We start from the raw sequence: 57,671 nt of genomic DNA on the forward strand, positions 1-57,671 counted from the left end.
CCATCGGTGAAGGTATCCAGGCCAAGCACGCAGGAGAAGCTGCGCCGCAGCTGGGCCGTTTCCTCACTGCTTGAGTCGAGACTGCATAGTCGAGATGAATCCGGTTCGGCGGTAGGTGATTTCGATCGCCGTCCGTCGAACCGGACATCGTTTCCCCCTCTGTGCGTTAACCTCATGCGGCATGTCGAGCCGTCAGTCGAGCGGCCGTGCGCGAGAGGACTTGGCACAGTAGATGATCATTCGAGGGAAACTTCTCGGTCGGGCGGCGGCCGTCGCAGGCGTTGTGCTGGCGCTCGTGAGCACCGGAATCGCGCAGGCTTCGGTGCCGCAGTCGGAAACGCTGTCAGGTGTATCCGGCACCGGGATCAAGTACGTCGCCCTCGGTGACTCCCGCGCCTCCGGCCCAAGGCTGGAACCGATGTACCCCGACGCCTGTTCGCGTTCGTACGAGAACTTCGCGGGCAAGATCTCTCGGGCACTCGAGGTCGCGGAGTTCGCCGACGTCTCTTGCAGCGCGGCACGCGCCGAGAACATCATCGACACTCCACAGCTGATTCCGAACTACTGGCCTGTCCAACTCGATGCCGTTCACCCGGACACCGACCTGATCACCATCTCGATCGGCGGCAACGACTCCAACAGCATCTTCCTCGGTCCCCTGTGCGTCGCTCCGGGGCCAGGAACCGATCGTGGATGCCGGTACGACCCGCTCGCGAATTCCGTCGCCCAATCCGGAATCGACCGGGCTGCCGGAGAATTGGATCGCATCCTGACTGCGGTCACGCAGCGCGCGCCTAACGCTCGCATCTACCTGATCGGTGAGGGCGGCATGATCTCCTCTCGCGGATGCTGGCCGAACATTCCGTTCTCAGACGCCGACGCATCCTGGTTCATGGACTACTTCGCTCGCTACAACACGAAGTTCGACGAGGTCGCCCACGCCCACGGTGTGCGCACTGTCGACATTGCGGCGGCGAGCATCGCCGGCGGGCACGACGCATGTGCGAGTGCAGATCAGCGTTGGTTCGAAGGCCTGTTCTCGGAGTCGACGGCGCAGCGCTTGCACTTCACGGACGCCGGGATGACCGCGGTCGCCGATCTAGTGGTGGCGGACCTGCAAGGCTGACCGAGAGAGCCCGGTCATGGCATAGTTCGCTGCTGTGGGTATGACTTTTGTTCCCGGACAGAACGCGCCGCTGCAGGCGCCCGTGGTGACGTTTCGAGCCGAGAGCCAGACGCCGTTCGACGTGTCGGCGCTGGTAGCGGACGCGAACCTGCGGGCATTGACGTCCGCGGACTTCGTGTTCTACAACCAACCATCCACCGCTGGAGTGCAACTCGACGAGAGTGGCATCCGGGTGGAACTCGATCGACTTCACCCCGATGCGGCGGCCGTGTTGTGCATCGTGAGCGTGGATCCGGCAGCGACGGCCGCGGGAGCCTTTCGCACGGCCGGGCTCTCCGCCACCCTGAGCGATCAATCCGGTTCGGTCCTGGCCGAATTCGCGATCCCCACCGCAGGTACCGAGACAGCGGTCATCTGCTGGGAGCTGTACCGGAAGTCCGGTTCCTGGAAGATTCGGGCCGTAGGGCAGGGCTATGCGGGTGGTCTGGCGGAACTGATCTCGGTGCACGGCGTCGAGGTCGACGACGAGCCGGCGCAACCCGCTCCGACAGCCGCGCCCGCGTGGGACTCCGCCGTGGAGCCGTTGGAGGTGGGCCGCGGCCTCGAGCGTGCGTGGATGATCTTCGAGGACGCCTCGCGTTCTGCCGCTTCCTTCGTCTCCAGCAGTGAGTACGCGCTTGCCCGTTTGGACGAGGATCTGACCGCTGCCGTCGCAGATCCGTCGTTGCGGAACTCGGCAGCGGGAGTGGCGGCGCGCGATGCCGCACAGAAGCGTCACGACGACCTCGTCTCACTCGCACGGGACAACCACGCCCGCGACAGCGCTCAGCTTGCGCACGAACTCGGTGTGATCGACGGCGTGCTCCCTCGGTCGATGGCGTCGTGGAAGTCGGTGTCGTGGGCGGGTACAACCGATCCGGCCCAGATCACGGCCGTCAGCGACGGAATGCGTCTTGGCGAGCTGTCGGCTCCGGACCGCGGCACACTCACCGTTCCGTACTGCGTCCCGTTGCCATTGCGCCGGCCGATCTGGGTGGACAGCACGTCGAGCAAAGCAGCGCTCGGTCTGATCAGTGCCGTCACCGTGCGTGTCATGGCCGCCGGCCCGATGCCGCTACTCGACGTCGTCGACCTGACCGGCTCGCTCACGCCACTGACCAACCGACTGGCACCGATGCTCGCGGGGCCGGTCATCACCGCTCACACCGAGATCTCGGCGCGCTTGCGGGCACTGGCCGAGGCCGTCGACATGGGCGAACTCGCGCGAATGAGTGGTGTCGCAGATGGCCCGAGTTCCCTGCGCCTGTTGATCCTCAGCGATTTCCCGCACGGGTACTCCGCCGAAGACGCACAGACCATCATGTTCCTCGCCGAACGCGGACCGGGAATCGGTTTGTCGATACTGATTGTCGGAGAGGATGAGTCGAACTTCGCGGAAGAATCCGTCGCCGCGCTGTCCGAGGGGTGCCAACATCTTTCGGCAGCAGGGCAGACGGAGGTTCACGATCCGTGGACCCGCACGCAATGGCACTTCACCCCGGACGTGCTCGACCCGATCTCCGAGTCGCGAATTCTGGCAGTGTTCGACCGCACCTAGCGGCCGATGGCGGATTGCCGAGCGCACAGGCAGAGTGGTGGTACGACCACGCGCGGTGTGTGGCGGCAATACTCGAGGAGACTCATGGCATTCTGGGATCAGTTGAAGGCTAAGGCTCAGGAGATGAACGGCCAGCTCAAGACAAAGACCAGCCAGTTCCAGAACAAGGAATTCAAGAACGCGAGCATGGCAATGTGCGCGTTGATCGCCGCCGCAGACGGTTCGATCGATCCGTCGGAGCGTCAGAAGACCGCCGCGCTGATCATGAGCAACGAGTCGCTCGCGGTCTTCCCGCCGGACGAGCTTCGTGAGCAGTTCGACTGGTACTGCAGCAAGCTGTCCTCGGATTACGAGTTCGGCAAGGTCGAGGCAACCGCAACCATTGCCAAGCTCAAGTCGAAGCAGGATCAGGCCCGCGCGGTCATCCAGATCGGCATCATCATCGGCGGCGCGGACGGCAACTTCGACGAGCACGAGCGCGGCGTCGTACGCGACATGTGTTTTGCAGTCGGAATCTCTCCGGCCGAGTTCGATCTCTGATCGATTCAGAGCATGAAAGCGGGTGCGGCGCGAAAGCGCTGCACCCGCTTTTCTTTTCAGTACTCGGGATAGCCGTCCTCGGGTCCCAGCATCCGCTCGATCCTCGTCCGCGTGATCTTGGCGAGCTCGTCGACGCAGACCTTGCGCTCGACGGACCGTTCGTTGGACATGCGCTGGCCGATGTTCTCGAGCAGGTCGTCGGCGTCGTGGCCGTGCGAACACCACAGATACCGGAAGCCGAAGTTCCGCTCGTACTCCTCGCCGGCGCGATAGATGGTTGCCATGACGGCGTCGTCCGGAACCCAGATCGAGCATTGCTCGAGGTGGGACGGCACGCTGTTCCTACGGACGCCGACCGGTGGATGGCATTGCAGGGCGCGTTCGACGTCGACGTCCGAGAGGTTGAGAATCGCGTCCTCGGCGCGCGAGAGGATCTCCGCGTGGTCGGCGAACGGACGTCCGTCGCTGACCCACCCGGCCCACGTCAGCGAGCAGCAGCACTCGAACAATGCGTGAACTGCCTTCTGCCGCGGTAGTTCGTTGAAGCGCTCCAACCCGATCGATTGATGTAGCAGCATGTGACCTCCCGGCCCGTTGTGCCTTCAGGCGCGCTCGACATGCCGCGCGGTAACCAGATGCGCGACCACTTCGATAATCCGCCGCTTCACCTGGGAAAGGAAGGTTTGCTCACCGAGTTTTCAGGTTCTTAACGCGGCGTAACGAGCTGACCCACACAACGCAGGAGCCCCACCGGCGACAACCGGCGAGGCTCCAGACCGGGAATCTCTAGAAGGAAAAACCCGATCATGACTGACGCTATTCGCCGGCGGGCCTATATCCAGCCAAGGCGCTCGCGATCGCCATTGCCCTCGGCATCACCGCCTGGCGCATTCGTACATTGCTTCGGCCATCACCGGGACCGGTTCTACGAGCCGCACTCGAGGATGCGTGGAAGACGAGATTGCGGCCACCCACTGCTCCAGGAAACAAACGACGATCATCCACATTTCGCCACCATCGCTGCGGACGAGCGGCAATCGCGCAGATTGTTGCCGACTGCCGCATAGACGCCGTGCTCGACGACCCACGATTCGAGCAGCCCCTACTAGGCGTAGTGGTGCCTGTAGCGTCCATGCCATGGGCTCCCGAAATTCCCGGCGATGGGGATATGCGCTGACGGCATTGGCGGTCATCGCGGCCGGTATCTCGGTCTTCGGCCCACAGAGCTTTCCGGGGCGAGAGCCGACATTCACCGGGGCCACAGCCTGGAACATCGATCCCGACGGCACCATCACTGAGATTACGGATTCGGACCTCGTTGCCGAAACCACGTTCGAGGACCCGCCGCCGCTCCGGGCAAGCGCAGTCGTCCGTGAGTTCCACGCCGAGGAAGGCTGGGGTGTACTCGACGCAGCCGAAATTCCCGGCGGTTGTTGGGTGTTCTACTCCGAGATTGTGGCGACTGGGTACCGCGTCCTGACTCCAGGCCAGCTAGTGGACCTTGAATATGAGGACCTTGTTGCGCAGTACGGTTCCGACGCGCACCAGGATGGCTACCGTTATCGTGCTACGTCCGTCCATCCGTGAGCCGCGCTGGTCTGGTAACGCGGATTTGGACCGCTTTAGGTGTGCGAAGTGGAATACCGGGAGTGCACCGACGGCGGACTCAGACATCCAGCATTCAAAGGTTTGCGCTCGACAAGTCCGCTGACGGAATCAACCCGCCGGGTCGTCACTTATTCAGTGCAACAGCACAATTGAGGAAGGTTCGTTGTGGACAATTGGTGGTTGTACTGGAGCCCGTTTCCTCAGCCTGTCCGTGAGTGGCTGTGGATGATCGTGCAACAGATTTGGCCTAGCTGAGAATGGGTTACGGCCATCATTCACGCCCTGCCCTCGTACAGATCAGCTGCGATATCGATGGTCAACCCGGAACCGTGCGGGCCACCGCCGAGGTAGTAGATCCCGGAAATCCGCTTGGGGTAGGAGTTGGCATCGACGATCGCCTCGGACCAGGCGTCTAGATAGGAGAGCAGTTCGTCGAGGTCGTCGCCGAGCGCATCGAGTCGACAACCTGCGGTATCGCTTCCATACGTGGTGAATTTGGGTTGGTGAAGCACATGCCGCTTCAGCACAAGGCCGCGAGGTCGGTAGTGAGAAGGGTAAAAATTACCGGGTGCGCGACAACTGAACTCCGCTGCGCCAGACAACGAACCCAGTGAGCGCTCCGACCGCAGCGCTGGCCAGTGGCCCGACGATGAGATACAGCGTCGGGCTCTCATCACTGCCAGGGCAGAGGGAGATCGTAGGTAAGTTGGTCGGATCCGTGATCTGCGATGTCAGAGGTGCGTACGAAGAGCAATGGGTCGGTTGTCCGAGCCACCAAAGCACGAAGCCAACGCAGATAAGACCACCAATCAAGAAGGTTGCAGCCCCCGCTGCGATCAACGTACGCATCTCAGCATCCTTCCATGGTCCTCCAACGTAAAGAATGATTGTGGAACAGATTTGGTCTGGCTGAGTCTGCAGCCGGTCGGCGGCGGAATACGATCTTGTAACACCCGGCGGCGAGAGGATCACAAGATGTCGGAACGTATCAATTTCGCCTACGTACGGTCCACTCCGCAGTGGGATGCGCACGTACTGCGCAGTGGTCAGGTCTTGCGGCTGGCTGGCGAACAAATTCCGGACCCGGTACTGAGGGAGAAGCTCGATGCCCTGAACCGTCCTGAACGATCTCGTACCGAACAACTGATTCGTAGCCGAGATCTCCCCGACTGGCGGCGACTCCCGCAAGCCGATTCCAACCTTCGCGCTTCATACGACATATCCCTACCGTTCCCCGCCGACCCCGGCTTCGATCTCCGGTTGACCAACCTGCAGCTATTTCGTACTGGGCTCGCATTCCATGTCGTAGCGCACGAACCCACGCCCGAGGAGATGCCCTCCCTCGCCCAGCCGAGCAACGAACAGATGAATTTCGGATCCCGGATCAAACCCGTTGAACCGCACAGAATTCGACTCATTGTCGACACCATCACCGGGCCGATTCTCGCGAACTCGACCCACCCCGGCGACTGCCCCGACGACCCGAATGAGCCGTGGTTGTACAGTGGCCGTTCATGGCGTGGTATCGCCGAGAACCTGTTCGGCATCACCACCGGCGGCGAATACTTTCTCAGCCCGCCCCCTCAGGGCCCCTTGTGGATCACCGTGTCATATCCCGAGTTCGGCCTGGCTCCGACAACGATCGAATTCGAGTTACCGCAATTGCTCTGAAGGAATACTGTGCGTTTCGAATGCTGCACATCCGCCAGTCAACCTCCCGGGGCCGTAGTCGGAGCGGTCGCGGGCCGCGTTTCATTGCGCGTCGGCTATCGCTTGAACCGTCTTCGTCAGAGGTTCTCCTGTGAAGGTGTTCTCCTGTCCCTCAAGATGACTGGGTTGCTGAGTGCGGCCATGTGACCGGTTCGTGAACGCACCTCTGCGCGGACGAACGTCGAAGTTGGAGGGACAGGACGCGACAGTTCGCAGGTTCCGCTGCCGGGCAACGATTCTGAGTGAATTGGTCCTGCATCGGTGTGAATGGTGACGGTGCCGAACGGCACGCCGTGGACGGTGGCCTGAACCGTGGCCGATTTGCCATGTGTATCGAGCTCGTCGCCGATCTGTGCGCACTGATCGTCAAAAGTTGCCATGAACGACAGGTCGACGGTGGTTGCGGCTGAGATCCAAGTCCGGCCAGCTTTGATGGATGTCAGGAGATCGTCTGTGTTCAATCGTTCGGCTGCAACGACATTGTGGGGTAAGCCCATCTGGCTTCTCAGATGCGTATCGCTGTTGCCGATCGCGGGGGTCCAGCGCCCGGCTGGAACGTCGACAACTAACTGACGTGCCCAATGTGCAAGGGCTCGTTCGTTGTCTGCTTGCCACGGTAGATCGGACTCCCAAGTACCGTTCCAGACTTCGACGGCATCGAACCCGACGTGCGAGTAAGCGAAGGTACCTGACGGGTAGGGCGCGTATGGGTGTGCCACGACGCATATTCCTCCGGCGTCGTGGACGAGGTCACGCTGGGCGTGGAGACCGACGACGTCGGCGTACTGCCAGTCAACGAGATGTCCGGGTGGGAGTCCGAGAGCGAGCCAATGTCCGTGAGGGGTGGTGACTTCTTCTCCGAGGATTACTGCGAACTCCTGAGCGATGTTTTCTTGTTGCCACGCGTGGTGAGCCGCGGTTGTGTTGTGATCGGTAGTGGCCACGAAGTGCAATCCCAGTAGACGAGCGGTCTCCGCCAATTCCGGTGGAGTTTGCTCCCCATCGGAGTAGATCGAGTGGATGTGGCAATCACCTCGGAACCACAGAAGCTCAGTGGGCTGTACTGGGTCAACCTTGTCGGTCATCACCACATCGTCGCAGAGGTTGCTCGGCTATAGACCTCTCGGCCATGGCCCTTCTGCTCGATCTCGACAACACTCTCGTCGATCGAGATGGGGCTTTCACGAATCGGGCGTCAAATCTGTTGCGCGTCTGGGGTGGTGACGCCACAGACATGAGTGCGTCCAGACAGTACGTAATCCCTTCTCGCCGTTGGGTCCAGATCGCATGTCCAATCGCATCAGCCACCAACGATGTCATCATCGTCCTAGCCGTCCTCCAGCCCGGAATCTGCCGTGAGTGCACATCCATCACGAACGCGACATAAACCCAACCCGACCACGCCGAAACGTAAGTAGATCGGCGACCCACAACATTTTGGCGTCACAGGGTTGAACCTCACTGCACCAGATCGTCCGCGCGATGTCCTTGTGGATCGGCGATGGCGGTGCGCTTGGTTGGTCATGCCTCTTCGTGCGCATTCGAGCCCGAAGACAACCATCAATCGTGCACCGTGCCACATCAATGCCCTCACTACGCATTTCCAGCCACACCTTGTGTGCACCGTAGACCGAATAGTTCTCGGTATGCTCGGCTGACCTCGGCTGTAAGTTCTTCGTCGCGCACAGTCCGCTGGCCCCTCGACTGCAGGAGCGGCACCCGAAGATAGTCGAACCGGTATACCGGCACCTCCGGTTCGCGCAGAATGGTAGTCGGCGTACACGCGGATGAATCCGGGGAGCGGTGCAATGATCCGACGACGGCTCGGCCAAGTATTGATGGTGATCGCGCTCGCCTTCGCGGCCGTCTCGACCGCGCCCGTCCACGCGCAGGAACCGGCGCCAATCACGACGCCGGGCACAGTGACCGCGGCAACTTCCCTGCCGCACTCCTTCTGGATTCCGGGCGCCGCCAACGCATCAAAGCTCACGTACTGGTCCACAGGACCGCTGAACCGGCCCGCGTTGAGTACGGGCGCGCTCTTCCTGCCCCCCGGCGACCCACCCGAAGGCGGCTGGCCGGTCATCTCGTGGGCTCACGGCACTGTAGGTATTTCCGACCAGTGCGCTCCCACCGTGACCGGGACCGTTGGCAGTCCGTACCTCACGAACTGGCTCTCGCAGGGCTACGCGATCGTCGCGACCGACTACGTGGGGCTCGGCACGCCGGGAATCCACGCGTACCTGGACGGACCGTCGGCGGCGCACAGCGTGATCGACATGGTGCGTGCCGCGCGTGCGGTCGAACCGTCGCTCTCACCGCGGTGGTTGGCACTCGGACAGTCTCAGGGCGGGCAGGCCGCTATGGTCGCGGCAGCGATCGCCACACGGTACGCACCCGAACTGGACTACCGGGGCGCGGTCGCGACCGGGGCGCCGTCCAATCTGGAGAACCTTGCACCACTCGTGGGGTCGGACTTTCCCCGCTTGCCACTGACCGGCAGCACCGTGTTCGTCTCGTACCTCTTGGCCGGACTCCGGGCGGCGCGACCCGATCTCGACATCGATCGCTACCTGACACCACGCGGCACGGATGCCCTGGCCCGAGCCGAAACCGACTGCTACCAGGACATGGCATCGGGCCTCGGCGACGTCACGATCGGCGATCTGGTGAACCGGCCCCTCGACGATCCCGCGGTGCTGGCTGCTGCTCGCGGCATGCTGGAGATCCCGACGACCGGGTACGACCGGCCAGTGTTCCTCGGACAGGGGCTGACGGACGAGATGGTGCCGGCACCGCTGGCTTTGAAACTCGCGGCCGAACTCGCCGCCAACCGCCAGCCAGTTACATTCCGCACATATCCGAACGGTCATATCGAGACGATGCGGGCAGCGCTCCCCGAAAGCCTCTCCTTCGTCCGGAATCTCTTCCAGCCGTAGGTGAATCATGCGTTTCGTGAGAGCCTGTCCGACCCACTTTTCATCTTCTCAGCACCGTCAGGAGTGCGCGGCTGACCGAGGATCTGCCGAAGCCGAGCGTTGCAGCTATGGCGTCGAGGCTCTTGTCCCCGCCGCAGGTTGGACCGTCACCGAACATCGGGAGCGAGGCGCGTCAATAACCATAGACCTCAACATCGCATGTCCTGGGGGCCGCGGATCTAGACACGTACAGCGTCCAGGCGATCGACTTCGACGTTACGGATCGCTTGGGGCCACAGTGCGATGCGACCAGGCGAACCGACTTTGACCGTTCTGCTGAAATATTCCTCCTGGCAACAAAATTCGACTGAACCTGGTCAGGAGATGGCCTAGGTCGCTAGTCCTCGTCCTCCTACTCCGGTTCAGGCTCATCCATCCATGCTTGATATTCCGGACTCTTCAGACGCAGGTGGATCGCACTGACACCCCGGTTCAGTGTGATGACCGCTTTCGGCAGGTCCCATCTGAGAGCTGCCTTTGGTTCGGGTTTGGCGCTCGTGGCTGTCCCCAGGAGTGCGGTAAATGCCACATCGAGGTTCGTGAACCCTTCGACCAGCAGCGGGCGCACCACTGTCATGGGCGTAGCGTCATCTGCCACGTCCGAGACGAAGATTGAGATGTAGCGCATCGAACGGTTACGCCCGAACATTATCGATTCGGGCTGACCGACACGGAGGCCGGTCCGAATCGAGGCGCCGGTTTGATCCGATTCAACGAGCTCCCATCCAGCTTGTGCGCAGAAGGGTTCGAGGTCGTCGACGGCCCAGGTCCAGTTGAATTCTGCGGCGAGGCGGGCAATGCGGGCGGCGCCCTCGATGTCGACGTGCATGCGTGGATGCTATCTGCGAGTGTCAACATGACCCGTACCTGGAACGGACGCTCCTAGGAATTACACGCTGTCAGAGAACTCGGCCGCCGCGGAGGTAGACCTGCGATGAACGTCGAGGTCAGAGATCCCGCGCCGAGTGTCGCAGCGGCGAGAACGCCAATGTGCCTGCCGCGATGGCGAACACGATGGTGACGCCGATCAGGGTGGGGCGTTCGCCGATCGCGCCGACCAACAGGCCTGCTGTCACGGCACCGAGGGCGGCCATGGTGCGGTTGACGGAACGCCGGGCGGCATTCACGCGCCCGAGAAGCTCATCCGGAGTGAGCGCTTGCCAATAGCCCATCTCGTTCGCGTTCTCCGTGCCTGCTGCCAAGCCCTGCAGGCCAAGAGCTGCGAAGAGAAGGAGATGGCCAACAAGTGTGTCGGTCGCGAAGGTAACGAGAAGCCAGGTGAGGGGATACAGCGAGCGGGCGAGGATGACCGTTCGTCCTGGTCCGATTCGCGTGCCGATCGCATGTGCACTGGACGCTCCGAGGAGGCTTGCGACACCGAACGTCGTCAGAAGCAGGCCGTATGTGTAGGCGCTGAACCCGAGTGAGCGGAGGGCGAAGAGAGACAGCACAGTCAACGCGGCTCCGTTGGCGAGGAACCACACGTGTGTCGATATTGCGAGCGGGTTGAGAGTGCGGTGGCGGTAGGTGAATCTCAGACCCTCACGCACTTCGTTCATCAGGTTGCGGGAGCGAGAAGCGGGTCGCGGCTCGTCTACGTCGAGACCGTAATTGAGTGCGGCATCAGCGAGATAGCTGATTGCGTCGACGGCAATCACCACGGGAGCGCCGAGCAGGCCTACGAGTGCGCCCCCGACCGTTGGCCCCAATGTCGTTGCTGCTGCGTCGGCTTGGTCGAGTCGAGCGTTTGCTTTCACCAGTTGGCTGCGTGGAACCAGCCGGGGTAACAAGGACTGCATCGCAGCGAAGCCGAACACCGAGAAGGAGCCGAACAACAGCAACGCGATGACCAGGACCCAGATGTGCAGAAGGCCGGCGAGCCACAGAAGCGGAACAGTGCCGAGTGCTACCGCTCGACCGACGCTGGCCCACACTAGGATTGGCTTGCGCCGCCACCGATCGACGTAAACCCCCGCGAACAACCCGAGCACCGCATAAGGAATCAACTGAGCCGCGTTCACCATACCGACTTCGAAGGGCGTCGCGTCTAGAAGCTGCACTACCAAAATGGGCATCGCCACCGCTGTCACCGACGAGCCGGCCGAACTGATCACCGCGGCCGTGAGGAAGCGGCGAAATGATGAACGATTGACGGCCGGAGAAACCTCACTCATCGCTTCCACTCACGATGCCGCCACATGTCCGACTCCGCAGGTCCGTCCCATGAAGGGAACTGTAGTCGAGCACGCCCGATATGGTGCTGAGCCCGGGACGGTTGTTTGGCATTGCGAAGTTGACAGAAGTACTCGACATGGCGACAGGGGGGACGACTCTACCGATTCGAGGGAAGGCATCACCATGATCGAAACAGGCTCTCCCGCAAGCATTTTCGTGATACCTCGCACTGAAGAACGCGACGGGTACGAGAATGAGTGCTTCACCCATTACGTCCAAGGCATGTTCCACCGCTGGATGTCAGGGCGCCACAGGATCTTCGGCCCTTTTCCTCGCACGCCAAGCCGTCGCCAGCGGCACCGTCGAATGCGCATTGGCTGTCGGCTTCGAGCAGATGAAACCCGGCGCACTCAAGCGGGTCTGGGGCGACCGCCCAGCGCCGATGTTCCGCTTCGACGATCTGATGACCGAGATCCAAGGCGTCCACGACGCGCCGCGCACAGCCCAGATGTTCTATCGGAACCATGTCGACAATGCGGTGGCAAGACCGTCCTCGGTGCCTGGTGGGCAGATCTGGTCGGCTGCGGCAAGCACGGAAGCGGGTGCGTGACCCATGGCCACGCCGTGAGCTGCCCAGTCCAGCATTTCCAGATCGTTGATGCCGTCACCGACGGCTAGGGTCCGTGTTGCGGCGACGCCCAGCTCGATGCGCAGCCTTTCCAGCATCGCAGCCTTGCTTACGCCGGCTGCGGTCAAGTCGGCCAGTGGTTCGTCTTCGTAGCACAGGCTTCGAATGCCGGGGAGGTCGAGAGTAGACAAGATTTCGGTCAGCTCCTGCCCACTGCGTCCAGGCCAGTGGATCGCCAGTCGGGTGGTCGGCGTGGTCGCAAGTTCGTCGATATCGACCAGCTCGACCTCGCCATGGTGCATATCCGCGTCGTCGACAGGGCCGGTTGCTCTGACCCCGATGCCCGGGTTCTCGGCTACGAAGATCGCGCCGGGTAGTTGTTCGCGTAGTGCCACGATGGGAGTGCGTAAATCGAAGACCACTTGCTCCGCGATTTTCCCGGTTGCGGCATCGATCAGCACGGCCCCGTTGGAACAGATCGCGAACCCCGTCATGATGTCGAGCTCGAGTAGGAACGGTCGTGTGGCGGGGGCGAGTCTGCCGGTGCACAGCACGACGTGGGCTCCGGATCGAACAGCTGCCCGCACAGCCGATCTCACTGCGATGCTGATCGTTTCGTGCGCGAGCGGATTCGTGTCCTCCGCGACGTGCAGGGTGCCGAAAATGTCGAGGGCAATCATCATCGGGTGGCCGGATTCGAAAACCAAGGGTCATCCTTCGATAGTGTCAACTCGACAAAATTCATCGGTAGACCGTGTGTAAGTCGGTTCGGGTGCAACATACTCGAATCGGTATTCGTCGCCCAAACAGAAGCGGTGTCCGCCACGTTATCGGCACCGTCCACACACTCGGCGGGCGCGGCATCGCATTCCGCTCCCTCACAGAAGGATTCGACACCACCGAGGACGGACGGTGGTTCCTGAGCTGCAGTCACCGGATCACGCGAGGCCGCCCGAGGCCATGAAATTCCCGAATCAGAATTGTCAGACCTGTTCAATGAACTCCCCACAAGGTGAGACGGGTTTCTCGGACACGCTGTCGATTCGACAACTGTTGAAATCGATTTCGCTCCGGAACCGTTTTCTGTCGGCGGACGAGGGTTAGCTGGTGGTCTGCACTCATTTCTCAGTCACATACGGGAACATGTCTCATCCTCTGGTGCCTCAGAAACAGCCTTGGTCTCAACAGTTCACGGCCGATTCTGAGACTGACAGCGAAAGCCGAGACCGCAGTCGGCGAACCAAAGAGGGCTTTCCACTCCGGTTGAAGGGTCCCTGGCTGGTATGCCTCGTATGGCCCGCGAGATGGCCTGCAACAAGACGGTTTCCGGCGGATTGAGCCGCTACTGTGCAAAGAGTCGGAAACGGTCGTCGCGAATGGCCGCTGCCACTTGTTGGGCACTCTGTTCTTCCTCGTCGCCCGACGTGTCCAGTACATGATCATCGAGCTCGCCGAGGTCGGAGAACTGATCCCACATCGAGAGGATTGGCCCCTCGTCGATCAAGGCGCTTGGCGCGGTTCGGGCTTGGGCTCGCTTCAGCGTGATGTCGCGCTGCGGCCGGAGCACGATGTAGTGGACCGCCAAGTTCGGGTGCTGTGTCGCGTGTGTTCGGAAGTGGGGGAGCATCCACGGCCCGATGATTCCGTCGATCACCGTGGTGAAGTCGCCGCGAGCATAGGTATAGGCGGCGCCGGCGATCACATCCATGACAGTCTGGTTCTGCGCATCGGACGTGGGCTCGTACGGAGGTATCGCGCCCGAAACGATGCAGTGCCAGAAGTCGTCTGTGTGCAGATGAACGCCTTTGCTGTAACCGCGGGCAAGTTTCGCGGCGAGGGTCGACTTCCCTGCCCCTGGTGGGCCGGTCAGAATGATCACTTGTGCGCTCACGCACCACAACCTATCCCTATCTCGACGGCTGAAGCACCCGATTTTCCCGGCCTAGGTCCAGTATTCTCGCCGAACGTCGCGGTGATGTCGTGCGAAGCGTCGCCGCCGTCGTGCTCGCGGTTTGGCCGCGAACATTTCGGTCCCGAAATCGCACTCCGAGTTGGCCCGCTGGCAATTCGCCGCCCTGCACCCGGATCGTGCGTTCTCGTGCGGGTAGTGCAAGCAGGGCGGGGCGGAGGTTTCGTGGTTGTCGACGCCGTCGAAGTCTCCTATGGCATCTCAGATGGAGATACGTCCAACCCTGGGTCAGCTTCGCCGGAAAGTCGAGTATGGTCCGGTCATGGGCCGACTCACAGAACTACTCAAGTCCGTAAAATCACTCGGATCACGCAAAGACACCGCCGCCAAGCAGGAAAAACGCGCACTGGATCGGTGGGAAAACGAAGGCGGCCCTGTCGCAGAGGATCCACGACAACGCTGACCCCGGACGAGTGCCAGCGCGCCTGGACCGATCAACCCAGCCAGAATTGGCCGCAACTACCTGATCGGCGCCGGCAGTGCAGACCTCGACGCACACGGAAGTACAACAGACGTTTTCGATGGCTGAGTTCGGTTGCACTACGTCGGGGGCAGTGACGAATCCCCGTGGTGACCGGTGGCTATGACGACCACCTGAACAACAGCGTCTTCAGGCATCTCGGGGTAGTAGTTGACCCGGAGTTGTCTTGCGAAATTCGTCATGTCGGTGCCGGGTGGCTGGCGGGCTGCTAGCGGCGACAGATGAGCTAGATCGTACGTTTCTACAGCGGTGACCTGTCCTGAAAGGGGGCGGGCGGTCGGGTGATTTATCGAAGATGAAAATTGCCGGCCCTTCGTGAATGTCTTCGCGCCAGCGGACGGTGGAAACTTTCGCGCCAGAAACCACTGCCGTGTAATGCTTCTGATGAAAGTGCACGGTTTGAGCAGGAGCGCAGGTCGTCATGTTCGCATTGTCCACTAAGCACGGCCAGCACCAAGGCGGTCCTACCCTCGATGGCGGCGGCCGAAAGCGTGGCCTTCGCGCGGGGTGACCGAATCCGACTTCATCACGGTTGCAGGGTTGATCCTGGCCGCGGTGACGATTGCCAGAGTCCGGCGCGGCCGGCGATCGAGTATCGAATCCTGAGCTGGTACCTCGTTCGTCAGATGTAGTACTGCAGATGGATGTGCAGTCGAGTACCTGCTGATTGACTCTCTCCCGGAAGGGAGTCGTCAATGAGCACGTCCGTCAACCGAAGCCGCTGGTCGATCGTTGCGTTGTCATGCGCCGGAGCGGCATTGGTGGCCGCGTTCGTTTTGGGCCCGGCCGCGTTGTTACGCGGACGCTATCCGCAGTTCCAAGATCAATCCGTCATGAGTGTGCTGCTCGGCCGCGGCTTGGTCGACTACTGGGGTAGCGGAGTCCGCACCTATCCTCCCGGCTTGGCGGAGATGGTGGACTACTGGTTCGAGTGGCACGCGATCAAGATCGTCATCTCGGTGCTGCTGACCGCGGTTCTGGGTCTGCTCGCGGCGACTCTGTGGCGGCGATCTCTGACGGCCGGCGTAGGTTGCGTGGTCGCGGCGGCCACTACGACTGTGCTGTCATTGTTTTCGGTGTTTGTGGCTGTGCTCAACATCCAGTCGACGGTCGCACCCGTAGTCGCGCTGCTTCCGATGCTCTCCGCTGACAACGCGGACGGGCAAACAGCGCAGTCTCTGATCGAGAACGGTGTGCAGAGCGGAGACTCCGGGCCGCCACTGCTCGAGTTGCTCACACAGGTTGAGCACTACAACTGGGCGGCGATTGTCGCTACCGCCGTGGTGATCGCTGTAGTCGCAACCGGAACCCGCATCGCCTTCCGACGCTACAGGTCGTCGGACACGATCAACGGTGCCCACTGTCGGATGTTCGTCGCCCTCGGATCGCTCGGTGCTGTGATGACCATTGCGATGGCGCTGCTGTTCGTTGCGGCCGTTGTTGCCGTCGTCGATCCAGGAGAAGCTCTGCTCGGCGTGGTCGGGCTGTGACTCTATTGCCGGACCAAGATGAAGGGCGACGGCGTATCCATGACCGAATCGCGGAAGTGCTGAACGTCGCTCGCAGTACGTTGTGCCGAAACCTGTAGTAGCAAAAGTGAATTCGCTATGTCATTGGAAATGTTGCGTCTTCGCCGGCACTGATGTCGCCGGTTCGGCCTCGATGGATGTGCTTCCTACAATTCGATGGGGCGATTCGGGTGTGGGCCTGTGGTTGGCGCGCTGATATCTGTGCGCCATTGCCTCGACCGCGGTGAGTGGGTAACGCAGCTGTCTGTCGAAGTGGGAGAGGGGCAGCTGCGTCGCGGGTTGCAGATCGTCAAGCCGCGGCCCTCGACGGCTCGTTGCGGTAACGCGACAGTCGGCCGTCGGTTCCGGTAAGCCGCCAGGACCAGAGGGTGAGCCGGGTGCGCATTCCGTTGGCGTCGGCGAGGCTCCGGACGTCTGCGCAGGACTCTGCAAGGAGTCGCCGGAAATCGGGGTTGCGCATCGAATAGGTCTCGCGCAGAACATTGCGGGGGATACCCAGCAACGTCGCGTCCTGCCGGCTAGGGACGACGATGGACCAAAACCCTATGCGCATGACTACAGGCGTGGTGAGGCCGAGTGCGAGGCGGTTGAATCGGCTCATGCGCGGAGCGTGATGGCGCAACCATGCATGGGCGAACCCGATGTGACGTGCTTCCTCGGCGAGATGGATCTGCATGATGCGGTCGGTGAGCGGGTGAATGCCACCGCCGCGCATGATGCTCTTCTGGATGTGGTCGATCGGCTCCTCTCCAGCGAGGATGATCTGAAAGAAGAAACTCGGCCACAGCGATCCCAGCGAACCGACCAGGGGGAAGGCCTTGACAAGCCACGTTGGGGCACCGTGTACCTCCGGAGCCACCCGGTTGGTGAACTCCTGAAACATCTGGATGTGGTGTGTCTCTTCGGTGAGTTCGTGCATGAAGTAGCGGAATTCGGGGTTCTCGTTCGCCAGGCCCATCAAGAACTGGGTACCGCCGAGAAGGAGCAGTTGCTCGAACTGGGAGCCGGTCTTTGTTATAGATGCGAGCCGAATCCGGGCAACCCGCCGTTGTTCCTGGGGTGAGAGCGCGCGGTACCAGTCGGTGTGGGACAAGGGGTCGACCGCGGGGAGTGTCCATCTTGGGTCGTCCGCGGGGGCGGCGAACTCGGGCGAATTCCAGGCGATGTCTTTGAACGCCTCGAAGTGGAGCCCTGTCGAGGATGCCTCGGACAGTGTGCGCAGAGTGTCGTGGTAATCGCGATGTTCGTTGACGGTATTGCGCCCCGGAGCTAACCGGACAGATGGCGCGTTACGCCGCGTGCGACGAAGTGTTAGGAACTGCATTTCGGGCTCCTTTGTGGCATCTACCTCAGATGTGCCCACAGTAAACTAAGTGTGACTACGCGTCCACAGTAACTGTATGAGTCTGCACGTCCACGGGTAAGTCCGGAAGGGCGAAAGGGACGCTCAATATCGCACCATGCACGCAGCTCTCGGCATTTGATGGTGGTGTGGGTCCTGCTGTCGAGACGACGGCGCTGGACGTGGTCGACGTTAGGCCGTTGTGTGCATCTGCCGACCTATACGGTGGGATAGATGCAGGACGAGGTTCTCGCGATCTCGTCACGGTCGGTGTCCCGCTTGATCGGGTCGGAACTCACCCCGCCGAACTCGCGTCCCTGCACCGCGACGACATCCGAGGCGGCGCAGACAGTTGATCATGTGGATCGGCCCGCACGTCTTTCGTCATGCGACTGGGATCCGATGGCCCGTGGTTTGTTGCTCGGATGGCGATCGGTAACAGTGGAAATATCTCACCGGTGACTTTCAAGTTGTGTCAGTTCTCTTTCTTAAGTGACTGTGTAACAACCAGTTTCGATGGAAGTCGCTATCTGAATTGAAATTCTGGGCGGAAATGCACGACGACCAATGGCTCTGGCAGGGGTAACTGTGCGCGTCACCGATGGCGACGGAACCAACAGCGTCGAGATCGACATGCTCGTGACCGCCGACGCCATCACCGAAGTGCCGTCGGTTGGCTGAGACTTGTTCAGTGCCGAGCCCTGCAAGAGCGGAGTTTGCGTCGGGCGCTCCCGGTAGATCGGCGGTGGCCTTCATGGTGTGATCGCGCTCTATACGGCACTGGCTTTAGTGGTGGGTGTTGCTGTCGCGGCGCGCCGTCCTGTGGGCGGCAGGAAGAATCTGGCCGACGTGTTCGGCGGGACCGAGCATGAAGCGGTCCAAGCCGGAACGCGTTGGGCTGTAGACGAGGTGGGCGCCCCAAGTGTGCATCGCCACCGCTGTCACCGACGAGCCGGCCGAACTGATCACCGCGGCTGTGAGGGAGCGGCGAAACGGTGAACGATTGACTGTCGGAGAAACCTCGCCCATTGCTTCTGCTCACGATGCCGCCACATATCCGACTCCACAGGAGTGCTGAGCCGTGCCTCGGGTGGTGAGGCGCTATCGCCTTTACACGATTGGAGCTGCGGAACAGGACATTTTCACGGAGAAACTTTCGCGGGGATAAACGAATCGATTCTGGTCGAACCCATGAGGGGAAACATGACTATCTTCTTCGACATCATGCTCGTACTCTGCGTCGTCTCCATAATAGTGTTTTCTGGATACGTTCTTTATCGCTTGGTGACAGACGAATCGAACCTGCGATAGCCAGTCGCTTCGACGTGTGGGTGCAGCGGGGGCCGATCGTCCTATAGATCCGCACCATCGCAATGGATTTCAGGGCGAGCCTCGCACGCAAGATGTGATATTCGCGAGTTTCGCCTGAATATAGGCACGCAGCACTTCTTTCTGTGCGATCTTCCCTGGTGCAAGGCCTGGACCAACCCTCTGCTCATCGTTTGCCGCGTCAACCGACGTGGACGTGTGGCCGGCGGGACTGGTCGGGTTCGGCGCGGCGGAGGACCTCACGGGTCACGGGAGCGGTTTCGCCCTCACCGATGAACAGGAAGCGGAGCAGGTACATGATCGGGTTTCCCTCGGTCCACTCGAAGTAGACGTCGGGAATCACGCCGGTGATGTCCCTCGTCCGCAGGAGAACCGCCGCAATGGTGTTGGGGACGGCCGGGCTGTCGACCCACAGAATCCGGTGCTCACCGCGCTGTCGGCCGTGGACGAGGAGGTCGGTGCTGAATTCGGAGGAGTCCGTGACGTTTACCTCGATGAAGATGATCGACTCCGCCTCCGGGATGTTGCTTTCGGCGCGCTGCTGCGATTCCTTCTGCCGATACTCGTCCTCGTCGAGACGGTCGACGTCGTGCGCCACCATCGCGAGGTAACCCTTCTCGGCTGCCTCGGCGATGAATTGCAGCGCGGTCTCGTCGAATTCGACGGAGGTTGCCCGTAGTTCGAAGGCTCGCGAGATCCGGGAAAGGAAGGACACCACCATGATCGCGGCGATGAAGAACGACGCCACTTTCACACCGTCTGGACGTTCGAAGATGTTCGCGATCGTCGTGTAGACGAACAAAACTGCGACAAAACTGAACCCCACGAACAGTTTTCGCTGACCGTGCTTACGAGCGGACAGTGCAACGGCGACGGTCGCCGACGAGATGAGCACGAGGACACCGGTTGCGTACGCGGAACTCTGAGCGTCGACACCGGCGTCGAAGTAGATCGTGACAGTGATGGCGATGACGCTGAACACGAGGACCAGCGGACGCACGGCGCGGGCCCACGACGGCGCCATGCCGTAGCGGGGGAGATACCTCGGAACAAGATTGAGCAACCCTGCCATTGCCGACGCACCGGCAAACCAAAGGATCAGGATCGTGCTGAGATCGTAGACGGTTCCGAAGATCTCACCCAGATAGTCGTGGGCGAGAAAGGCAAGCGCGCGACCGTTGGCAGCGCCTCCGGGTTGGAACTCGTTTTCTGGGATCAGGATGGTGGTGACCAGGCTCGACGTCAGCAGGAATCCGCTCATGATCAGCGCCGCCGTGGTGAGCAGGCGCCGCGCACCTTTGATGCGGCCACGTGGATTCTGTTCGGTGTCGTGCGGATCGCCCTTGATCTGCGGCATGACCGCGACGCCGGTTTCGAAGCCGGACAGACCGAGAGCCAACTTCGGGAAGACGATCAGCGCGATCAGGATCATCATCGCCGGGTTTCCGTGCTCGGTGGTCATGGCGCGCGTCCAGTCGGTGACCAACGACGGCGCGGTCGCGATGTGCCACAGACCTACGGAGATGACCACCACGTTCAAGGCGAGATAGACGGCGACCAATCCGACCGCGATACCGATCGCTTCGGTGAATCCGCGGAGGAAGACCGCAGCGAGGAGCGCGAGCAGAACCAGGGTGACGGCGACGGTGTGTCCGGAGAGAAAGGTTGGAGCAAAAGGGTTCTCGACGAGGTGCGCCGTGGCATCGGCAGCCGAGAGCGTCATAGTGATGAGGAAATCGGTGGCCGCGAAGCCGAGAAGCACGAGAACGAAGATCTTGCCGCGCCACTTGGGCAGCAGCTTCTCGAGCATGGCGATCGAACCCTCGCCGTGCGGACTCTCGCGAGCCACTCGCCGGTAGACCGGTAGAGCGCCGAAGAGTGTCAGCAGGATCAATACGACTGTCGCGATGGGAGCCAACGTGCCGGCCGCCAGTGCCGCGATACCGGGTTGGTAACCGAGGGTGGAGAAGTAATCGACACCCGTCAGGCACATCACCTTCCACCACGGGTGGCGCTTCTCCTTCTTCGGCGCCATCCGGTGGGGCCCCAGATGTCCGGCCGGTTCCTCGGTGATGTCCGCGAGCAGCCAGGCCTCGGTGCGTTGTTTCACGGACGGAGCCGTGTTTTCGGCCGGGACCTCGTTGTCGGCTGCGGTCACCACGGCGTCACGGCTTCAGATAAACATCGTTGAGCGTGACAGTCCGCAGGTTTCGGCTCCGGATGATGTCCACCAGTTGCGGATACACGTGGGTCACGGGCAGATAGTTGAGGTGCCCGATCACGATGGCCCCCGGATTGAAGTACTGGTTCGCCATTTGGAGGATGTACTCCTCGGTGATCAACGAAGAATCCGACAGTGATCCGTACCAGAGGGTGGGCACGGTGTAGCCGACGCTCGCGGCCACGGAATCGACTGTCGCGTTGTGCCTTCCGTACGGCGGCCGAAAGTACGGCGCCGCGTCCACGCCGTAGGTGTTGCGCAGGAACGTGCCGTTCTTCGTCAGCTCGTCTGCGATCTGCTGCTTCGACACGGACGTCAGATCCGGGTGCGAGTAGGTGTGATTGCCGAGCTGAATTTGTCCGCTCTCGACCAGCGGTCTGAGAAGTCCGGCGTTTTCGGTCCACGAGTTGTATTGCCCGTTGACGAAGTACGTCAAACGGATGCCGGTGTCTTTTGCGAATTGTGTGTAGAGGCGCACGACTTCGGAGCTGGCTCCGTCGTCAACCGTCAGGGCAAACAGATCCCCACCGCCGGGTAACGCGGTCAACGATCCGCCGGCGGGCAGCGGCACCCGGGCAGACGGCGGTGGAGGCGGCAACAAGGCAGGCGGGAGATCCGGGACAGGGACGGGGTCGGTTGGTTCGTCGGCTGCGGCGATTGCCGTGCCGACCGAACGTGACGAACAAGCGGTTCCCATGGTCACCGCGGCGGTTCCGGTCAGAGTTGCTGCTGCGAGGGCACTGAGGAAGCGTCGGCGGTCCACAGGGCGGAGCCTAGAGCAGATTTGCCTAATTCGGACTTCATTCTCAGCGTTCTTTCAGCGAAAGACCAGCCGTGTCCGGTATCGACAGGTTCTACTCAGGAACGGTGGATAGCGTGTCGGCCGTGGAACCGCGACCTCGACACTCGGCAACCAGGCACAGGCGTAGGCGTCAACCGCAGCGGTCGACGCTCTCGGTGGGGCGCAAGCTGGCGGCGGCGTCCCTGTCGACGACGATTCTGGTGGGCGTCGGAATCGGCTGGTACGTGCAGTCGGATCTCACGTCGGGGCTGTACCGATCGGACGCGCTCTCCGCCCTCGGTGACGACGCCGGCAGTTCGCTCGACGGGGATACCAACATCTTGTTGATCGGGCTCGACAGTCGTAAAGCGATGGACGGCAGCGACCTGCCGGCTGAGTTCGTCACCGACAAGCTGCATGCGGGGGACAGTGATGTGGGTGGATACAACACGAACACGCTTATCCTGCTCCATGTTCCGGGCGATGGCGGCAAGGCCAGTGCAGTGGCGATCCCACGCGACGACTACGTCGCGGTACCCGGCTACGGAATGGCCAAGATCAAGGAAGCCTACGGAATGGCGAAGGCTGATGCGGACGCCAAACTCATAGCGGACGGTGTGACGGATCCTGCTGCACGAGAACAACAAGCGCGTGAAGTCGGAAGACGGTCGACACTGACCACCGTGCAGAATCTGCTCAAGGTTCCGATCGATCACTTTGCCGAAGTGAATCTGATGGGCTTCTACGACGTCGTCTCGGCTATCGGCCCCGTTCAGGTGTGCCTTAACAATCCGGTGCAGGATGACTTCTCGGGCGCCAACTTCCCGGCCGGAGTTCAGACTCTCGATGCGTCACAGGCACTTTCGTTTGTCCGTCAACGCCACGGCCTGGACAACGGGGACTTGGATCGCACCCACCGGCAGCAGGCTTTCATCAGCGCGGTGATCGCCAACTTGAAGGGCTCCGGCGTCATCGGAAACATTCCGAAGATGACGGCACTGGCCGACGTGGTGAAGAAGGATGTGGTGATCGATTCTGCCATGGATCCCGTCCGATTCGCTTCTCAGGCAAGCGCTCTCGCAGGTGGGAACATCGACTTCTACACCCTGCCCATCGAGGGATACGAGACCGTCGACGGCCAGGACGTCAACATGGTCGATCCGGCGCGTCTGCGTAGTGAAGTGTCGCGGATCTTCGCGGGAGGTGACTCGGCATCTGCACCTGCGATGGACACTGCTGTCTCGACCGGGAACGAAGTTGTGGATATCCGCAACGGAACCGCGACGGACGGGTTGGGCGCCGCGTTGGCAGCGGCGACGAAAGCGTCGGGAGTCGAAGTCGGAGAGGTGAGCACCGCAGTTGCGACGGCAAAGTCGGTGGTCAGCTATGGAGTCGGCGCCAAAGCCGTCGCAGAGGCGCTGGCCGAGCAGTTGGGCGTAGCCGCAGTGCCTAACGAGCAGGCAGCGGCCGAATCAGTGTCTGTACTGATCGGTGAGGACAATGCGCAGACCGTGTTCTCGGCCGCTCCGGCGCAGTCGGACTCGTCGGTATCCGCCGGCACCGTTCCCGATACGGGAGCGCAGGGATCACCCATCCGGGCCGACGCGAATGGCGGCATCCCCTGTGTGGACTAACTCTCAGGTAATTCGCACCAAACTCACGCTGACTTCTTCGATCTGCGGGTCTACATTGGAGAAGTCGAACTCAGTCGGGTACTTCACCTTTGGGGTACCTGACTGAGATTGCGTAGTTGAAAGGATCACCGACATGGCTACAACAGCAGCGGTACAGAATCCGACACGCTCACGTGCCAGGACCATGTCCTTGTCCGAGTACGTGGCCGAGCATCCGGCGCAGCGCGTTTTCCCACCGACCAGTGAGCGGGCGGCCAGGATGGCGATGCTCATCATGTTCGCCCTGATGGCCGTCACCCTCGTCGTACTGGTACTTGACGAGGCAGGAATTTTCGGATGAAGGCAGCGGTCTTCGGCTGAGCCGGACCTTTAGTTACTCTTGAGTAATGACTGAACAGAAGAGCTGGAATGCGTTCACCGTCGAGCGCGAAGACAACATCGCCCAGGTGACGCTGATCGGGCCGAGCAAGGGCAACGCGATGGGGCCGGATTTCTGGAGTGAACTCCCCGAAATCTTCGCCGACCTCGACGCCGACCCCGAGGTGCGTGCAATCGTCATCGCCGGTTCCGGCAAGCACTTCTCGTTCGGACTGGACCTGCCGGCGATGAGCGGTGAATTCGGTGCCGTCCTCGCGGACAAGGCTCAGGCAGGCCCGCGCACCAAGTTCCACGACATGATCAAGCGCATGCAGTCGGGCATCAATGCCGTCGCAGATTGCCGCAAGCCCGTCGTCGCAGCTGTGCAGGGCTGGTGCATCGGCGGCGGCGTCGACCTGATCACGGCGGCGGACATCCGCTACGCAAGTGCCGATGCCAAGTTCAGCATCCGCGAGGTCAAGGTCGCGATCGTCGCAGACATGGGCAGCCTCGCGCGTCTGCCCGCGATCATCGGCGACGGACACCTGCGTGAGTTGGCTCTGACCGGCAAGGACATCGACGCAGCGCGCGCCGAGAAGATCGGCCTCGTCAACGACGTTTTCGAAGATGCCGACGCGGTACTGGCAGCGGCGCGCGCGACCGCCAAGGAGATTGCGCTCAACCCGCCGCTCGTCGTCCACGGGATCAAGGACGTGCTCGATCACACCCGCAGCGCGAGCGTGAACGACAGCCTTCGCTACGTCGCAGCCTGGAACGCGGCGTTCCTGCCTTCGCAGGATCTGACCGAGGCCATCACCGCCGTCTTCCAGAAGCGCCCGCCAGTCTTCCAGGGTGAGTAGAAACTGCAAGGGTGAGTAGGAACTGCAAGAGCGAGTAAAAACAGCACAAAAATCCCCGCACATCTTCCGATGTGCGGGGATTTTCGTTAGGCCTGAGAACTCGAGCTCAGTGACCGCCGTTGGCAGCGAGACGCTTGATCGAAGCCTCGATCTCGGCCTCTGCCTCGGCGCGGCCGACCCAGTTGGCTGCCTCGACGTGCTTGTTCGGCTCGAGGTCCTTGTAGTGGACGAAAAAGTGCTTGATCGCATCGAGCTCGAACTGTGAGATGTCACCCAGATCCTGGATGTGATCCCAGCGGGGGTCACCGGCCGGAACGCAGAGGACCTTGTCGTCTCCGCCGGCCTCGTCGACCATCTTGAACATCGCGACTGCGCGAGCCTCGACGATGACGCCGGGGAAGACCGACTCGGGGAGCAGGACCATGGCGTCGAGCGGATCGCCGTCCTCACCCAGGGTGTTTTCGATGAAGCCGTAGTCGGCCGGGTAGCCGAAAGCTGTGTAGAGGTAGCGATCGAGTTTGACGCGACCGGTTACGTGGTCGACCTCGTACTTGTTGCGCTGACCCTTGGGGATCTCGATGGTGACGTCGAACTCCACGCCGATTCCTCGCTGTCGTGTCGGTAATGATTCGTCGGAAGGATATCGGGTCAAGGATAAGGTTGCCTGACCACCCAGTAGGCAGAGCACAGACGGAGGGGCGTTGGCGGGCCAAGGAAAGAAGAAGATCGGCTCGTTGGAAGAGAGTCGACGGCGTAACTTCCGCATCCTTCTGGCGGTCGGTGCAGTGGTTGTACTGGCCGTCGCCGGAGTTGTCGTCGTGAAACTCGGTACGTCGAACGACACCGCGGGCAGCGCGACCGTGACTACGTCGCCTCAGCCTGCGCTCGTGACGCCGTCACCCCAGGTGGTGCCCGTCCCGACGGACGCACCGATCCCGAGCGCGTCGGGAATCGCAGCGGCGATCGGCCCGGCCGTGGCCAACCCGGATCTGGGGAAGTTCACCGGAGTAGTCGCTGATGCGCTCACCGGAAACATTCTCTGGAGCACGGACCCGTCGACGCCGATGACGCCCGCGTCCACGACGAAGGTGCTGACCGCATCGGCGGCACTGCTGAAGTTGCCGCTCGACCACCGGCTGTCCACGACTGTGGTGCCCGGAACGAGCCCCGGGCAGGTCGTTCTGGTCGGCGGCGGTGACCCGACGCTGACGGCGACGCCGAAGGGGCAGAGCGGGTACTACGCCAACGCAGCGCACATCGCGGATCTCGTCGACCAGATCAAGGCTGCCGGTACGCCGGTGAACAGCGTCGTGGTGGACTCGAGCTTGTTCAAGGGCGACAACATGGCCACCGGCTGGTTCCCCGCGGACATCGCGGCCGGTTACATCACCCCGATCGAATCGGTGATGATCGAAGGTGGTCGGTACGACGGCACTCAAGACGAGTCGCCGCGTTCGGAAACTCCCGCGTTGGACGCGGGCAAGGTGCTCGCTCAGGCGCTCGGTGTCGATCCCGCCAACGTGAGTCTCGGCGCGGCGCCTGCCGGTGCCAAGCCGATCGCCACCGTGCAGTCGGCGCCGCTGAGCGACCGGCTGCTGCAGATGATGGAACATTCCGACAACGTGCTCGCAGAGACCATCGGGCGTGAGGTCGCGATTGCCTCCGGAATCGAAGCTTCGTTCACCGGAGCCGTCGACGCGACCGGCAAGACCCTGCAGGCGGCCGGGTTCGACTACACCGGTGTATCGCTGCACGATTCCAGCGGACTGTCCGTCGACGATCTCATTCCCGCTCAGGTACTCGATCGCGTCATGACGGCTGCGGCCGGTGACGGTGATCCGAAACTGCGCCCCCTGCTGGACTACCTTCCGGTGGCCGGCGGAACAGGAAGTTTGTCCGACCGCTACGCGTCCGGAAACCGAACCGGTGCGGGTTGGGTGCGAGCCAAGACGGGAACTCTCTCAACGGCCAGCGCGTTGTCAGGGTTCGTGGTCGATCAGAACGGGCGAGTGCTCACCTTCGCACTGATGTCCAATGACCGGCCGCCAGAAGTGAGCCGTCCTGCCCTGGACGCGATTGCCGGAGCATTGAGGAATTGCGGGTGCCAATAGTGGCCGAAAAGACTCCACAAGACGATGAAGCCTCGGCTCCGCTCGGTGGTGCCGTCGACTGGAGTCTTGCCGCCAAAGCCGGGATAAAACTGGCGCGCGGCGGCCCCGCGATGTCTCGCTACACGGCCGAGACGGCAACCGCAGAACTCGCCGAAGCGTCCGAGCGCGCAGAACTGCCGGTTCGTGAAGTGACCGGGCTGGCCGACGGTCTACCGGTCCCGGCTGCTGACGTGCTTGACCGGGCCGGGTGGATCACGGCGGCCTCGCGGTCGATGGCACATCTCACCGGCGCGGATCCCGACGGCAGTGGCAATCTCATCGTCGGAAAGCCGGCGGGCTTGCAGGCCGGCGCCATGCTGGCGTACCTGTCTTCGGCGATCCTCGGGCAGTACGACCCGTTCACCGGCGAGCACGGCACCCTGCTTCTGGTCACACCGAACATCGTCTCCGTCGAACGGTCCCTTCGGCTGAACCCGAGTGACTTCCGGTTGTGGGTCTGCCTGCACGAGGTCACGCACCGGGTTCAGTTCTCGTCCTCGCCGTGGCTAGCGGAGTACATGAAGGAATCCGTCGAAACGCTTGGTGCGACGGTGGACGAGTCGATGACCGACGTTGTCGGGCGCCTTGCTGCAGAGCTGCGCTCGCGGAAGGAACCCGACTCCAGTGACGGTGCGACGGCGGGCGGCATCATCGGACTGCTGCGCGCCTCGCAGGCGGAACCCCAGCGTGACGCGCTGGATCGGATGCTCGTACTCGGCACTCTCCTGGAAGGGCATGCAGACCACGTGATGGACGCCGTCGGTCCCGCTGTGGTGCCGTCGGTGTCAACTATCCGCGCGGCCTTCGACAAGCGTCGGCAGCGCAAGTCCAACCCCGTGCAGCGGATCATCAAGATGCTGCTCGGCATGGACGCCAAGATGGCGCAGTACGTACGCGGCAAGGCCTTCGTCGACGCGGTGGTTCTCAAGGTCGGCATGGAGCAGTTCAACACCATCTGGACCGGGCCCGAGACCTTGCCGTTGCTCGACGAGATCGACAATCCCGACGCGTGGGTAAAGCGCGTTCTCGGCTAGATGCTGCTGCCTGAGACGCCTGCCCTACTGGCGCTGCGACAGGCCGTGCGGGCGTGGACGGTCGCATTCGAGCCACGACTTCGTGTGGTCGTCGCCCTGTCCGGGGGCGCCGATTCATTGGCGTTGACCGCAGCAGCGGTGGCGGAAACCGATTCGGTCGACGCGTTGATCGTGGACCATCGCCTACAAGATGGTTCGGATGCCGTCGCGCGCTCGGCCGCAGACCAGGCGCTGGCGCTGGGTTGCCGGACCGCGACGGTGCTGACAGTCGACGTAGCCGATGGTGGGAGTCTCGAAGCCGCTGCGCGTGAGGCTCGGTACAACGCTCTCCGCGGCGCCAGAACTGACCTCCCGGTTCTGCTCGGACACACGCTCGACGATCAGGCCGAGACCGTGCTTCTCGGACTCTCGCGCGGGTCCGGTGGGCGATCGATTCAAGGTATGGCTGCATTCGACGCTCCCTGGGGACGGCCGCTCCTCGGCATCCGGCGATCGGTGACCAGGGCGGCCTGCGTCGACCTGGGAATCACGCCGTGGGAGGACCCGCACAACAACAATCCCGAGTTCACTCGCGTACGTCTGCGGCACGAGGCGTTGCCGCTGCTCGAAGAAATTCTCGGCGGGGGAGTTCCCGAAGCGTTGGCCCGAACCGCGACGCAGTTGCGTGAGGACGGCGAGGCGCTCGACGAGTACGCCGAAGCCCTACTCCTACGGGTTGTCGTCGACGGAGAAGTGGAAGTGGACACACTTGCCGAAGCGCCCACCGCAATCCGCCGACGCGCTCTGCGGGCCTGGCTGCTGCAGGGCGGCGCAAAAGCATTGACGGACAAACAGTTACGCGCAGTCGACGCCCTGGTGACCGACTGGCGGGGGCAAGGCGGCGTCGCGATCGGGGGCGGAACACCGGAGGCGAGGTTGGTGGCGGCCCGGCGACGTGGCAGGCTGATCCTCGGATTCGAAGACCGACGAAGGGTTTGACGCGTGTACGAGGGCGACATCGCATCGGTACTGATCTCCGAAGAACAGATCCGTGCACGAACGGCGGAACTGGCTGAGGACATCGCCAAGCGTTACCCGGCAGGCGCCCCCGAAGGGGATCTCCTGCTGATCGGCGTCCTCAAGGGAGCGGTCTTCTTCATGACCGACTTCGCCCGCGCCCTGCCGATCCCGTCGCAGATGGAATTCATGGCCGTGAGCTCCTACGGATCCTCGACCTCGTCTTCGGGCGTCGTCCGCATCCTCAAGGACCTCGACAAGGACATCGCCGGTCGCCACGTGCTGATCGTCGAAGACATCATCGACTCCGGTCTCACGCTGTCGTGGCTGATGCGCAACCTCAAGACACGTAATCCCGCTTCGCTCGAGGTCGTCACCCTGCTCCGTAAGCCGGATGCGGTCAAGATCGACGTCGACGTCCGCGACGTGGGCTTCGACATCCCCAATGAGTTCGTCGTCGGTTACGGCCTCGACTACGCCGAGCGGTACCGCGATCTGCCGTACATCGGCACCCTGGACCCCGAGGTCTACGGCGGCTGAGCCTGCTCGCGCCTGAGTGCGGCTCAAGCGCGGACCCTGGGCAAGACATCGTCGTGCTCCAAATGGTTTCTGTGTCGGGGCGCTGAGCGGTTCGTTCCAGTTTTGTGTTGGGATCGGGATGAATTTGATTTCCGAGTTGTGAACTGACGTGGATAACGCAGCTGCATCCCTGCGTGGCATCCCAAATTTCTGTGAAGTGGTTCAATTCGCAGATCAGCGAATAGTCTTCCGGCGATTTCCGTTGAGGCATCTCGAAGTTCCTGCTGATGTGTCCACGGCTACGGCCACAGACTCGAAACATGGCGATGTCACGTGTCTCCGACAAGTAGCCGCGATGCTTGAACGTACCCATAAAACACGCAAATTTCGCGTCGATGGATTGATCTCTCGATCAATCGCAGATGGTAGGCGTGGCTATGCGCTTTCGACGGCTCCTCATATTTTGGCCGTGCTGGCAAGTTCATCGACGGCGTACGGCTGAAGTCGGGGTACTCGCCGACTAGGTGCTGCGGTTAGGTGAGTTTCGTCCTGGAAAAGGCGAGGTAGTAGGTCCAAGGCTCGTCCTTTGTTCCGATAGGGTGGCGCTCGATCTCCAAAACTGGACGGTTTGTCGGTATCACTCTCTATTCTGATTGAACTAACGAAATCCGTTTCAGCGGACCGGTCCCGAACGCGTTGCATTCAAGATTTATGGATGGGACAGATTCGCTAATTTTGGCAATTTCCAACCACACCCACCAGTGTGATCGGTTCTATCCAGGAATGAAGGAGCACGACGATGTCCGAGCCATCTGACCAGATACCCGCGGGCTGGTACCCAGATCCAGCGGGCGGTCAACGTTACTGGGATGGGGCAAAGTGGCTACCCCTGCCGGCGCCGGACTCGAAGGACTCGCCCACATCGCGCAAGCGGCCACCGAAGAAGGTTTTGATAGCGGTGCTGGCGATTGTTCTTCTCGCGGCGGTCGGCGGTACAGTCTGGAAACTGTCCCATGATTCCAACGTGAAGGCTGAGCGGGATGCAGCGGCAGCGGCGGTTCAGTTGGCGGCCGATGAAGAAGCTGCCCGCGTTGCCGCCGAAAAATCCGCTCAGGAGAGTAAGGATGCTAGCGAACGCGCCCGACGTATCTTGGCGGTGACCAATATTGAAAGCAGCGTCAAGACAATGGCTGAGGATCACGTTACGAAAGGGTTTATGGACGGACCGATTATTTCGGTGTCCTGTTCCCCTGTCGGGGGTGGTTCGACTGATGACCTATCTGAAAAAACCACGGTCTTTGAGTGCTTCGCAGCCAACGAGAATAAGGGCGACGGCATGATGAGTGGATACAAGTACCACGCGACGATGAACTGGAGTTCTGGAGAGTTCACCTACGGACTTGGGAAGCCCTGATTAGTAAGGCATCGAATCCCTTGGACGCTTACCGTCGAAGGGATGCTGCAATCGAGTTCACGGGCGGTAGGTCGTTATCTAGCTCAGCTTCGTTTGGTTTCAAGGTGATGGCTGGCTTTGACTTACGCAGGGAGCTGGCAAGGTAACCATCCTCGTAGCGGGTGCGACCGGGTCCTCGGCGATTCGTGAAACGAAAAGACTTCCGCGAGTGACGGGGCAGCCTGGCGGCAAACTATGCGAGTGCGAGTGAGAACCTTGAGGCGCATCGGTGCTGTACCGCCGTCTCGATGCTGGTATCGGGTGCGGTCGTGCAGAACTCACGACCGCACCGCGCCGATTGCGCAAGCGAGTACACCTTCAGGGCGTCAGCAGCTTCTTCTGGACTTTGCCCATAGCGTTGCGGGGCAAGCTGTCCACCAGACAAACCTGGCGTGGGCGCTTGTGGATCGACAGTGATTCGGCGACGAAGTCCGAAACCACAGCGCAGTCGGCTACGTCGCCGACGATGAACGCGACTATGCGCTGTCCGAGATCGTCGTCCGGCACACCGACGACGGCGGCCTCGCGAACGCCGGGGTATGCCAGAAGTGCCTGTTCCACCTCGCCGGCACCGATGCGGTATCCACCGGACTTGATCATGTCGACCGACTCGCGACCTACGATGCGGTGGAATCCGCTGTCGTCGATCACCGCGATGTCGCCGGTGCGGAACCAGCCGTCTTCGGTCATGGATTCCGCTGTCTTCGAGGGGTTCCCGAGGTACCCGTCGAAGAGAACGGCGCCCGCAACTTCCAGTTGCCCAAGCTGCTCTCCGTCGTGCGCCGACAATTCGCCGTTCTCGCCGCGCAACCTCGTCCTGACTCCCGGAACGGCGTGCCCGACCCAACCCGGGCGACGTTCGCCGTCGTGCGTCGTGCTGACGGTGATGAGGGTTTCACTCATTCCGTAGCGCTCGACGGGAGCCAACCCGGTCAGCGATTTCATCCGCTCGAACAATGGAACCGGAAGTGGTGCACTTCCGGACACGAGCAAGCGCGCGGATCGCAATGCTGCTGCCGCCGAGGGCTCACCGCACACGCGTGACCAGACGGTTGGAACACCGAAGTACAACGAGCCACCCGCTGCGGCATACGAATCCGGAGTTGGTCTGAAGGTATGAATCAGCGGCGAACCCACGCGCAAGGCGCCCAACACGCCGAGAATCAACCCGTGGACGTGGAAGAGGGGCAGTCCGTGGACGAGTGTGTCCTCTGGCGTCCAATTCCACACATGAGCGAGCGCGTCGAGATCCGCTGCGATCGATGCTCGCGAGAGGACAACGCCTTTCGGAGCTCCGGTGGTTCCCGAGGTGTACATGATCAGTGCGGTAGCTGCCGCGCTCGGTTCGGGATAGGACGTCGCAGATCGCGCGTGAATATCGATGGGAATCAACGGGATACTCGAATCCGACGGTCCGTCTCCGAGTATCAGTTCGGCCTGGGAATCGGCGATGATGTGCTGACGTTCGAGCGGGCCGGAGTCCGGCGGGATCGGGACCACGGCAACACCGGCGATCAGCGCGCCGGCGACGGCGACCACTGTCTCGAGGCCGGCGGCGGCTTGTACTGCCACTCGCTGTGCACCATGGATTCGATCGGCGACCGCGGTGGCGGCGGCAAACAAGTCGGCGCGAGAGAGGGTCGCGCCTTCGCCGAAACTGACCGCCGCTCCGTGATCGTCGAAGATGCGGGGGTCGAGGGAGCGCAGAAGTGTGGATTCGCTGTTCATCGCGAGTTCCCTTTCTTTGAGCGAAGATTCAGACGGACCAGGGAACAACGAACATCAGCCAGGCGAGAATCGGCGTCACCACCATGATGGTCATGCCCCACCGCATCGTCAGCCCGAACACCACGTCGCGTTCTTCCGGAGCGGCGTTCGCGACCACCAGCGCGCCGTTGGTCGAGAACGGACTGCAATCGACCAGAGACGAGGAGATTGCCAGCGCGATGACCAGACCGGTTGCATTGACCTGACCGGTCATGAGGAATGGAATTGCCAAAGGGATGAGTGCGCCGAGGATTCCCGTGGTGGATGCAAACGCCGACACGATCGCGCCGATCAGACAGATCAAGAACGCCGCGAGAAGTGGAATCCCCACGTGTGCAACAGAATCCCCGAGCCACTGGACGGTGTTCTGGTTCTGCAGAAGAGCGACGTACGTGACGATTCCGCCGATGAGGAGCACGGTGCCCCAGCTGATCTTGTCGACGGCGCCGCGGGCGGAGGCCGGGAAGATCAGGGTGAGAAGTACCGCGACAGTCAGTGCGGTGAAGCCGACGTCAAGGTCGAAGACCAAGGCGCCGAGTGCAAGCGACGCCAGTCCGAGCAGGGTGAGTCGCCGCTCGAGGTTGAGTGCTCCCTCGTGCGGAGCGGTCCCACCCGAGGACTTGCCGCCACCCTTCGAGCTGTCGCCGGAACCCGAACCGGTGATGGTGTCGCCACCGCCAGACGCGTTGCCGACTGCGCTGACGAGCACGCGTTCGGAGGCGCCGCGTGCAATCAATGCGCGACCGCCGAACGAGACGTACGCGATTGCGGCAACAACGGCCGCGGCTGCGAAGGTCGAGACGAACAGCAAGGCCGGGCTCGACGGGAGGCCGTTCTGACGCATGACGTCGTTGGTGATCACACCGAAGATCCCGATAGGGGAGAAGCTGCCCGCCGTTGCGCCCTGGACGACCATGAAGCCCATCAGCATGGGGTGGATCCGGTAGCGGGTGGCGAAGCCCATTGCCACGGGCGCGATGATGGCGACGGCAGCGGGACTGACCGCGCCCATGGCGGTGACGGCCGCGCACACCGCGAACATCGCCCACGGCACGAGGGCCACTCGTCCTCTGACCGCGCGGACTGCCGCGTGAATGATCCAGTCGACCGTGCCGTTGTTTCTGGCCAGCGCGAACAGGTAGGTGACGCCGACCAGGATGACGAAGAGGCTGGCCGGGAAGCCGTCGAGGATCTCGCTGGTATCGACGGTGAAGACCAGTGTTCCGACGACGAAGGCAGCCACCAGGGCGAGCGCACCCATGTTCACCGACCTCACGGTGGATATGACGAACACCAGGACAAGTACTGACAGGGCTATGACATTTGCCATCGAACTCTCAATCCATTCGCGACCAGCTTGTGGTCTGCATCACTTGGAATTGGCCTAGCCTCTCTGCCACTGCTCCATTTGTCAAGTACACTCCGAGGCATGAATTCGACGTCATCGCCCGGCTCGCGCTCGGGCCTGCCCGGACGATTGAAGCGTCCGCGTCTGTATGAGCAGTTGGCCGAGCACATTTCGAATTTCATCGAGGCTCAAGGTCTTTCGCCCGGCGATCGGCTTCCTCCCGAACGCAGCCTGGCTGCCGAACTCGGCGTGAGTCGCGCGTCGCTGGCTCAAGCGCTCGTGGCCCTCGAGATTCGGGGCAGAGTCGAAATTCAGCACGGTAACGGAGCGGTGATTCGTGAAGCTCCGACGCCCGACGCGGGTAGGTCTGCGGATTCGGGAGTGCGGTTGCAAGACCGAACCGTCGACGAACTGACTGCTGCCAGGGAAGCGATCATGGCCGGCCTGGCTCGGGCGGCGGCGTCGAATCCCAACGCTGCGCTTCGGGTCGCGATGTTGACCGACGACGGGACCGCGAGAAACTTCGCCGAGACATGGCGCTGCGTCAGGCACCTGGCCGGTGGCGGCTTACTGGCTGATCTCGACGACACCATCGCCAAGCAGGCGGACGTGCCCGAGTCCTCGGCGCGACTGTCTGCGCGACTCGATCAGCTCGCGCACCGGATCATCGACGGTGACCAATCGGGCGCCGCTGACGCTGTTGCGGGAATCCTCTCCGAAACGGCCTGACGAATAACGACGGACGAGCGTCGGAAAAGCGCACGATAACCACTATGGGCATGTTCGCTCACAGGAAACTGTGCTGCGACGTAGCCCGGGAACCTGATCGGCAATGCGCACGTTGAACACAGTGACGACCGTTCCAACCAAGCGGCACGGCCGCTGGCGGGCATCGATGGGGCCGATCGCGGTAACCTGCAGGTGTCCGGTTGGCAGCCGGAAGGCGACCTGGCAGACCCGCACTCTCGAAAGGACCGGCCACATCGGCCGACCTGTATGAACCGTAAGACTGTGTTCCGTAACGTGCTACTCGTAGCCGTCGTGCTGTTGGTGATCTATGCCTTCAGCTACTTCAGCAACGACACCCGCGACTTCAAGACCGTCGACACCTCGGTCGCGATCTCCCAACTCGACGCCAAGAACGTTGAGTCGGCGCAGATCGACGACCGTGAGCAGCAGGTTCGTCTGTGGCTCAAGAACGGCAACGACGCCACCGACGGTAAGACGCAGATCCTGGCGAAGTACCCCGCGAGTGCGTCGGAGCAGATCTTCGACAAGGTCGAAGGCGCCGGTGCGGACAAGTTCAACACGACGGTCACTCAGGAGAGCTGGCTGACGTCGATCCTTCTGTTCGTGCTGCCGATGATCATTCTGTTCGGCATCTTCTTCTTCGTCATGAACCGGATGCAGGGCGGCGGTGGTCGCGGCGGAGTCATGGGATTCGGTAAGTCGAAGGCCAAGCAGCTCACCAAGGACATGCCGAAAACCACGTTCGCCGACGTCGCCGGCGCGGACGAGGCTGTCGAAGAGCTGTACGAGATCAAGGACTTCCTGCAGAACCCGGCCCGCTACCAGGCGCTCGGCGCCAAGATTCCGCGCGGTGTCCTGCTGTACGGCCCTCCCGGAACCGGTAAGACGCTGCTCGCTCGCGCTGTCGCAGGCGAAGCCGGCGTCCCGTTCTTCACCATCTCCGGCTCGGACTTCGTCGAGATGTTCGTCGGTGTCGGTGCTTCGCGTGTTCGCGACATGTTCGAGCAGGCCAAGCAGAACAGCCCCTGCATCATCTTCGTCGACGAGATCGACGCCGTCGGTCGTCAGCGCGGCGCAGGACTGGGCGGCGGACACGACGAGCGCGAGCAGACACTCAACCAGTTGCTCGTCGAGATGGACGGCTTCGGTGATCGCACCGGCATCATCTTGATCGCCGCAACCAACCGCCCCGACATCCTCGACCCCGCACTGCTGCGTCCGGGACGCTTCGATCGCCAGATTCCGGTCGGCGCCCCCGACCTCGCCGGTCGCCGCGCGATCCTGCGCGTGCACTCGCAGGGCAAGCCGATCGATCCCAACGCCGACCTCGAAGGTCTCGCCAAGCGGACCGTCGGAATGTCGGGTGCTGATCTCGCCAACGTCATCAACGAGGCTGCGCTGCTCACCGCACGCGAAAACGGAACCGTCATCACCGAAGCCTCGCTCGAGGAATCGGTGGATCGTGTTGTCGGTGGACCGCGGCGTAAGAGTCGCATCATCAGCGAGCACGAGAAGAAGATCACGGCGTACCACGAGGGCGGTCACACGCTGGCTGCTTGGGCAATGCCTGACATCGAGCCGGTCTACAAGGTCACGATCCTCGCTCGCGGTCGCACGGGTGGCCACGCGATGACCGTGCCCGAGGACGACAAGGGTTTGATGACGCGTTCGGAGATGATCGCTCGTCTCGTCATGGCAATGGGTGGACGCGCCGCCGAGGAGTTGGTGTTCCACGAGCCCACCACCGGAGCGTCGTCCGATATCGACATGGCGACCAAGATCGCCCGCGCGATGGTCACAGAATACGGCATGAGTGCCAAGCTCGGCGCGGTTCGCTACGGACAGGAGGGCGGGGATCCGTTCCTCGGCCGTTCGATGGGCGTTCAGTCCGACTACTCACACGAGATCGCCCGTGAAATCGACGAAGAGGTGCGCAACCTCATCGAGGCAGCGCACACCGAAGCGTGGGCAATCCTCAACGAGTACCGCGATGCGCTCGACCTCATCGCTACCGAACTGCTCGAGCGTGAGACGTTGACTCGCAAGGACCTCGAGAAGATCCTTGCCGGCGTCGAAAAGCGTCCGCGCATAACGGCTTTCAACGATTTCGGTGGGCGCACGCCTTCGGATCGTCCGCCGGTGAAGACTCCTCGCGAACTCGCGATCGAGCGCGGCGAAACCTGGCCGGAGCCCGCTGCCGCACCTGTTCTCGTCAAGGCAGGCGCACCCAACAGCGGTGCCCCCAACGGCGGTGTCCCCAACAACGGTGGTCTCCCCAACAACGGCAACCAGGGGCCCTCGAACGGCTACGCACAGCCTTCGTACCCGCAGCCGAGTGCTCCGCAGCAGACTCCGCAACCGGGTACGCCCGACTACGGAGCGCCCGCCGGATGGTCGGCACCGGGTTGGCCTCCGCGTGAGAACCCGTCGCCGACGTACCCCGGACAGCAGTCGGGTGGGTACACCGGTGGACAGAATCCGACCCCGCCGAACCAGTCGCAGGGCCAGTACGGTCAGCCCCAACACGGTCAGCCCCAGCCCGATCAGGGGCAGTACGGCCAGCCGCACCCGGGACAGCAGGCGTACCCGGAGCAGCCGCATCCCGGCCGTCGTTACCCCGCGCAGCCCGATTACCCGGTGCAGTATCCGGACAGTGGACCCTTCGCCGATCCGAACCGGGGAAACCCGTCGGGTGAAAACCAGTGGCAGAGCCCCGCACCGGAACAGCCGCAAACTCCTCCTCCGCATCATTCGGCTGAGGACGAGGGACCGAGCACCGTTCGCTGGGACGGACCGGACGGATCTCGCTGACCTGGCGCCACTAGGCTCTGCGGCGGGGGACCTGTGAACAATTCTCGAGGAGAGTTCGGTTGTCGGTGAATGATGTGGCCAGTGAACTGGTGTCGCTCGGAACGGGCCGCCCGTTCGATCAGGCGCGGGCAGAGGCTGCCGTACGGGAATTGTTGATCGCGGTCGGGGAAGATCCGGAGCGCCCAGGCCTGCTCGATACGCCGGCCCGGGTTGCGCGCTCGTACAAGGAGATCTTCGCGGGTTTGTACTCCGAACCTGACGACGCGTTGAACACGACTTTCGACGAGGGTCACCAGGAGTTGGTGCTCGTGCGAGACATTCCGATGTTCTCGACGTGCGAGCACCACCTGGTGTCCTTCCACGGTGTTGCTCACGTTGGCTACATCCCGGGAAAGTCGGGCAAGGTCACCGGTTTGTCGAAGCTTGCGCGCGTCGTCGACCTGTACGCCAAGCGTCCGCAGGTTCAAGAACGCCTGACCAGTCAGATCGCGGACGCTTTGATGCGCAAGCTCGACCCGCGTGGAGCCATCGTCGTCATCGAAGCCGAGCATCTGTGCATGGCGATGCGCGGTATCCGCAAGCCCGGAGCCAGCACGACCACGTCTGCGGTTCGTGGGCTCCTGCAATCCAGCGCGGCCTCACGGTCCGAAGCGCTGGACCTCATCCTGCGTAAGTGAGCAAGATGTCCGCGGCTCCCGTTGCAGGCAGCGATCCGGCCCGGATGGTCGTGATGGGGATTCTGAACGTCACCGCCGATTCGTTTTCCGACGGTGGTCAATTTCTCGATCGTGACGCGGCGATCGCTCGCGGACTCGAACTGCAACGCATCGGCGTCGACATCGTCGACGTCGGCGGCGAGTCGACGCGCCCCGGAGCCACCCGTGTCGATCCGAAACTCGAGGCGGACCGAATTGCCCCGGTGATCGAAGAACTGGTGGCAGCCGGAATTCGCGTCAGCGTCGACACGATGCGTGCTTCCGTTGCCGCCGCCGCGATCGAAGCGGGCGCAGGCATCGTCAACGACGTATCGGGTGGTCGCGCAGACCCCGACATGGCCTCCGTTGTGGCCGACGCCGGAGTGCCCTGGATCCTCATGCATTGGCGCTCGGCCGGTGACTACGTCCATCGTGGCAGCGCCGATCACTACGACGACGTGGTCCGCGACGTCCGTGACGAACTGCTGTCGCAGGTCGATCTGGCGTTGAAAGCAGGGGTCGATTCGTCGTCGATCATCCTCGACCCCGGCCTCGGGTTCGCGAAGAACGCCGACCACAACTGGGCCCTGTTGCGAGCACTACCCGAGTTCAACGCGACCGGATTCCCGGTACTGGTCGGCGCTTCCCGCAAGCGGTTCCTGGGGTCTCTGCTCAGCGATCCCGACGGCAATCCGCGTCCACCTGGTGGCCGCGAGACTGCGACGGCCGTGGTCTCCGCCCTTGCAGCGCGCGAGGGCGCCTGGGGAGTTCGGGTGCACGACGCACAAGCTTCGCTCGACGCCATTGCCGTGGTCGACGCCTGGAACCGTGGACGAGAAAGGGCCTGACATGGGGGACCGAATCGAATTGCGCGGACTGAAGGTTCGCGGCAATCACGGAGTGTTCGACCACGAGAAGCGTGACGGTCAGGACTTCTTCATCGACATCACCGTATGGATGGACTTGGCTCCCGCCGCGGCGTCGGACGACCTGACGCAGACCCTGCACTACGGCGAGTTGGCGGAAGCCGCCGCAGCGATAGTCGCCGGCCCGTCGCGCGATCTCATCGAGACCGTCGCCGCGGAGATCGCCGACGACGTCATGAAAGATTCGCGAGTCGAGAGCGTCGAGGTTGTTGTCCACAAACCGTCGGCACCGATTCCGCTGGTTTTTGCGGACGTTGCCGTCGTCGCGCATCGGACCCGATCGGCATGACGCGCGCTGTTCTGTCGATCGGTTCCAACATCGGCGACAGCGTGGCTCACCTGCAGTCCGTTGTCGACGGGTTGGGCAGCGCCGTCGTTGCTGTTTCACCGGTCTACTCGACCGCGCCGTGGGGTGGCGTCGAGCAGCAGGATTTCTACAACGCGGTGGTGGTGGTCGACGATCCCGAAGCCGATGCCGCTGAATGGCTTCGCCGCTCGCAAGCTCTCGAGGAAGCCGCAGACCGGGTGCGCGAACAGCGGTGGGGGCCACGGAGCCTGGACGTGGACGTAGTCGACTGCGAAGGCGTCGTCAGTTCCGATCCCGTGCTCACACTTCCGCATCCGCGCGCGCATCTTCGGGCATTCGTTCTCGTTCCCTGGCTGGACGTCGAGCCTGACGCGACGCTGATCGTCGACGGCCAGAAGTTGCCGGTGGCACAAATTCTCGACGGCCTCGATCGCACTGAGCGCGAAGGTGTCCGCACTACCGATGTGGTGCTTGCGCGGTGACCGAAAAAGACAAGGGTTTGAAGCCGACCCGGATCAGTGAACTCGCGGTACTCGCCGCAGTGGCGGCCGTGGCCACCTGGATTCTGATTCGCGTGTTCTACGGTTCGATGCCGCCCATCCCCGTTTATGCGGGAGCGTCGCTCTACTTCGTCGCCGTTGCCGAGGCCGTCTTCGCTTTTGTCATTCGTTCACGCGTCAAGAACCGGCAGGTCGGCGACGGGCTCAGACAGCTTCATCCGATCACCGCCGCCCGAGCGCTGGCATTGGCCAAAGCATCCGCTTTGGTCGGTTCAGCTACCGTCGGTGTCTGGGTCGGAGTGCTGGTGTATCTCATCCCACAGCGCTCGGTTCTGCAGGCTGCAGCCTCCGACACGCCGGGCGCGTGGGTGGGGTTGGGCGCCGCAATTGCGCTGGTAGCGGCAGCTCTGTGGCTCGAACATTGTTGCAAGACGCCGGAAGATACACCTGACGAGCCTGCGCACTGACAGCCTGGTCGGCAAATCACCCACCGAGGTACGTGGCGACCCCGGTCTCGGCAAGTACCCTGGCAACCATGACAAATTCTGGTCGATCGAAGTCTGCGCGCCGAAGCAAGCGCAGCGCGAGCCAGATGATCATTGCTGCTCTTCTGGCACTTGCTGTCATTGCTTCGCTGTTTCTGATTTTCAGCAACAGCGTTCAGCTTCTTCGGGTGGGTCTGGTCGTCGCTCTGTGGGCAGCCACCCTCGGCGCTATCGCCATGACCAAGTATCGGCGTGAGTCGGCACTGGACAAAGCCAAGGTTGCCGATCTGCAGACCGTGTACGAACTGCAGCTCGAACGTGAAATTTCTGCTCGACGCGAGTACGAACTGAGCGTCGAAGGTCGCGTGCGACGTGAGGTGACCGCGGACGCGGAGGAGCTGGCCGGGTTGCGCGCCGAATTGGTGGCGCTGCGCCGAAACCTCGAAGCACTGTTCGAAGGTGGGCTGCTGCCCGAACAGACCGCGCTCAAGACCGATTCGACGCGAGTGCCGGAACTTGGCGGTAGTTCGTACGGCGCGTACCAGCCGGCACCGTCGGGGTTGTACGTTCCCGGCGCCGGCCAGAGCGGGCCCAGCCAACCGGCACCGAACGTCGGCGGCTTGGCTTCGCCCAACGACGATCCGGTGACTGCTGAGACAACCGTCGTGTTCGCGGAGACGTCGTGGCGTGACAGCAGCTTCGTGGCGCCGCGCGTCATCCCGACCCAGAAGTCTCGAGAGACGCAGAAGTCACAAGAGACGCAGAAGCCCCAGAGCGGGAACCAAGCACCGAGTTCTCCGGTGAGTTCCTCGCCGACACGAACGGTGAAAGACGTTCCGGTGAAGAAGGATTCGGAGCCGGTCGCGCCGGTCGAGCCTGAAGTCAAGGCTCCCGCCCAGGCCCCGAACATCGAAGATGCCGTCATCGAAGACGCTGTCGTCGAAGAGGTGCCCGAGGTTGTTCCCGCGGTTGTTCCCGAAGCTGTCGCGGAAGCTGAACCCGAATCCGCTGCGGAGCCTGACGCGGAGCCGCGACGTCGTCGCCGTGCTGCTCCGGAAGATGCCGCCAGTGGTGCTCATTCCAACGGATTGACCGTCGCCGAAATCATGGCAAACCTGAGTTCGAACAACCCGTCCGAAGGCTCCGGTCGACGCCGTCGCCGAGAGGACTGAGTCGCAGATCACTCGCCCGGCCATGGCATGACGGTTCGGGCGAAGGATATCCTCGGACGCAGAACGTCTGGTACCCGCCGAGCGGGACTGGAACGAACGAGAGGAATCCGGTGACTTCCTTCGGGATCACTAATGGACCTGCACCTGCGCGATTGACGGTAGGAATTGTCTCAGCAGGCCGGGTCGGAACAGCTGTCGGTGCCGCATTGGAGCGAGCCGGTCATGTTGTCAGCGCTTGCTCCGCCGTCTCCAGCGCCTCGGTTGCCCGCGCTGTGAAGCGGCTTCCCGATACCGAAATTCTTCCGGCTGCCGACGTCGCAGCTCGTTCCGAGTTGCTGATTCTCGCCGTTCCTGACGATCAGCTTGCGGATCTTGTTCGAGGTCTGGCGGCCACCCATGCCGTCAAGCCGGGCACGCTCGTCGCCCATACGTCCGGTGCCAACGGGATCGCGATCCTGACTCCACTCACCGAACTGGGCGCACTACCCCTGGCTATCCATCCGGCGATGACGTTCACCGGTCACGACGAGGACACCGCACGGCTGTCGTCGGCATGCTTCGGAATCACCGCTGCCGACGACATCGGTTACGCGATCGCGCAGTCACTGGTCCTCGAGATCGGCGGCGAGCCCGTCCGAGTGCGCGAGGAGAACCGCGCGCTCTACCACGCCGCACTGGCTCACGGCAGTAATCACCTGGTCACGCTCGTGGTCGACGCCGTCGAGGCCCTGCGAGCGTCGTTGCAAGGTGACGAGCTGCTCGGTCAGCAGTTGGTCGACGGCGATCCGGGTGGAGTGGCCGAGCGAGTCCTGCAGCCGCTGCTGTCGGCGGCCTTGGACAACGCGCTACGACGCGGTCCCTCGGCGTTGACCGGCCCGGTGGCACGCGGCGACGCTGCTGCTGTCGACGCACATTTGCGCGTACTGACAGACCTGGATCCGGAGCTCGCTGCCGGCTATCGGGCGATGTCCTTGCGATCGGCCCAGCGGGTGGGCGCCCCCACCGAATTGTTCGACATCTTGACTGAAACGGGAGGTGACCGTCGTGAGTGATCTGCAGGGCGGATACAAGCGCGGCGAACTGACGGTGCACCACGATCCGGACAAGCTTCGGCGCGTCTCGCGGGCACTGCGAGGTGTCGGGCGTCAGGTGGCGCTCGTTCCGACGATGGGTGCGCTGCATGCCGGCCACATCGAACTGGTTCGTCAGGCCAAGGTCACCGGCGCCGTCGTGATCGTTTCCATCTTCGTGAACCCGCTCCAGTTCGGTGCCGGCGAAGATCTGGACGCGTACCCGCGCACTCTCGATGCGGATCTCGACCTGTTGCGCGCCGAGGGCGTCGAATTGGTGTTCGCGCCGAGCGCCAAGACGATGTACCCGCGTGGTCAGCGCACCACCATCGTGCCGGGCCCGTTGGGTAGCGAACTCGAAGGCGGAGCGCGCCCCACTCACTTCGCGGGAATGCTGACGGTAGTGGCGAAGCTGCTGCAGATCGCGGCACCCAATCACGCGTACTTCGGTGAGAAGGACTACCAGCAGCTGACGCTCATCCGTCAGATGGTGTGGGATCTCAACTTCGATGTACAGATCATCGGAGTTCCGACGGTTCGCGAGTTCGACGGCCTCGCGTTGTCCTCTCGCAATCGCTACCTCGACGAGAACCAGCGCGCGGCAGCGGTCGCGCTGTCCGCCGCTCTGATCGCCGGTGCACACGCGGCGGCTGGGGGAGCGGAAGCAATCCTGGAAACCGCACGCGCTGTTCTGGCAGCTGTTCCGGAAATCGAGGTCGACTACCTCGAGGTTCGGGGCGTCGATCTGGGCCCCGCGCCCGAGCGAGGTGACGGTCGACTGTTGGTGGCCGCCAAGCTCGGAACCACCCGTTTGATCGACAACGTCGGTGTCGCGGTGGGAACCGGCTTCCTCGAGCGTGACACCGACCCATCCGCCGACGCCATCGACGACCTGCTGTCTCACTGAGCACTTTTCACGAGTAAGGACCTGGATATGTTTCGCACGATGATGAAGTCGAAGATCCACCGCGCCACCGTGACTCACGCCGACCTGCATTACGTCGGCTCCGTCACCGTCGACCAGGATCTGATGGACGCCGCAGACCTCCTCGAAGGCGAACAGGTGTGCATCGTCGACATCGACAACGGTGCGCGTCTCGAGACGTATGTCATTGCCGGCGAGCGCGGAACCGGTGTCATCGGAATCAATGGTGCGGCAGCGCATCTGGTCAAGCCAGGCGACCTGGTCATCCTCATCGCCTACGGCGTGATGAACGAGCAGGAAGTCAAGGAGTACTCCCCGCGCGTAGTCTTCGTCGATGCCGACAACAAGCAGATCGAACTCGGTTCCGACCCGGCTCACGCGCCGGAGGGTTCGGGTCTGATCACCCCACGCATGCTGTCGACGCTCGAGGCCTCGCGCGAATCCAGCCTGGTGTAATCCATGCTGCTCACGGTCGACGTCCGGAACACCAACATCGTTCTCGGTCTGTTCTCCGGGACTGGTGAGTATTCGAAGCTGTTGCAGGACTGGCGAATGCGAACCGATCCTCGGATGACTGCCGACGAGTTGGCGTTGACCTTCCGTGGGCTGTTGGGTTCTCATGTCGATCAGATCACCGGCGTTGCGGCGCTGTCGACAGTGCCGTCCGTCTTGCGTGAAATCCGTGTGATGCTCGAGCGGTACTGGGGTCACGTTCCCCATGTGGTGGTCGAACCGGGTATTCGCACCGGTGTGCCACTGCTGGTGGACAACCCCAAAGAGGTGGGAGCCGACCGGATCGTCAACAGCCTTGCCGCTCATCATCTTTACGAGGGGCCATGCATTGTCGTGGACTTCGGTACGTCGACCTGTGTCGACGTCGTTTCCGCCAAGGGTGAGTTTCTGGGCGGCTGCATCGCGCCCGGACTCGAGATCTCGACCGATGCCTTGGCGTCGCAGTCCGCTGCGCTGCGCAAGGTCGAATTGGTGCGCCCGCGTTCGGTGGTCGGCAAGAATACCGTCGAATGCATGCAGTCCGGTGCGGTATTCGGCTTTGCGGGCCTCGTCGACGGATTGGTCAACCGCGTCCGCGACGAACTACCGGAGTTCGGTGGTGACGACGTCTCCGTGATCGCGACCGGGGACAGCGCACCGCTGATCATTCCCGAGTCCGACACCATCGATCACCTCGAACGGGACCTCACCCTCGAGGGGCTGAGGTTGGTCTTCGAGCGCAATCAGGCGCGTCGTGGATCCGGTCGACGACCCGTCGCCTGATCGATGGTTTCGTTCCAGCGGTTTCGCGATTGCAAAAGTTATGCCACAATGGTGCTCGTGAATCGCTGCATGGGTGCTCAGGAGTGTTGTCGAGGCTGACCGCTGCCTTGACCAATTCACATTCCTTGGAGCTAGCTCGTGCTATCCACATATTCTGCAGATCTCTCTGTTTTGGCCCCGACTCTTACTGCTGACCGTGCTGTTTCCGCAGGTCGTAGCGCTAACCGTGGGGCGTCCGGACGTCGCCCGAGTGGTGCGTCGTTGCCTACCCGCCTTCGCCCGGCCGATCTGCTGCGTCTGACCGACGAGGGAGCAAACGGCGTGCTCGACGGCCGTTTCGATCACCTCATCCCCGACACCTTCCCGACGCTCGACCGTTGGTCCACCCGCTTGCACGCGGACGACGACGTCGATGTGTGGCTCATCAGTTGGGTGCCCGAACGCAACACCGAATTGCACGACCACGCAGGCTCGTTCGGTGCCTTGACCGTCCTCAGTGGTTCGCTCACCGAATTCCGTTGGGCCGGTGACGCCCTGGTGGAACGCCAGCTCGACGCCGGCGATCAGGCTTCGTTCCCGCTCGGATGGGTTCACGATGTCGTGCGTTCGACGGATGCTCCCGGTGCTCCGATCGAAATCAGCTCTGATGCACCGACTCTGAGCGTTCACGCCTACTCGCCGCCGCTGACGGCAATGTCCTTCTACGAAGTGACGGATCACCGGACACTTCGCCGCACCCGTACCGAGCTGACCGACCTGCCCGAGGGGGGCACCAAATGACCATCGACCAAATGCTCGACGACGCTCGCGCACAGATCGATCGTATGTACGTCTTCCAGCTCACCGAAGCCTTCCACCGCGGCGCGATCTTCGTCGACATTCGCCCGCAGGCGCAGCGCGCCATCGAGGGAACTCTTCCCGGTGCACTCGCGATCGAGCGAAACGTGCTCGAATGGCGCCTCGACCCCACCAGCAGCGCACACCTCGCGTTGGCCACCGACCACGACGTCGAGTGGGTGATCGTCTGCTCCGAGGGTTACACCTCGAGCCTGGCCGCAGCGTCGTTGCAGCAGTTGGGTCTGCACAAGGCCACCGATCTCGTGGGTGGATACCAGGCGATCAAGGCCGCCGGCCTGCTCGGTGCGCTCAGCGGAGTGCGTCATTGCTCCCGCGAGTTGGCGGCTGTGTCAGCTCATTGAGGTATTTGCTGTGCGCCTTTATTAACCGCGGGCGGTTAATAAAGGCGCACAGCGGGTCTGGCGGTACATCTTCGGGCTCATTCCGTGATGACGGGTGAACGCGGTTGTGAGGGCGAAGGGGCTCGAGTAACCCACTTCTCGCGCGATCGACGACACCGTTCGTGCCGGGTCTGCGAGCAGATCTGCCGCCACGGACAGTCGCCACTCGGTCAGATAGCCGACAGGTCCGAGCCCCATGAGGCTGGTGAACCGGCGCGCGAAGGCCGCTCGCGAGCTGCCGGACTCCTGGGCCAGGCTCGCGACCGTCCAGGGGTGTTCCGGCCGATTGTGTATGAGCCGCAAGGCATGCCCGATGACGGGATCCTCGTAGGCCTTGATCCATCGCGGTGATCGATTCGGGTTCTCGGCGAACCAGGTCCGGGCCGCTGAGATCAGGACCAGGTCCAGGAGCCTGTCCAACAACACTTCCTGTCCGGGCCCGTCGGCGGCGATCTGTTGTTCCAGAAGGTTTGTCATCGGCGCGGTTTCGATGCTGCGTCGCACTACCGCGACGGGTGTCAGGCTGTCGAGGATCTGACGGCTGACATAGGAGTCCAAACGGTATGTGCCCGTGAGCATGACGGTCTGACCACTGGTCGAGTTGCCCCAGGTGCGAACGCCGAGAACCGACATGTCCTCGAGTGGTGTGCCGTCGACCGCAGCGCAATTCTGTGCTTCGTCGATCAGTACGTGGACTGGTGTGTCCGGGTGATCGGCGACCGTATACGGATCGGGGCCGCGCAACAGTGCAACGTCGCCGGCCTCGAGATCTTCTGTCTGTCCGGTGTCGGAGACGACGACCGCGCTGCCTCGAACCAGAACCAGCACGGTGATCGGTGCGTGGTCCTCGATACGTAATGACCACGGTGGATCGAGCAGCGAGCGCAGTAGAAAAGCGCCCTCCGCCCGCGATCCGGCCAGCATCATCGACAATGCATCCATGCTTCGACCGTAGACGCTGGCGTATGTTTTTGTGACCTTCGGCTATGGATCGTATTGACGCTCCGCGGTCGAATGAGTGCATGACGACAACAAGCGACATTCAATCGGCAGTAGTGATCGGTGGTACCGGCAAGACCGGTGCGCGCGTTGCGCAGAGGCTGACGGCGGTGGGAATCCGTACCCGAATCGCATCGAGAACATCCGGGGCGCGTTTCGACTGGAACGATCAGACGACGTGGCAGCCAGCAGTGTCCGGCGTCGACGTGGCATATGTGACGTATGCGCCAGATCTGGCTGTTCCGGAATCGAGCACCCACATCGAGGAGTTCGCGGAGCTTGCGTACCGCGAAGGGGTTCGTCGCATGGTGCTCCTGTCCGGGCGCGGTGAACCGGCGGCGCAGAAAGCCGAGCAGGTTCTCGCCGACAGCGGTCTGGAATGGGCTGTGGTGCGGGCCAGTTGGTTTGCCCAGAACTTCAGTGAGGGGTACCTACTCGATCCGATTCGGGAAGGCCACCTGGCACTTCCGGTCGGTGAGGTGGGGGAGCCGTTCATCGACGTCGACGATCTCGCCGACGTGGCGGTGGCCGCATTGACTCGAACCGACCTCCTCGGCCGAGTTCTCGAGGTGACAGGTCCGGAGTTGCTCACTTTCGCGGCGGCGGTGGATGCGATTTCGACGGCGTCGGGTCGTCTCGTGACATTCGAAAGAATTGGACTCAAACAGTTTTCCGACGGCATGGCGGAGGTCGGCGTCCCGAGTGACGTCGTGGAGTTACTCAGGTACCTGTTTGCCGAGGTTCTCGACGGACGAAATCAAAGTGTGACCGGCGTCGTCGAAGAGGTCCTGGAACGACCCGCTCGAGATTTCACCACTTTTGCCGCCGAGGCTGCTCGAACGGGGGTCTGGTCGTGAAGAAATCCGAGATTTTCTTGGAGCTGCTGCTCGGGGTGACTGCCCTCGGCGCGCTCGTCGCCGGTGGTGCGTTGTTTGCCTTCTCGTCCTTCGTGATGCCCGCTCTGCGGTCGGTCGATGCACATACCGCGATCACGTCGATGCAGGCGATCAACGTCGAAGCGCCGCGTAGTGCGTTGATGCTGCCGCTGGTCGGATCGGCGCTCACCGCGATCGCCGCTGGAATCTGGGCAGCGATCTCCAGACCGGACGGCTGGGTCCTTGCTGTCGTCGGTTGCGTCGGGGTGCTCGCGTCCTTCGCGGTGACCGCGATCTACCACGTCCCTCGCAACGACGCGTTTGCCTCGGTCAGCACTATCGACGCGGCCGCATGGGCGTCGTACGAGGCGGGTTGGACTATGTGGAATCACGTTCGGGTCGGGCTGTACCTGCTGTCGGGAATCGTGCTCGCGGTGGCCGCGGTGCTACCAGCAACAAACGCGGTGGACACGGCCCAGTAGTCTTGTACCCCGTGAGTGATGTAGAAGCCCAGCCAGTCGACGACACCCCCGAGCAGCTCCGTATCCGGCGCGAGAAGCGTGAACGGATCCTCGCGCAGGGGCAGGAGGCGTACCCGGTTTCGGTCGATCGCACCCACACGCTCGCGCAGATCCGCGCGGAGTACCCGGAACTCGAGCCGGACACGGCGACTGGCGTGCTGGTCGGCGTCGTCGGCCGCGTCATCTTCATGCGCAACACCGGCAAGCTGTGCTTCGCGACTCTGCAGGAAGGCGACGGTACCCAGCTGCAGGCCATGATCAGCCTCGCCGGCGTCGGCGAAGAGGCACTGGCTGCCTGGAAGTCCGACGTCGACCTCGGCGACTTCGTCTTCATCCACGGTGAGGTCATCAGCTCCCGTCGCGGCGAGCTCAGCGTGATGGCCGATGCCTGGCAGATCGCATCCAAGTCGCTGCGCCCCCTGCCGGTCGCTCACAAGGAGATGAGCGAAGAGTCCCGGGTGCGTCAGCGCTACGCGGATCTGATCGTTCGCCCCGAGGCTCGCGACAACGCCCGCAAGCGCGTCGCTGTTGTCCGTGCGCTGCGCAATGCACTCGAGAGCCGCGGCTTCCTCGAGGTCGAGACGCCGATGCTGCAGACGCTGCACGGCGGCGCGGCAGCTCGCCCGTTCGTCACGCACTCGAACGCCCTCGATATCGACCTGTACCTGCGTATCGCGCCGGAACTGTTCCTCAAGCGTTGCGTCGTCGGCGGTATCGAGAAGGTCTTCGAGATCAACCGCAACTTCCGCAACGAGGGCGTCGACTCCACTCACTCGCCCGAGTTCGCGATGCTCGAGACGTACGAGGCCTACGGCACGTACGACGATTCCGCGAAGATGATTCGTGAACTCGTCCAGGAAGTTGCGCAGGAAGCATTCGGCACGCAGGTCCTCACCCTCGCCGACGGTTCCGAGTACGACGTCAGTGGCGAGTGGCAGGTTCTCGAGATGTACCCGTCGCTGTCGGCTGCCATCGGCACCGAGGTCACGCCGGATACAACGGTCGACGAGCTTCTCGCTCTGGCGGAGAAGGTCGGCCTCGAGGTTCCCAAGGACAAGGGCTACGGCCACGGCAAGCTCGTCGAGGAGCTGTGGGAACACCAGTGCGGCGATCAGCTGTACGTGCCGACGTTCGTCCGTGACTTCCCGGTCGAGACGTCGCCCCTGACCCGTGATCACCGCAGCAAGAAGGGTGTCACCGAGAAGTGGGACCTGTACATCCGCGGATTCGAGTTGGCGACAGGCTACTCCGAACTTGTCGACCCGGTCATCCAGCGTGAGCGCTTTGTCGACCAGGCGCGCCTCGCGTCGGCAGGCGACGACGAAGCGATGGTGCTGGACGAGGAGTTCCTCGCCGCGATGGAACAGGGCATGCCGCCGACCACCGGCACCGGCATGGGAATCGATCGACTGCTGATGGCTTTGACTGGTCTCGGTATTCGCGAGACGATCCTCTTCCCGATCGTTCGTCCGTCCGCTCGCTAGCTTTACTTCGATCAAGGTTCGGCCGCACATGTTGCGGCCGAACCTTTTTCAGTTGGGGCGCTCCCAAGGTATTCGATAGTTCCCAACGACATTCGCCTGCGGCAAAGGATTCATCCATGCGCGGTCGCCCGAGTTTCGGACTCTCGAATTGTTGCGATGATTTGGTCGATCGTGCCCTGGTTGAGTGCGTCAGGTAGTCCCTGATCCGACTGGACGAGGAAGACCATGACCTCGGCTGTGGAGTATCCGGGTGTGGTGACGACATCGAATTGTGCTGAGGGCGGATAGCATTCGTTGTCCGCCGGGATATTTGTGACGGTTGCGGCGTGCCGGATCGCCGGGCGTCCGGAGATGGTGAAATTCGTGGGTCCGCCGTAAGCGATACTGGCGAGAGTGCCGTTCTTGGAGGCGAAGATTGCGCTCGGTAGAGGTCTTTTCTCGAGCCGTCGTCTGTCATGATTCCCCCGTCTGGATGCATCCCCCGATGCGTCGCGAGGAGTGTATCGGCACTGTCCTTGTCGCAAGACAAGTCGACCGGCATACCCGGCGGCGAGAAGTCCCAATCATCCTGACGAGCCAAGACAGGACGTTTGTCCAGGTGCTATTGTCGCTGCTTATCGAAGGATCTGGGGAGGAATGGTCGTGGTGAAAAAGGTTGTTGTCACGATGGTTGACGATCTGGACAAAAAATCGCCCGCGGACGAAACTGTGGAGTTTTCCGTCGACGGAGTTGCTTACGAAATCGATCTCACCGCCGCCCACGCCGCGGAACTGCGCGATGCACTGAAAAAGTGGATTCCTCATGCGAGAAAGTCGAATTCCGCCAAATCAGTCAACGGAGCGGTGACCAAATCCCGTCCCGTTGCGGACCGCGATCAGAGTGCCGCCATCCGCGAATGGGCCAAGGGTGCCGGCTTCGAGATTTCGGCCCGCGGTCGTATTTCCACCGAGGTGCGCCGAGCCTACGAAAAGGCCGTCTGAAATGGATCGCAAATGGATTCGGGCGCATTTTGCCGAAACGGATTGATAACGCGTTCTAGTTTGTTAGCGTCTGCACGGTTCGCATCTCTCGTAGAGGAGTCGGTCGTGCACAGAAACAGGTTGTTCGGGGGCGTGGTTCTTGCCGCTCTGATGCTCGTCGGGTTCACCTCCGTGGCTTCGGCTCAGGCTCCGTTGCCCGTGCCCAATGCCTTCCTTGCCGGTGTTCCTCAGGAGTTGGGAAATCCTGGCGGTTCAGCTCCTGGATCCAATGACTTTTCGTGTAAACCGACTGCCGAACATCCCAATCCGGTTGTGCTCGTTCACGGAACGGGTGGAAACAGGCAGACCAACTGGGCCACCTATGCGCCGTTGCTCGCCAACGAGGGCTACTGCGTCTTCGCGCTGACGTACGGCAACTTCCCCGAGCAACCGTGGCCGTTGTCGGCGATCGGTGGAATGCAGGAAATTCCTTCCAGCGCAGCACAATTGTCGAATTTCGTCGATCAAGTACTTGATGCCACGGGTGCTACATCGGTAGATCTGATCGGACATTCCCAGGGCACCATCATCAACGGGTACTACGCGAAGTTCCTCGGTGGTGCCGACAAAGTGGACAACATCGTCTCGGTGGCGTCGCTGTGGAAGGGAACGCTCGGAAACGAGCAGGCAAGTGTCGGCCGCAGCCTTCGCGAACTCGGGGTATCCGAGGCAGCGCAGGCCGGATTCCCGATCTGCAAGGCATGTCTGAACATGGGGGCAGGCTCGGAGTTCATCGAAAATCTCCGTGCGGGAGGCGTTTACGCGCCGGGTGTTCACTATACGAACATCACGACCCGCTACGACGAACTGGTGCTGCCGTATACAAATGGGCTGGAGCCTGGGCCGAACGCCACCAACATCGTCGTCCAGGACGGTTGTGAGCAAGACATCTCCGATCACCTCGCCATCGCGGCATCGCTGCGCGCCGCGACTTTTGCTCTCAATGCACTCGACCCCGCGCATCAGCGGCCGGTACCGTGCAACTCGGTATTGCCCGTCGTGGGTTGATCACTATGCGGAGGCCTTCGGTGGGGATTCGAACATGCGTGGGCGCTCTCGCTGTGGCGGGAGCCGTGGCCGCGTCCGCGCCGTCTCTTGCGTCGGCGAACGAACCTCTTCCTGTTCCGTCCGGTTTCCTCAGTGGAATCGTCCTCGAAGCGACCAACCCGGGCGGATCGGCCCCTGGCACCAACGACTTCTCGTGCGCGCCTTCCGCTGCTCATCCTGATCCGGTCGTCCTGGTGCACGGGACGGCGGCCAACCGTCAGACCAATTGGGGCGTACTCGCACCCGTACTGGCCAATGAGGGATACTGCGTTTTTGCGCTCACCTTCGGGAATCGAACGGACCAGCCGTGGCCGATTTCCGCAGCCGGCGGTCTCGCACCACTCGGAGACAGCGCAGGGCAACTGTCGGACTTCGTCGACGACGTTCTCTCTGCGACGGGTGCCTCGAAGGTCGACCTGATCGGACACTCTCAGGGGACGACGGTCAGTGCGTACTACGCCAAGTTTCTCGGCGGCGACGCGAAGGTTTCCAAGATCGTCTCCATCGCTCCGTTGTGGGACGGCTCGGAGGTCGGGCCGCCGGAAGGCGTCGGGGGACCGGATTTCGACAACGCCACCTTCGTCACCGAACTGCGCGACGCGGGCGTCTACTCCGATGACGTCGAGTACACCAACATCGTGACTCGGTTCGATCAAGTGGTCGTTCCGTACAGCAGCGGAATACTGGCCGCGTCGAACGCGTCGAACATAGTTGTTCAGGACGGTTGCGAACAGGACCTGTCGGATCACATCGCGCTGGTGGCGTCGCAGCGAACGGCGACTCTGACGCTCAACGCGCTGGATCCGTCGAATCCGCGTGAGGTGCCGTGCGCTCGGGTACTCCCGATATTCGGCTGATCAGGCGTCGAAAATCGCTGTTCGCTTCAGGCGTACAGGAACCGGGAAACGATTCCCTCAGCTGCGACGTTGTGAACGGTAAGCAGTCCGGCTTCCGCCGCCAATCGGGTGGAGGAGCAGCAGGTGGACTTCGCGCCCTCTAGAGTAATAAGTGGGGTCGTGCAACCTTTGTCGATTCGTGGACGTCAGTCCGCTGACCGGCGAGGCGATCAGTCTGTAGTGCCGGAGCGAAACGCGGCGACCAGGGACGAGACATCCGGTCTCGAACCTGCCCGCCGGAGAGTGTGAGGGAGAGCGATGTTCGAGAGGTTCACCGATCGCGCGCGGCGCGTTGTTGTCCTGGCTCAAGAAGAAGCCAGGATGCTCAACCACAACTACATCGGCACGGAGCACATCCTTCTCGGCCTCATTCACGAGGGCGAAGGTGTCGCAGCCAAGTCGTTGGAGTCGTTGGGTATCTCCCTCGAGGGAGTCCGCAGCCAGGTCGAGGAGATCATCGGCCAGGGCCAGCAGGCTCCGTCCGGTCACATCCCCTTCACACCGCGCGCCAAGAAAGTCCTCGAGCTGAGTCTGCGCGAAGCGCTGCAGCTCGGACACAACTACATCGGTACGGAGCACATCCTGCTCGGTCTCATCCGTGAGGGTGAGGGCGTAGCAGCCCAGGTTCTGGTCAAGCTCGGTGCCGATCTCAACCGCGTCCGCCAGCAGGTCATCCAGCTGCTGTCGGGCTACCAGGGCAAAGAGCCCACCGAAACCGGTGGCACCCGCGGAGAGGCCGGCACGCCGTCCACCTCGCTCGTGCTCGACCAGTTCGGTCGCAACCTGACGCAAGCTGCCCTCGAAGGCAAGCTGGACCCGGTCATCGGCCGCTCGAAGGAAATCGAGCGTGTCATGCAGGTTCTCTCGCGTCGTACCAAGAACAACCCGGTTCTCATCGGTGAACCCGGTGTCGGTAAGACCGCTGTGGTCGAGGGCCTGGCTCAGGCAATCGTCAACGGTGAGGTCCCCGAGACCCTCAAGGACAAGCAGCTGTACACGCTCGACCTCGGGTCGCTCGTGGCCGGCAGCCGTTACCGCGGTGACTTCGAAGAGCGCCTGAAGAAGGTTCTCAAGGAGATCAACACCCGCGGCGACATCATCCTGTTCATCGACGAGCTGCACACCCTCGTGGGTGCGGGCGCGGCCGAAGGCGCTATCGACGCGGCCTCCATCCTCAAGCCCAAGCTTGCTCGCGGTGAGCTGCAGACCATCGGTGCCACCACGCTCGACGAGTACCGCAAGTACATCGAGAAGGATGCTGCTCTCGAGCGTCGTTTCCAGCCCGTTCAGGTGGGCGAGCCGACCGTCGAGCACACCATCGAGATCCTCAAGGGTCTTCGTGACCGCTACGAGGCTCACCACCGTGTCTCCATCACGGACGGTGCTCTCGTGGCAGCGGCGACGCTGGCCGACCGCTACATCAACGACCGTTTCTTGCCGGACAAGGCGATCGACCTCATCGACGAGGCGGGCGCGCGAATGCGCATCCGTCGGATGACTGCACCGCCGGACCTGCGCGAATTCGACGATCGCATCGCCGACGCGCGTCGCGAGAAGGAGTCCGCGATCGACGCGCAGGACTTCGAGAAGGCTGCGAACCTGCGTGACAAGGAGAAGACCCTCGTTGCTCAGCGCGCTGAGCGTGAGAAGCAGTGGCGTGCGGGCGACCTGGACGTCATTGCCGAGGTCGACGACGAGCAGATCGCCGAGGTTCTGGGCAACTGGACCGGTATCCCCGTCTTCAAGCTCACCGAGGAGGAGACCACTCGTCTGCTCCGCATGGAAGAGGAACTGCACAAGCGGATCATCGGCCAGGAAGAGGCGGTCAAGTCCGTCTCGAAGGCGATCCGTCGTACGCGTGCAGGTCTGAAGGATCCCAAGCGTCCCTCGGGCTCGTTCATCTTCGCCGGCCCGTCCGGTGTCGGTAAGACGGAGCTCGCGAAGTCGCTCGCCAACTTCCTGTTCGGCGACGACGACGCCTTGATCCAGATCGACATGGGCGAGTTCCACGACCGCTTCACCGCTTCGCGTCTGTTCGGTGCCCCTCCCGGGTACGTCGGATACGAAGAGGGCGGCCAGCTTACCGAGAAGGTGCGCCGCAAGCCGTTCAGCGTCGTGCTGTTCGACGAGATCGAGAAGGCACACCAGGAGATCTACAACACCCTCCTGCAGGTGCTCGAGGACGGCCGTCTCACCGACGGTCAGGGACGTACCGTCGACTTCAAGAACACGGTGCTGATCTTCACGTCCAACCTCGGTACGTCTGACATCTCCAAGGCAGTCGGCCTGGGCTTCAGCTCGGGAACGGGCACGGAGTCGAACTACGAGCGCATGAAGCTCAAGGTTCACGACGAGCTGAAGAAGCACTTCCGTCCTGAGTTCTTGAACCGTATCGACGACATCGTCGTCTTCCATCAGCTCACGAACGAGCAGATCGTTCAGATGGTCGACCTGATGCTCGCTCGCGTCGAGGCGGCACTCAAGAACAAGGACATGGCCATGGAGGTCACCGACAAGGCCAAGTCGCTTCTGGCCAAGCGCGGATTCGATCCCGTACTGGGTGCACGACCGCTGCGTCGCACCATCCAGCGCGAGATCGAGGACCAGATGTCCGAGAAGATCCTCTTCGGAGAGATCGGACCCGGCCACATCGTGCTCGTCGACGTCGAGAACTGGGACGGCGAAGGCTCGGGCGAGGACGCGAAGTTCACGTTCACGCCTACCAAGAAGCCGATCGACGTGCCGGACGCACCGCCGATCGAGCTGACCAAGGCCGGCGAAAGCGAAAGCGCAGCAGAGTAGTACAGCAGAGTAGGTAACGAACGGGCGGCACCTCACCGGTGCCGCCCGTTTCGTGTATCACGGGAGAGGGCGTACACATGAACGACATCGAACTGGGTCACCTGCGTCGTTGCGTCGAATTGGCAACGGAAGCATTGGATGCGGGCGACGAACCTTTCGGTTCCGTCCTGGCAGCGGCCGACGGAACATTTCTGGCGGAAGATCGAAACCGGATCGCGGGCGGCGACAACACTCGCCACCCCGAGTTCGAGCTGGCTCGGTGGGCGGCCCAGTATCTGACGCCGGACGAGCGTTCGACGGCAACGGTGTTCACCTCGGGAGAGCACTGCGCGATGTGTTCGGCCGCGCACGCGTGGGTGGGCCTCGGACGGATCGTCTACATCTGCTCTTCGGCCCAACTCGGCGACTGGCTCGCGGAGTGGGGTGTGTCCCCGGCGCCGGTGAAGTCTCTGTCCGTCAACGAGGTTGCGCCGAACGTCCCGGTCGAAGGCCCGGTGCCGGAGTTGGTTCCGCTGGTGCGAGAACTGCATCGGAAGTTGCATTCGCAGAGCGCTTGACGGGCACACACAAACGGGCGGCACCTCGCTGGAGGTGCCGCCCGTTTGCGTGTGAAGTCAGGAAACTGCGTCGACCGCTCGAACCTTCTCTCGCAGTTCACCCTTGACGACCTTGCCGCTTGCATTGCGCGGCAGTGCTTCCACGACGACGATGTCCTTCGGGTGCTTGTAGCGCGCGAGACGATCGTTGAGGAAGCTGCTCAGCTCCTCGATGGTCAGGTCCACGGCTGAACCTGGCGCCATCGCGACGATCGCTACCGGCACCTCGCCCCACTTGGTGTCGGGGCGACCGACGACGGCCGCTTCGACGATCAATTCGTGTTCGTAGAGAACGTTTTCCACCTCCGCGCAGTAGATGTTCTCTCCGCCGGAGATGATCATGTCCTTCTTGCGATCCACGACGTAGACGAAGCCTTCGTCGTCGACTCGAACGAGATCGCCGGAGTGGAACCATCCACCGTGGAAGGCGTCAGCGGTGGCGGTGGGGTTGTTCCAGTATTCGCTCATCATCGTGGGCCCGCGGTAGACGATTTCACCGATTTCACCGGGTGCCACGTCGTCCATGTTCTCGTCGACGACCCTGGCCGAGATGGTCGGGATGACCCGACCGACGGATCCGAGCTTACGAATCGCATCCTCGCCGTCGAGAACGCAAGTGATGGGCGACATCTCGGTCTGACCGAAGACCGCGACATTGAATGCGTCCGGGAAGGTTTCGGCCATTGCCCGCAGGATCGTATCGGACGACGGTGCGGCGCCCCACGAGATGTTCTTCAGCGACAGTGCTCGAGGTTGCGCCTTCTGTACTGCGCACACGGCCTGCCATTGCACGGGCACGAGGAACAAGCTGGTGACCTTCTCGGCTTCCAGAATGTCGAGTAGTTGACCCGGGTCGAATGCGCCGACCGGATGGATCACCGTGGTCGTGCCGAGTTGCAGGCTCGGCGCTATGGAACCGAGGGCTGCGATGTGGAACATGGGCGACGCACAGAAGCCGATGGAATCGGCATTGAACAGGTGGAAGGCCCTGATACAGGTCAATGCTTGCGAAGACAGGTTGGAGTGGGAGAGCACCGAGCCCTTGGGGCGACCGGTGGTTCCCGAGGTGTACATGATGAGTGCAGGAGTGTCGTCCGGGATGTCGACGAACGCGTGCGACTCGCCCTCTTCGCTGATCAAGTCCT

At 62.4% G+C, this 57,671-nt stretch carries 55 protein-coding genes and 1 pseudogene (2 of these 56 only partly in view); 39 read left to right on the forward strand and 17 right to left on the reverse strand.

What is annotated here, in order from left to right:
• The 4 genes from ACBG85_RS03335 to ACBG85_RS03350 form a co-directional block, all read left to right on the forward strand.
• Positions 1–74 carry the end of a TerD family protein gene (locus ACBG85_RS03335; protein WP_372026211.1) on the forward strand. It extends 1,339 nt beyond the left edge of the window, so 74 of the gene's 1,413 nt are visible here — the last part of the coding sequence; its start codon lies off the left edge, out of view; its stop codon occupies positions 72–74.
• A gap of 158 nt (positions 75–232) precedes the next feature.
• Positions 233–1,126, forward strand: a complete 894-nt coding sequence (locus ACBG85_RS03340; RefSeq protein WP_209448313.1) for an SGNH/GDSL hydrolase family protein — start codon at positions 233–235, stop codon at positions 1,124–1,126.
• 40 nt (positions 1,127–1,166) lie between these two features.
• Positions 1,167–2,723 (forward strand): TerD family protein, encoded by a 1,557-nt coding sequence (locus tag ACBG85_RS03345; RefSeq protein ID WP_372026213.1) that lies wholly within the window; start codon positions 1,167–1,169, stop codon positions 2,721–2,723.
• A gap of 84 nt (positions 2,724–2,807) precedes the next feature.
• Positions 2,808–3,263, forward strand: coding sequence for a tellurite resistance TerB family protein (locus ACBG85_RS03350; RefSeq protein WP_003941110.1), 456 nt, complete (start codon positions 2,808–2,810; stop codon positions 3,261–3,263).
• A 56-nt stretch (positions 3,264–3,319) separates the two neighbouring features.
• Here ACBG85_RS03350 and ACBG85_RS03355 read toward each other — a convergent pair whose 3' ends face one another.
• Positions 3,320–3,841 carry a 2-oxo-4-hydroxy-4-carboxy-5-ureidoimidazoline decarboxylase gene (locus ACBG85_RS03355; protein ID WP_003941084.1) on the reverse strand — a complete coding sequence of 174 codons (522 nt, stop codon included), beginning with the start codon at positions 3,839–3,841 and terminating at the stop codon, positions 3,320–3,322.
• Between the two features lie 559 nt (positions 3,842–4,400).
• Here ACBG85_RS03355 and ACBG85_RS03360 point away from each other — a divergent pair.
• Complete coding sequence (locus ACBG85_RS03360; RefSeq protein WP_003941092.1) at positions 4,401–4,850, forward strand: hypothetical protein; 450 nt, start codon at positions 4,401–4,403, stop codon at positions 4,848–4,850.
• A 296-nt stretch (positions 4,851–5,146) separates the two neighbouring features.
• On the opposite strand, the gene ACBG85_RS03365 is transcribed toward ACBG85_RS03360, so the two are convergent.
• Entirely contained in the window at positions 5,147–5,383 is a 237-nt protein-coding gene (locus ACBG85_RS03365; RefSeq protein WP_054826767.1) for a hypothetical protein, read from the reverse strand.
• Between the two features lie 241 nt (positions 5,384–5,624).
• Between ACBG85_RS03365 and ACBG85_RS03370 the strand changes: the two genes are divergently transcribed.
• Positions 5,625–6,542 carry a hypothetical protein gene (locus ACBG85_RS03370; RefSeq protein WP_372026217.1) on the forward strand — a complete coding sequence of 306 codons (918 nt, stop codon included), beginning with the start codon at positions 5,625–5,627 and terminating at the stop codon, positions 6,540–6,542.
• A gap of 116 nt (positions 6,543–6,658) precedes the next feature.
• On the opposite strand, the gene ACBG85_RS03375 is transcribed toward ACBG85_RS03370, so the two are convergent.
• Both ACBG85_RS03375 and ACBG85_RS03380 read right to left on the reverse strand, forming a co-directional pair.
• Entirely contained in the window at positions 6,659–7,666 is a 1,008-nt protein-coding gene (locus ACBG85_RS03375) for a CehA/McbA family metallohydrolase (RefSeq protein WP_167349900.1), read from the reverse strand.
• Positions 7,650–8,012, reverse strand: a complete 363-nt coding sequence (locus ACBG85_RS03380) for a DDE-type integrase/transposase/recombinase (RefSeq protein WP_372026219.1) — start codon at positions 8,010–8,012, stop codon at positions 7,650–7,652. Before ACBG85_RS03380 ends, ACBG85_RS03375 begins: the two co-directional genes overlap by 17 nt.
• 377 nt (positions 8,013–8,389) lie before the next feature.
• Between ACBG85_RS03380 and ACBG85_RS03385 the strand changes: the two genes are divergently transcribed.
• Positions 8,390–9,520 carry a lipase family protein gene (locus ACBG85_RS03385; protein WP_223304571.1) on the forward strand — a complete coding sequence of 377 codons (1,131 nt, stop codon included), beginning with the start codon at positions 8,390–8,392 and terminating at the stop codon, positions 9,518–9,520.
• Between the two features lie 391 nt (positions 9,521–9,911).
• Here ACBG85_RS03385 and ACBG85_RS03390 read toward each other — a convergent pair whose 3' ends face one another.
• Together ACBG85_RS03390 and ACBG85_RS03395 are read right to left on the reverse strand one after the other, a co-directional pair.
• Positions 9,912–10,388 (reverse strand): DUF6301 family protein, encoded by a 477-nt coding sequence (locus ACBG85_RS03390; protein WP_333829498.1) that lies wholly within the window; start codon positions 10,386–10,388, stop codon positions 9,912–9,914.
• Between the two features lie 118 nt (positions 10,389–10,506).
• Positions 10,507–11,733: an MFS transporter gene (locus ACBG85_RS03395; RefSeq protein ID WP_372026223.1), complete on the reverse strand. Its 1,227-nt coding sequence runs from the start codon at positions 11,731–11,733 to the stop codon at positions 10,507–10,509.
• 308 nt (positions 11,734–12,041) lie between these two features.
• Between ACBG85_RS03395 and ACBG85_RS03400 the strand changes: the two are divergent.
• Positions 12,042–12,248: pseudogene (locus tag ACBG85_RS03400) on the forward strand (lipid-transfer protein); the annotation flags it as partial.
• On the opposite strand, the gene ACBG85_RS03405 reads toward ACBG85_RS03400, so the two are convergent.
• Together ACBG85_RS03405 and ACBG85_RS03410 are read right to left on the reverse strand one after the other, a co-directional pair.
• Positions 12,248–13,069, reverse strand: coding sequence for an HAD-IIB family hydrolase (locus ACBG85_RS03405; protein WP_372026226.1), 822 nt, complete (start codon positions 13,067–13,069; stop codon positions 12,248–12,250). The pseudogene ACBG85_RS03400 and the gene ACBG85_RS03405 overlap by 1 nt on opposite strands.
• 635 nt (positions 13,070–13,704) lie before the next feature.
• A complete protein-coding gene (locus ACBG85_RS03410) occupies positions 13,705–14,253 on the reverse strand; it encodes an AAA family ATPase (protein ID WP_021333803.1) in 549 nt (182 codons plus the stop codon).
• A 1,254-nt stretch (positions 14,254–15,507) separates the two neighbouring features.
• Between ACBG85_RS03410 and ACBG85_RS03415 the strand changes: the two genes are divergently transcribed.
• Positions 15,508–16,302 (forward strand): hypothetical protein, encoded by a 795-nt coding sequence (locus ACBG85_RS03415; protein ID WP_021333806.1) that lies wholly within the window; start codon positions 15,508–15,510, stop codon positions 16,300–16,302.
• Positions 16,303–16,630: 328 nt separating this feature from the next.
• Here ACBG85_RS03415 and ACBG85_RS03420 read toward each other — a convergent pair whose 3' ends face one another.
• From ACBG85_RS03420 to ACBG85_RS03435, 4 genes are all read right to left on the reverse strand, one after another.
• Positions 16,631–17,665, reverse strand: a complete 1,035-nt coding sequence (locus tag ACBG85_RS03420) for a diiron oxygenase (protein WP_081557307.1) — start codon at positions 17,663–17,665, stop codon at positions 16,631–16,633.
• Positions 17,666–18,469: 804 nt separating this feature from the next.
• Entirely contained in the window at positions 18,470–18,712 is a 243-nt protein-coding gene (locus tag ACBG85_RS03425) for a hypothetical protein (protein WP_065351888.1), read from the reverse strand.
• A gap of 481 nt (positions 18,713–19,193) precedes the next feature.
• Positions 19,194–21,173: an amino acid permease gene (locus ACBG85_RS03430; protein WP_007727027.1), complete on the reverse strand. Its 1,980-nt coding sequence runs from the start codon at positions 21,171–21,173 to the stop codon at positions 19,194–19,196.
• Positions 21,174–21,177: 4 nt separating this feature from the next.
• Positions 21,178–21,996 carry a polysaccharide deacetylase family protein gene (locus ACBG85_RS03435; protein WP_007727026.1) on the reverse strand — a complete coding sequence of 273 codons (819 nt, stop codon included), beginning with the start codon at positions 21,994–21,996 and terminating at the stop codon, positions 21,178–21,180.
• A gap of 122 nt (positions 21,997–22,118) precedes the next feature.
• Between ACBG85_RS03435 and ACBG85_RS03440 the strand changes: the two genes are divergently transcribed.
• The 3 genes from ACBG85_RS03440 (at position 22,119) to ACBG85_RS03450 (ending at position 24,865) form a co-directional block, all read left to right on the forward strand.
• Positions 22,119–23,648: an LCP family protein gene (locus tag ACBG85_RS03440; protein WP_230691628.1), complete on the forward strand. Its 1,530-nt coding sequence runs from the start codon at positions 22,119–22,121 to the stop codon at positions 23,646–23,648.
• Positions 23,649–23,781: 133 nt separating this feature from the next.
• Positions 23,782–23,988: a hypothetical protein gene (locus ACBG85_RS03445; protein WP_124568973.1), complete on the forward strand. Its 207-nt coding sequence runs from the start codon at positions 23,782–23,784 to the stop codon at positions 23,986–23,988.
• 46 nt (positions 23,989–24,034) lie between these two features.
• Positions 24,035–24,865, forward strand: a complete 831-nt coding sequence (locus ACBG85_RS03450; protein ID WP_007727023.1) for a crotonase/enoyl-CoA hydratase family protein — start codon at positions 24,035–24,037, stop codon at positions 24,863–24,865.
• A gap of 106 nt (positions 24,866–24,971) precedes the next feature.
• Here the strand turns inward: ACBG85_RS03450 and ACBG85_RS03455 are convergent, their stop codons facing one another.
• Entirely contained in the window at positions 24,972–25,463 is a 492-nt protein-coding gene (locus ACBG85_RS03455) for an inorganic diphosphatase (RefSeq protein WP_003941181.1), read from the reverse strand.
• A gap of 103 nt (positions 25,464–25,566) precedes the next feature.
• On the opposite strand from ACBG85_RS03455, the gene dacB reads away from it, so the two are divergent.
• The 5 genes from dacB to ACBG85_RS03480 all read left to right on the forward strand — a co-directional run bounded on the left by dacB (position 25,567) and on the right by ACBG85_RS03480 (position 30,978).
• Positions 25,567–26,976, forward strand: a complete 1,410-nt coding sequence (gene dacB, locus ACBG85_RS03460) for a D-alanyl-D-alanine carboxypeptidase/D-alanyl-D-alanine-endopeptidase (RefSeq protein WP_050656873.1) — start codon at positions 25,567–25,569, stop codon at positions 26,974–26,976.
• Positions 26,976–28,049, forward strand: a complete 1,074-nt coding sequence (locus ACBG85_RS03465; protein ID WP_054826775.1) for a zinc-dependent metalloprotease — start codon at positions 26,976–26,978, stop codon at positions 28,047–28,049. The genes dacB and ACBG85_RS03465 overlap by 1 nt, the downstream gene beginning before the upstream one ends.
• Positions 28,050–29,027: a tRNA lysidine(34) synthetase TilS gene (tilS, locus tag ACBG85_RS03470; protein ID WP_372026230.1), complete on the forward strand. Its 978-nt coding sequence runs from the start codon at positions 28,050–28,052 to the stop codon at positions 29,025–29,027.
• Between the two features lie 3 nt (positions 29,028–29,030).
• Positions 29,031–29,585, forward strand: a complete 555-nt coding sequence (gene hpt, locus ACBG85_RS03475) for a hypoxanthine phosphoribosyltransferase (RefSeq protein ID WP_003941159.1) — start codon at positions 29,031–29,033, stop codon at positions 29,583–29,585.
• 778 nt (positions 29,586–30,363) lie between these two features.
• A complete protein-coding gene (locus tag ACBG85_RS03480; protein WP_064688653.1) occupies positions 30,364–30,978 on the forward strand; it encodes a DUF2510 domain-containing protein in 615 nt (204 codons plus the stop codon).
• 357 nt (positions 30,979–31,335) lie between these two features.
• On the opposite strand, the gene ACBG85_RS03485 is transcribed toward ACBG85_RS03480, so the two are convergent.
• Together ACBG85_RS03485 and ACBG85_RS03490 are read right to left on the reverse strand one after the other, a co-directional pair.
• The gene (locus ACBG85_RS03485; RefSeq protein ID WP_372026232.1) at positions 31,336–32,745 is read right to left on the reverse strand and encodes an acyl-CoA synthetase; all 1,410 of its coding nucleotides are present in this window, start codon (positions 32,743–32,745) and stop codon (positions 31,336–31,338) included.
• Positions 32,746–32,773: 28 nt separating this feature from the next.
• A complete protein-coding gene (locus tag ACBG85_RS03490; protein ID WP_372026233.1) occupies positions 32,774–34,114 on the reverse strand; it encodes an SLC13 family permease in 1,341 nt (446 codons plus the stop codon).
• 99 nt (positions 34,115–34,213) lie between these two features.
• Here ACBG85_RS03490 and ACBG85_RS03495 point away from each other — a divergent pair, with 99 nt between their 5' ends.
• The 14 genes from ACBG85_RS03495 to ACBG85_RS03560 all read left to right on the forward strand — a co-directional run bounded on the left by ACBG85_RS03495 (position 34,214) and on the right by ACBG85_RS03560 (position 46,247).
• Positions 34,214–34,861 carry a FadR/GntR family transcriptional regulator gene (locus tag ACBG85_RS03495; RefSeq protein WP_007727006.1) on the forward strand — a complete coding sequence of 216 codons (648 nt, stop codon included), beginning with the start codon at positions 34,214–34,216 and terminating at the stop codon, positions 34,859–34,861.
• Between the two features lie 267 nt (positions 34,862–35,128).
• Positions 35,129–37,693, forward strand: a complete 2,565-nt coding sequence (gene ftsH, locus ACBG85_RS03500; RefSeq protein ID WP_058039266.1) for an ATP-dependent zinc metalloprotease FtsH — start codon at positions 35,129–35,131, stop codon at positions 37,691–37,693.
• A 59-nt stretch (positions 37,694–37,752) separates the two neighbouring features.
• Entirely contained in the window at positions 37,753–38,370 is a 618-nt protein-coding gene (folE, locus tag ACBG85_RS03505) for a GTP cyclohydrolase I FolE (protein WP_019746783.1), read from the forward strand.
• A 5-nt stretch (positions 38,371–38,375) separates the two neighbouring features.
• Positions 38,376–39,236 carry a dihydropteroate synthase gene (folP, locus tag ACBG85_RS03510; protein WP_020968349.1) on the forward strand — a complete coding sequence of 287 codons (861 nt, stop codon included), beginning with the start codon at positions 38,376–38,378 and terminating at the stop codon, positions 39,234–39,236.
• 1 nt (position 39,237) lies between these two features.
• Positions 39,238–39,603: a dihydroneopterin aldolase gene (folB, locus tag ACBG85_RS03515; RefSeq protein ID WP_003945780.1), complete on the forward strand. Its 366-nt coding sequence runs from the start codon at positions 39,238–39,240 to the stop codon at positions 39,601–39,603.
• Positions 39,600–40,103 carry a 2-amino-4-hydroxy-6-hydroxymethyldihydropteridine diphosphokinase gene (gene folK / locus ACBG85_RS03520; protein ID WP_003945848.1) on the forward strand — a complete coding sequence of 168 codons (504 nt, stop codon included), beginning with the start codon at positions 39,600–39,602 and terminating at the stop codon, positions 40,101–40,103. The genes folB and folK overlap by 4 nt, the downstream gene beginning before the upstream one ends.
• 17 nt (positions 40,104–40,120) lie before the next feature.
• Positions 40,121–40,588, forward strand: a complete 468-nt coding sequence (locus ACBG85_RS03525; protein WP_153213529.1) for a DUF3180 domain-containing protein — start codon at positions 40,121–40,123, stop codon at positions 40,586–40,588.
• Between the two features lie 68 nt (positions 40,589–40,656).
• Entirely contained in the window at positions 40,657–41,778 is a 1,122-nt protein-coding gene (locus tag ACBG85_RS03530; protein WP_193748391.1) for a DUF6779 domain-containing protein, read from the forward strand.
• A gap of 110 nt (positions 41,779–41,888) precedes the next feature.
• Positions 41,889–42,830, forward strand: a complete 942-nt coding sequence (locus tag ACBG85_RS03535) for a Rossmann-like and DUF2520 domain-containing protein (protein WP_372026236.1) — start codon at positions 41,889–41,891, stop codon at positions 42,828–42,830.
• Positions 42,823–43,755, forward strand: a complete 933-nt coding sequence (panC, locus tag ACBG85_RS03540; RefSeq protein ID WP_003945953.1) for a pantoate--beta-alanine ligase — start codon at positions 42,823–42,825, stop codon at positions 43,753–43,755. Before ACBG85_RS03535 ends, panC begins: the two co-directional genes overlap by 8 nt.
• Positions 43,756–43,782: 27 nt before the next feature.
• Complete coding sequence (panD, locus tag ACBG85_RS03545) at positions 43,783–44,229, forward strand: aspartate 1-decarboxylase (protein WP_003945761.1); 447 nt, start codon at positions 43,783–43,785, stop codon at positions 44,227–44,229.
• A gap of 3 nt (positions 44,230–44,232) precedes the next feature.
• Positions 44,233–45,048 carry a type III pantothenate kinase gene (locus ACBG85_RS03550; protein WP_007726991.1) on the forward strand — a complete coding sequence of 272 codons (816 nt, stop codon included), beginning with the start codon at positions 44,233–44,235 and terminating at the stop codon, positions 45,046–45,048.
• A 261-nt stretch (positions 45,049–45,309) separates the two neighbouring features.
• Positions 45,310–45,828, forward strand: coding sequence for a cysteine dioxygenase family protein (locus tag ACBG85_RS03555; RefSeq protein WP_007726989.1), 519 nt, complete (start codon positions 45,310–45,312; stop codon positions 45,826–45,828).
• The gene (locus tag ACBG85_RS03560) at positions 45,825–46,247 is read left to right on the forward strand and encodes a rhodanese-like domain-containing protein (RefSeq protein ID WP_003945445.1); all 423 of its coding nucleotides are present in this window, start codon (positions 45,825–45,827) and stop codon (positions 46,245–46,247) included. The genes ACBG85_RS03555 and ACBG85_RS03560 overlap by 4 nt, the downstream gene beginning before the upstream one ends.
• Before the next feature lie 21 nt (positions 46,248–46,268).
• Here the strand turns inward: ACBG85_RS03560 and ACBG85_RS03565 are convergent, their stop codons facing one another.
• A complete protein-coding gene (locus ACBG85_RS03565) occupies positions 46,269–47,228 on the reverse strand; it encodes an AraC family transcriptional regulator (protein WP_050656736.1) in 960 nt (319 codons plus the stop codon).
• Between the two features lie 80 nt (positions 47,229–47,308).
• Between ACBG85_RS03565 and ACBG85_RS03570 the strand changes: the two genes are divergently transcribed.
• The 8 genes from ACBG85_RS03570 (at position 47,309) to ACBG85_RS03605 (ending at position 56,487) form a co-directional block, all read left to right on the forward strand.
• Positions 47,309–48,142 carry an NAD(P)H-binding protein gene (locus tag ACBG85_RS03570; protein WP_050656737.1) on the forward strand — a complete coding sequence of 278 codons (834 nt, stop codon included), beginning with the start codon at positions 47,309–47,311 and terminating at the stop codon, positions 48,140–48,142.
• Positions 48,139–48,642: a DUF1772 domain-containing protein gene (locus ACBG85_RS03575; RefSeq protein ID WP_047269656.1), complete on the forward strand. Its 504-nt coding sequence runs from the start codon at positions 48,139–48,141 to the stop codon at positions 48,640–48,642. The genes ACBG85_RS03570 and ACBG85_RS03575 overlap by 4 nt, the downstream gene beginning before the upstream one ends.
• 11 nt (positions 48,643–48,653) lie before the next feature.
• Positions 48,654–50,165, forward strand: a complete 1,512-nt coding sequence (gene lysS / locus ACBG85_RS03580) for a lysine--tRNA ligase (RefSeq protein ID WP_003945834.1) — start codon at positions 48,654–48,656, stop codon at positions 50,163–50,165.
• Positions 50,166–50,807: 642 nt separating this feature from the next.
• Positions 50,808–51,146: an Lsr2 family protein gene (locus tag ACBG85_RS03585; RefSeq protein WP_003945673.1), complete on the forward strand. Its 339-nt coding sequence runs from the start codon at positions 50,808–50,810 to the stop codon at positions 51,144–51,146.
• A 150-nt stretch (positions 51,147–51,296) separates the two neighbouring features.
• Positions 51,297–52,193, forward strand: a complete 897-nt coding sequence (locus ACBG85_RS03590) for a triacylglycerol lipase (RefSeq protein ID WP_047269726.1) — start codon at positions 51,297–51,299, stop codon at positions 52,191–52,193.
• Between the two features lie 5 nt (positions 52,194–52,198).
• A complete protein-coding gene (locus ACBG85_RS03595) occupies positions 52,199–53,089 on the forward strand; it encodes an esterase/lipase family protein (RefSeq protein ID WP_372026242.1) in 891 nt (296 codons plus the stop codon).
• 297 nt (positions 53,090–53,386) lie between these two features.
• Positions 53,387–55,930 (forward strand): ATP-dependent Clp protease ATP-binding subunit, encoded by a 2,544-nt coding sequence (locus ACBG85_RS03600; protein ID WP_003945604.1) that lies wholly within the window; start codon positions 53,387–53,389, stop codon positions 55,928–55,930.
• Between the two features lie 77 nt (positions 55,931–56,007).
• Positions 56,008–56,487: a nucleoside deaminase gene (locus ACBG85_RS03605; RefSeq protein WP_372026243.1), complete on the forward strand. Its 480-nt coding sequence runs from the start codon at positions 56,008–56,010 to the stop codon at positions 56,485–56,487.
• Positions 56,488–56,544: 57 nt separating this feature from the next.
• Here ACBG85_RS03605 and fadD5 read toward each other — a convergent pair whose 3' ends face one another.
• Positions 56,545–57,671 carry the 3' portion of a fatty-acid--CoA ligase FadD5 gene (gene fadD5, locus ACBG85_RS03610; protein ID WP_042451945.1) on the reverse strand. It continues 463 nt past the right edge of the window, so the window shows 1,127 of its 1,590 coding nt (coding positions 464–1,590); its start codon lies off the right edge, out of view — the gene reads right to left on this strand; its stop codon occupies positions 56,545–56,547.

The sequence above is a fragment of the Rhodococcus sp. NyZ502 genome (assembly GCF_041464245.1).
Lineage (GTDB): Bacteria > Actinomycetota > Actinomycetes > Mycobacteriales > Mycobacteriaceae > Rhodococcus_F > Rhodococcus_F qingshengii.

Coding starts and splice junctions, on each gene's coding strand:
- ACBG85_RS03340 (WP_209448313.1), top strand. CDS start 233: ATGATCATTCGAGGGAAACTTCTCGGTCGGGCGGCGGCCGTCGCAGGC.
- ACBG85_RS03345 (WP_372026213.1), top strand. CDS start 1,167: ATGACTTTTGTTCCCGGACAGAACGCGCCGCTGCAGGCGCCCGTGGTG.
- ACBG85_RS03350 (WP_003941110.1), top strand. CDS start 2,808: ATGGCATTCTGGGATCAGTTGAAGGCTAAGGCTCAGGAGATGAACGGC.
- ACBG85_RS03355 (WP_003941084.1), bottom strand. CDS start 3,841: ATGCTGCTACATCAATCGATCGGGTTGGAGCGCTTCAACGAACTACCG.
- ACBG85_RS03360 (WP_003941092.1), top strand. CDS start 4,401: ATGGGCTCCCGAAATTCCCGGCGATGGGGATATGCGCTGACGGCATTG.
- ACBG85_RS03370 (WP_372026217.1), top strand. CDS start 5,625: ATGGGTCGGTTGTCCGAGCCACCAAAGCACGAAGCCAACGCAGATAAG.
- ACBG85_RS03375 (WP_167349900.1), bottom strand. CDS start 7,666: ATGACCGACAAGGTTGACCCAGTACAGCCCACTGAGCTTCTGTGGTTC.
- ACBG85_RS03385 (WP_223304571.1), top strand. CDS start 8,390: ATGATCCGACGACGGCTCGGCCAAGTATTGATGGTGATCGCGCTCGCC.
- ACBG85_RS03390 (WP_333829498.1), bottom strand. CDS start 10,388: ATGCACGTCGACATCGAGGGCGCCGCCCGCATTGCCCGCCTCGCCGCA.
- ACBG85_RS03395 (WP_372026223.1), bottom strand. CDS start 11,733: ATGAGTGAGGTTTCTCCGGCCGTCAATCGTTCATCATTTCGCCGCTTC.
- ACBG85_RS03415 (WP_021333806.1), top strand. CDS start 15,508: ATGAGCACGTCCGTCAACCGAAGCCGCTGGTCGATCGTTGCGTTGTCA.
- ACBG85_RS03420 (WP_081557307.1), bottom strand. CDS start 17,665: ATGCAGTTCCTAACACTTCGTCGCACGCGGCGTAACGCGCCATCTGTC.
- ACBG85_RS03425 (WP_065351888.1), bottom strand. CDS start 18,712: ATGGGCGAGGTTTCTCCGACAGTCAATCGTTCACCGTTTCGCCGCTCC.
- ACBG85_RS03445 (WP_124568973.1), top strand. CDS start 23,782: ATGGCTACAACAGCAGCGGTACAGAATCCGACACGCTCACGTGCCAGG.
- ACBG85_RS03450 (WP_007727023.1), top strand. CDS start 24,035: ATGACTGAACAGAAGAGCTGGAATGCGTTCACCGTCGAGCGCGAAGAC.
- tilS (WP_372026230.1), top strand. CDS start 28,050: ATGCTGCTGCCTGAGACGCCTGCCCTACTGGCGCTGCGACAGGCCGTG.
- ACBG85_RS03480 (WP_064688653.1), top strand. CDS start 30,364: ATGTCCGAGCCATCTGACCAGATACCCGCGGGCTGGTACCCAGATCCA.
- ACBG85_RS03485 (WP_372026232.1), bottom strand. CDS start 32,745: ATGAACAGCGAATCCACACTTCTGCGCTCCCTCGACCCCCGCATCTTC.
- ACBG85_RS03490 (WP_372026233.1), bottom strand. CDS start 34,114: ATGGCAAATGTCATAGCCCTGTCAGTACTTGTCCTGGTGTTCGTCATA.
- ACBG85_RS03495 (WP_007727006.1), top strand. CDS start 34,214: ATGAATTCGACGTCATCGCCCGGCTCGCGCTCGGGCCTGCCCGGACGA.
- ftsH (WP_058039266.1), top strand. CDS start 35,129: ATGAACCGTAAGACTGTGTTCCGTAACGTGCTACTCGTAGCCGTCGTG.
- folP (WP_020968349.1), top strand. CDS start 38,376: ATGTCCGCGGCTCCCGTTGCAGGCAGCGATCCGGCCCGGATGGTCGTG.
- folB (WP_003945780.1), top strand. CDS start 39,238: ATGGGGGACCGAATCGAATTGCGCGGACTGAAGGTTCGCGGCAATCAC.
- folK (WP_003945848.1), top strand. CDS start 39,600: ATGACGCGCGCTGTTCTGTCGATCGGTTCCAACATCGGCGACAGCGTG.
- ACBG85_RS03530 (WP_193748391.1), top strand. CDS start 40,657: ATGACAAATTCTGGTCGATCGAAGTCTGCGCGCCGAAGCAAGCGCAGC.
- panD (WP_003945761.1), top strand. CDS start 43,783: ATGTTTCGCACGATGATGAAGTCGAAGATCCACCGCGCCACCGTGACT.
- ACBG85_RS03550 (WP_007726991.1), top strand. CDS start 44,233: ATGCTGCTCACGGTCGACGTCCGGAACACCAACATCGTTCTCGGTCTG.
- ACBG85_RS03560 (WP_003945445.1), top strand. CDS start 45,825: ATGACCATCGACCAAATGCTCGACGACGCTCGCGCACAGATCGATCGT.
- ACBG85_RS03565 (WP_050656736.1), bottom strand. CDS start 47,228: ATGGATGCATTGTCGATGATGCTGGCCGGATCGCGGGCGGAGGGCGCT.
- ACBG85_RS03570 (WP_050656737.1), top strand. CDS start 47,309: ATGACGACAACAAGCGACATTCAATCGGCAGTAGTGATCGGTGGTACC.
- ACBG85_RS03590 (WP_047269726.1), top strand. CDS start 51,297: ATGCTCGTCGGGTTCACCTCCGTGGCTTCGGCTCAGGCTCCGTTGCCC.
- ACBG85_RS03595 (WP_372026242.1), top strand. CDS start 52,199: ATGCGGAGGCCTTCGGTGGGGATTCGAACATGCGTGGGCGCTCTCGCT.
- ACBG85_RS03600 (WP_003945604.1), top strand. CDS start 53,387: ATGTTCGAGAGGTTCACCGATCGCGCGCGGCGCGTTGTTGTCCTGGCT.
- ACBG85_RS03605 (WP_372026243.1), top strand. CDS start 56,008: ATGAACGACATCGAACTGGGTCACCTGCGTCGTTGCGTCGAATTGGCA.